The sequence below is a fragment of the Mesorhizobium monacense genome, assembly GCF_056781675.1.
Window position 1 is genome coordinate 6135129 of sequence record NZ_CM165567.1, and the last position, 57006, is coordinate 6192134.

General features: G+C 63.9%; 46 protein-coding genes and 4 pseudogenes (2 of these 50 running past the window's edge). 28 read left to right on the forward strand and 22 right to left on the reverse strand.

The window, feature by feature from the left end:
- Both AC1RUK_RS29485 and AC1RUK_RS29490 read left to right on the forward strand, forming a co-directional pair.
- Nucleotides 1-606, forward strand: partial view of an ABC transporter substrate-binding protein gene (locus AC1RUK_RS29485; RefSeq protein WP_481837808.1) — the 3' portion only. 510 nt of this gene lie to the left of the window's left edge; 606 of the gene's 1116 nt are visible here — the last part of the coding sequence; its start codon lies beyond the left edge, outside the window; it ends in the stop codon at nucleotides 604-606.
- A 164-nt stretch (nucleotides 607-770) separates the two neighbouring features.
- Entirely contained in the window at nucleotides 771-1106 is a 336-nt protein-coding gene (locus tag AC1RUK_RS29490) for a hypothetical protein (RefSeq protein WP_481837807.1), read from the forward strand.
- Nucleotides 1107-1140: 34 nt separating this feature from the next.
- Here AC1RUK_RS29490 and AC1RUK_RS29495 read toward each other — a convergent pair whose 3' ends face one another.
- Nucleotides 1141-1767, reverse strand: a complete 627-nt coding sequence (locus tag AC1RUK_RS29495; RefSeq protein ID WP_481837806.1) for a DUF1062 domain-containing protein — start codon at nucleotides 1765-1767, stop codon at nucleotides 1141-1143.
- Nucleotides 1768-2159: 392 nt separating this feature from the next.
- Here AC1RUK_RS29495 and AC1RUK_RS29500 point away from each other — a divergent pair, with 392 nt between their 5' ends.
- Nucleotides 2160-2774: a LysE family translocator gene (locus tag AC1RUK_RS29500; RefSeq protein ID WP_481837805.1), complete on the forward strand. Its 615-nt coding sequence runs from the start codon at nucleotides 2160-2162 to the stop codon at nucleotides 2772-2774.
- A gap of 4 nt (nucleotides 2775-2778) precedes the next feature.
- Here AC1RUK_RS29500 and AC1RUK_RS29505 read toward each other — a convergent pair whose 3' ends face one another.
- From AC1RUK_RS29505 to AC1RUK_RS29515, 3 genes are all read right to left on the reverse strand, one after another.
- On the reverse strand, nucleotides 2779-3102 hold the full coding sequence (locus AC1RUK_RS29505; RefSeq protein WP_006201224.1) for a YciI family protein: 324 nt from the start codon (nucleotides 3100-3102) through the stop codon (nucleotides 2779-2781).
- A 124-nt stretch (nucleotides 3103-3226) separates the two neighbouring features.
- The gene (locus tag AC1RUK_RS29510) at nucleotides 3227-3667 is read right to left on the reverse strand and encodes a protein-tyrosine phosphatase family protein (protein ID WP_436169735.1); all 441 of its coding nucleotides are present in this window, start codon (nucleotides 3665-3667) and stop codon (nucleotides 3227-3229) included.
- 3 nt (nucleotides 3668-3670) lie between these two features.
- Nucleotides 3671-4234 (reverse strand): peroxidase-related enzyme, encoded by a 564-nt coding sequence (locus tag AC1RUK_RS29515; RefSeq protein ID WP_436169734.1) that lies wholly within the window; start codon nucleotides 4232-4234, stop codon nucleotides 3671-3673.
- Nucleotides 4235-4371: 137 nt separating this feature from the next.
- Here AC1RUK_RS29515 and AC1RUK_RS29520 point away from each other — a divergent pair, with 137 nt between their 5' ends.
- On the forward strand, nucleotides 4372-9171 hold the full coding sequence (locus AC1RUK_RS29520; RefSeq protein ID WP_481840150.1) for an NAD-glutamate dehydrogenase: 4800 nt from the start codon (nucleotides 4372-4374) through the stop codon (nucleotides 9169-9171).
- An 85-nt stretch (nucleotides 9172-9256) separates the two neighbouring features.
- Complete coding sequence (locus AC1RUK_RS29525) at nucleotides 9257-10633, forward strand: MFS transporter (protein WP_481837803.1); 1377 nt, start codon at nucleotides 9257-9259, stop codon at nucleotides 10631-10633.
- 154 nt (nucleotides 10634-10787) lie between these two features.
- Here the strand turns inward: AC1RUK_RS29525 and purH are convergent, their stop codons facing one another.
- The 5 genes from purH to htpX all read right to left on the reverse strand — a co-directional run bounded on the left by purH (nucleotide 10788) and on the right by htpX (nucleotide 17112).
- The gene (purH, locus tag AC1RUK_RS29530) at nucleotides 10788-12404 is read right to left on the reverse strand and encodes a bifunctional phosphoribosylaminoimidazolecarboxamide formyltransferase/IMP cyclohydrolase (RefSeq protein WP_481837802.1); all 1617 of its coding nucleotides are present in this window, start codon (nucleotides 12402-12404) and stop codon (nucleotides 10788-10790) included.
- 96 nt (nucleotides 12405-12500) lie between these two features.
- Complete coding sequence (locus AC1RUK_RS29535) at nucleotides 12501-14225, reverse strand: heparinase II/III family protein (protein WP_481837801.1); 1725 nt, start codon at nucleotides 14223-14225, stop codon at nucleotides 12501-12503.
- A 201-nt stretch (nucleotides 14226-14426) separates the two neighbouring features.
- On the reverse strand, nucleotides 14427-15773 hold the full coding sequence (locus AC1RUK_RS29540; RefSeq protein WP_481837800.1) for an RsmB/NOP family class I SAM-dependent RNA methyltransferase: 1347 nt from the start codon (nucleotides 15771-15773) through the stop codon (nucleotides 14427-14429).
- The gene (locus AC1RUK_RS29545) at nucleotides 15770-16060 is read right to left on the reverse strand and encodes a hypothetical protein (RefSeq protein WP_481837799.1); all 291 of its coding nucleotides are present in this window, start codon (nucleotides 16058-16060) and stop codon (nucleotides 15770-15772) included. Before AC1RUK_RS29545 ends, AC1RUK_RS29540 begins: the two co-directional genes overlap by 4 nt.
- A gap of 32 nt (nucleotides 16061-16092) precedes the next feature.
- The gene (gene htpX / locus AC1RUK_RS29550; RefSeq protein ID WP_481837798.1) at nucleotides 16093-17112 is read right to left on the reverse strand and encodes a zinc metalloprotease HtpX; all 1020 of its coding nucleotides are present in this window, start codon (nucleotides 17110-17112) and stop codon (nucleotides 16093-16095) included.
- Between the two features lie 101 nt (nucleotides 17113-17213).
- Here htpX and AC1RUK_RS29555 point away from each other — a divergent pair, with 101 nt between their 5' ends.
- Nucleotides 17214-17435 (forward strand): DUF1674 domain-containing protein, encoded by a 222-nt coding sequence (locus AC1RUK_RS29555; protein ID WP_481837797.1) that lies wholly within the window; start codon nucleotides 17214-17216, stop codon nucleotides 17433-17435.
- 10 nt (nucleotides 17436-17445) lie between these two features.
- On the opposite strand, the gene AC1RUK_RS29560 is transcribed toward AC1RUK_RS29555, so the two are convergent.
- Nucleotides 17446-18111: an HAD-IA family hydrolase gene (locus AC1RUK_RS29560; protein ID WP_436169725.1), complete on the reverse strand. Its 666-nt coding sequence runs from the start codon at nucleotides 18109-18111 to the stop codon at nucleotides 17446-17448.
- A 170-nt stretch (nucleotides 18112-18281) separates the two neighbouring features.
- On the opposite strand from AC1RUK_RS29560, the gene AC1RUK_RS29565 reads away from it, so the two are divergent.
- From AC1RUK_RS29565 to AC1RUK_RS29575, 3 genes and pseudogenes are all read left to right on the forward strand, one after another.
- Nucleotides 18282-19151 carry a transglutaminase-like domain-containing protein gene (locus AC1RUK_RS29565; RefSeq protein ID WP_436169724.1) on the forward strand — a complete coding sequence of 290 codons (870 nt, stop codon included), beginning with the start codon at nucleotides 18282-18284 and terminating at the stop codon, nucleotides 19149-19151.
- A gap of 313 nt (nucleotides 19152-19464) precedes the next feature.
- Complete coding sequence (locus tag AC1RUK_RS29570; RefSeq protein WP_436169723.1) at nucleotides 19465-20826, forward strand: pilus assembly protein TadG-related protein; 1362 nt, start codon at nucleotides 19465-19467, stop codon at nucleotides 20824-20826.
- 410 nt (nucleotides 20827-21236) lie between these two features.
- Nucleotides 21237-21452, forward strand: a pseudogene (locus tag AC1RUK_RS29575) (class I SAM-dependent methyltransferase); the annotation flags it as partial.
- A gap of 7 nt (nucleotides 21453-21459) precedes the next feature.
- On the opposite strand, the gene AC1RUK_RS29580 reads toward AC1RUK_RS29575, so the two are convergent.
- Together AC1RUK_RS29580 and acs are read right to left on the reverse strand one after the other, a co-directional pair.
- On the reverse strand, nucleotides 21460-22209 hold the full coding sequence (locus AC1RUK_RS29580) for an MOSC domain-containing protein (protein ID WP_481837796.1): 750 nt from the start codon (nucleotides 22207-22209) through the stop codon (nucleotides 21460-21462).
- Nucleotides 22209-24164 (reverse strand): acetate--CoA ligase, encoded by a 1956-nt coding sequence (gene acs / locus AC1RUK_RS29585; RefSeq protein WP_481837795.1) that lies wholly within the window; start codon nucleotides 24162-24164, stop codon nucleotides 22209-22211. Before acs ends, AC1RUK_RS29580 begins: the two co-directional genes overlap by 1 nt.
- 308 nt (nucleotides 24165-24472) lie before the next feature.
- On the opposite strand from acs, the gene AC1RUK_RS29590 reads away from it, so the two are divergent.
- Both AC1RUK_RS29590 and AC1RUK_RS29595 read left to right on the forward strand, forming a co-directional pair.
- Nucleotides 24473-24745, forward strand: coding sequence for an usg protein (locus AC1RUK_RS29590; RefSeq protein ID WP_481837794.1), 273 nt, complete (start codon nucleotides 24473-24475; stop codon nucleotides 24743-24745).
- 72 nt (nucleotides 24746-24817) lie between these two features.
- The gene (locus AC1RUK_RS29595; RefSeq protein ID WP_481837793.1) at nucleotides 24818-25324 is read left to right on the forward strand and encodes a GNAT family N-acetyltransferase; all 507 of its coding nucleotides are present in this window, start codon (nucleotides 24818-24820) and stop codon (nucleotides 25322-25324) included.
- 9 nt (nucleotides 25325-25333) lie between these two features.
- Here the strand turns inward: AC1RUK_RS29595 and AC1RUK_RS29600 are convergent, their stop codons facing one another.
- Entirely contained in the window at nucleotides 25334-26368 is a 1035-nt protein-coding gene (locus AC1RUK_RS29600; protein ID WP_481837792.1) for an aldo/keto reductase, read from the reverse strand.
- Between the two features lie 44 nt (nucleotides 26369-26412).
- Complete coding sequence (locus tag AC1RUK_RS29605) at nucleotides 26413-27594, reverse strand: MFS transporter (protein WP_481837791.1); 1182 nt, start codon at nucleotides 27592-27594, stop codon at nucleotides 26413-26415.
- Nucleotides 27595-27716: 122 nt separating this feature from the next.
- On the opposite strand from AC1RUK_RS29605, the gene AC1RUK_RS29610 reads away from it, so the two are divergent.
- Complete coding sequence (locus AC1RUK_RS29610; protein WP_481837790.1) at nucleotides 27717-28622, forward strand: LysR family transcriptional regulator; 906 nt, start codon at nucleotides 27717-27719, stop codon at nucleotides 28620-28622.
- A gap of 52 nt (nucleotides 28623-28674) precedes the next feature.
- Here AC1RUK_RS29610 and AC1RUK_RS29615 read toward each other — a convergent pair whose 3' ends face one another.
- Nucleotides 28675-29724 carry an aldo/keto reductase gene (locus tag AC1RUK_RS29615; protein WP_481837789.1) on the reverse strand — a complete coding sequence of 350 codons (1050 nt, stop codon included), beginning with the start codon at nucleotides 29722-29724 and terminating at the stop codon, nucleotides 28675-28677.
- 105 nt (nucleotides 29725-29829) lie between these two features.
- Nucleotides 29830-30492, reverse strand: a complete 663-nt coding sequence (locus AC1RUK_RS29620; protein WP_481837788.1) for a YggS family pyridoxal phosphate-dependent enzyme — start codon at nucleotides 30490-30492, stop codon at nucleotides 29830-29832.
- Nucleotides 30493-30641: 149 nt separating this feature from the next.
- Between AC1RUK_RS29620 and leuS the strand changes: the two genes are divergently transcribed.
- Nucleotides 30642-33266, forward strand: coding sequence for a leucine--tRNA ligase (gene leuS, locus AC1RUK_RS29625; protein WP_481837787.1), 2625 nt, complete (start codon nucleotides 30642-30644; stop codon nucleotides 33264-33266).
- Complete coding sequence (gene lptE, locus AC1RUK_RS29630) at nucleotides 33253-33828, forward strand: LPS assembly lipoprotein LptE (RefSeq protein WP_481837786.1); 576 nt, start codon at nucleotides 33253-33255, stop codon at nucleotides 33826-33828. Before leuS ends, lptE begins: the two co-directional genes overlap by 14 nt.
- Before the next feature lie 115 nt (nucleotides 33829-33943).
- On the opposite strand, the gene fsa is transcribed toward lptE, so the two are convergent.
- Nucleotides 33944-34600: a fructose-6-phosphate aldolase gene (fsa, locus tag AC1RUK_RS29635; protein ID WP_436169712.1), complete on the reverse strand. Its 657-nt coding sequence runs from the start codon at nucleotides 34598-34600 to the stop codon at nucleotides 33944-33946.
- Nucleotides 34601-34691: 91 nt separating this feature from the next.
- Between fsa and AC1RUK_RS29640 the strand changes: the two genes are divergently transcribed.
- Together AC1RUK_RS29640 and AC1RUK_RS29645 are read left to right on the forward strand one after the other, a co-directional pair.
- The gene (locus AC1RUK_RS29640; RefSeq protein ID WP_481837785.1) at nucleotides 34692-36869 is read left to right on the forward strand and encodes a primosomal protein N'; all 2178 of its coding nucleotides are present in this window, start codon (nucleotides 34692-34694) and stop codon (nucleotides 36867-36869) included.
- Nucleotides 36870-36900: 31 nt separating this feature from the next.
- On the forward strand, nucleotides 36901-37596 hold the full coding sequence (locus tag AC1RUK_RS29645) for an aspartate/glutamate racemase family protein (protein ID WP_481837784.1): 696 nt from the start codon (nucleotides 36901-36903) through the stop codon (nucleotides 37594-37596).
- On the opposite strand, the gene AC1RUK_RS29650 is transcribed toward AC1RUK_RS29645, so the two are convergent.
- Nucleotides 37597-40464, reverse strand: coding sequence for a hypothetical protein (locus AC1RUK_RS29650; protein WP_481837783.1), 2868 nt, complete (start codon nucleotides 40462-40464; stop codon nucleotides 37597-37599). It abuts the gene before it with no gap.
- Nucleotides 40465-40931: 467 nt separating this feature from the next.
- On the opposite strand from AC1RUK_RS29650, the gene AC1RUK_RS29655 reads away from it, so the two are divergent.
- From AC1RUK_RS29655 to lepB, 7 genes and pseudogenes are all read left to right on the forward strand, one after another.
- The gene (locus tag AC1RUK_RS29655; protein ID WP_006206550.1) at nucleotides 40932-41327 is read left to right on the forward strand and encodes an AGROH133_08824 family phage infection protein; all 396 of its coding nucleotides are present in this window, start codon (nucleotides 40932-40934) and stop codon (nucleotides 41325-41327) included.
- A gap of 235 nt (nucleotides 41328-41562) precedes the next feature.
- Nucleotides 41563-42123, forward strand: a complete 561-nt coding sequence (locus AC1RUK_RS29660; protein WP_481837782.1) for a F0F1 ATP synthase subunit delta — start codon at nucleotides 41563-41565, stop codon at nucleotides 42121-42123.
- Nucleotides 42123-43652 (forward strand): F0F1 ATP synthase subunit alpha, encoded by a 1530-nt coding sequence (gene atpA / locus AC1RUK_RS29665; protein ID WP_436169707.1) that lies wholly within the window; start codon nucleotides 42123-42125, stop codon nucleotides 43650-43652. Before AC1RUK_RS29660 ends, atpA begins: the two co-directional genes overlap by 1 nt.
- Nucleotides 43653-43685: 33 nt before the next feature.
- Nucleotides 43686-44570, forward strand: coding sequence for a F0F1 ATP synthase subunit gamma (locus tag AC1RUK_RS29670; protein WP_436169706.1), 885 nt, complete (start codon nucleotides 43686-43688; stop codon nucleotides 44568-44570).
- Between the two features lie 74 nt (nucleotides 44571-44644).
- Nucleotides 44645-46210, forward strand: coding sequence for a F0F1 ATP synthase subunit beta (atpD, locus tag AC1RUK_RS29675; protein WP_436169705.1), 1566 nt, complete (start codon nucleotides 44645-44647; stop codon nucleotides 46208-46210).
- A gap of 113 nt (nucleotides 46211-46323) precedes the next feature.
- Complete coding sequence (locus AC1RUK_RS29680; protein ID WP_481837781.1) at nucleotides 46324-46731, forward strand: F0F1 ATP synthase subunit epsilon; 408 nt, start codon at nucleotides 46324-46326, stop codon at nucleotides 46729-46731.
- 407 nt (nucleotides 46732-47138) lie between these two features.
- Nucleotides 47139-47797: pseudogene (lepB, locus tag AC1RUK_RS29685) on the forward strand (signal peptidase I).
- A gap of 46 nt (nucleotides 47798-47843) precedes the next feature.
- Here the strand turns inward: lepB and AC1RUK_RS29690 are convergent.
- On the reverse strand, nucleotides 47844-49436 hold the full coding sequence (locus AC1RUK_RS29690; RefSeq protein WP_481837780.1) for a mannitol dehydrogenase family protein: 1593 nt from the start codon (nucleotides 49434-49436) through the stop codon (nucleotides 47844-47846).
- Between the two features lie 169 nt (nucleotides 49437-49605).
- Here AC1RUK_RS29690 and AC1RUK_RS29695 point away from each other — a divergent pair, with 169 nt between their 5' ends.
- The 3 genes and pseudogenes from AC1RUK_RS29695 (at nucleotide 49606) to recQ (ending at nucleotide 52719) form a co-directional block, all read left to right on the forward strand.
- On the forward strand, nucleotides 49606-50250 hold the full coding sequence (locus tag AC1RUK_RS29695) for an SDR family oxidoreductase (RefSeq protein WP_481837779.1): 645 nt from the start codon (nucleotides 49606-49608) through the stop codon (nucleotides 50248-50250).
- 23 nt (nucleotides 50251-50273) lie between these two features.
- Nucleotides 50274-50600: pseudogene (locus AC1RUK_RS29700) on the forward strand (cupin domain-containing protein); the annotation flags it as partial.
- Nucleotides 50601-50868: 268 nt separating this feature from the next.
- The gene (gene recQ / locus AC1RUK_RS29705) at nucleotides 50869-52719 is read left to right on the forward strand and encodes a DNA helicase RecQ (RefSeq protein WP_481837778.1); all 1851 of its coding nucleotides are present in this window, start codon (nucleotides 50869-50871) and stop codon (nucleotides 52717-52719) included.
- A 59-nt stretch (nucleotides 52720-52778) separates the two neighbouring features.
- On the opposite strand, the pseudogene AC1RUK_RS29710 reads toward recQ, so the two are convergent.
- Nucleotides 52779-53548: pseudogene (locus AC1RUK_RS29710) on the reverse strand (SDR family oxidoreductase).
- Nucleotides 53549-53831: 283 nt separating this feature from the next.
- Between AC1RUK_RS29710 and AC1RUK_RS29715 the strand changes: the two are divergent.
- Nucleotides 53832-54671 (forward strand): class I SAM-dependent methyltransferase, encoded by an 840-nt coding sequence (locus tag AC1RUK_RS29715; protein WP_481837777.1) that lies wholly within the window; start codon nucleotides 53832-53834, stop codon nucleotides 54669-54671.
- 220 nt (nucleotides 54672-54891) lie between these two features.
- Nucleotides 54892-55227 carry an ATP-grasp domain-containing protein gene (locus AC1RUK_RS29720; RefSeq protein WP_481837776.1) on the forward strand — a complete coding sequence of 112 codons (336 nt, stop codon included), beginning with the start codon at nucleotides 54892-54894 and terminating at the stop codon, nucleotides 55225-55227.
- Nucleotides 55228-55641: 414 nt separating this feature from the next.
- On the opposite strand, the gene AC1RUK_RS29725 is transcribed toward AC1RUK_RS29720, so the two are convergent.
- Nucleotides 55642-56658 (reverse strand): HupE/UreJ family protein, encoded by a 1017-nt coding sequence (locus AC1RUK_RS29725; RefSeq protein WP_481837775.1) that lies wholly within the window; start codon nucleotides 56656-56658, stop codon nucleotides 55642-55644.
- Nucleotides 56655-57006 carry the final stretch of a peptidyl-prolyl cis-trans isomerase gene (locus tag AC1RUK_RS29730; RefSeq protein ID WP_436169694.1) on the reverse strand. Its footprint extends 575 nt past the window's final position, so only the last 352 of its 927 coding nucleotides appear in the window; the start codon falls outside the window, past its right edge; its stop codon occupies nucleotides 56655-56657. The genes AC1RUK_RS29725 and AC1RUK_RS29730 overlap by 4 nt, the downstream gene beginning before the upstream one ends.

Sequence of the window (57006 nt, forward strand, 5' to 3'; positions counted from 1 at the left end):
GCGATGCAGGTTTCCACGGCCGCCGCCGACTGGGCCTATGCCGACGCCAAGGGCAAGCCCGGCGTCATCATCTTCACCGATTCAACCTACGCCATCGCCATCGCCAAGGCCGACAAGATGAAGGCCGAGATCGAGCGGCTGGGCGGCAAGGTGCTCGAATATGTCGACACGCCGATCGCCGAGACGTCGCAGCGCATGCCACAGCTCACCACCTCGCTGCTGCAGAAATACGGCGATGCCTGGACGCATTCGCTGGCGATCAACGACCTCTATTTCGACTTCATGGGACCCTCGCTTGCCGCGGCGGGCAAGGCCGGCACCGACGCGCCGATTAATGTCGCCGCCGGTGACGGTTCGGAATCGGCCTATCAGCGCATCCGCGCCGGTCAGTTCCAGAAGGTCACGGTCGCGGAGCCGCTCAACCTGCAGGGCTGGCAACTGGTCGACGAATTGAACCGCGCCATCGCCGGCGAAAAATGGTCCGGCTATCTGTCGCCGCTGCATGTCGTGACGGCCGACAATGTCGAGTTCGACGGCGGGCCGAAGAACGCCTTCGACCCCGACAACGGCTATCGCGACCAGTACAAGAAGATCTGGGGCAAGTAGGCATCCACCGACGCGGGCGCATGACAGACCGTGCGCCCGCGCCTTAAAATCGCGTCGCGCTGCGCACTTTTGCGCGACATGCACTAGCGAAATTCAACCGGTCCGACAGGCCGTACGGTTGTTCGCCGCACGGCCAGCGGATTTCTGTCATGCCAGGAGAGACCATGATCGTCCGCTATGCCCTGTTCGAGGGCGAGATCCACCCGGGCAGCGAGGCGGAGTTTCGCCGCTTCGTGAAGGAGAGGCTGGTGCCGTTGTGGACGCAGTTTCCCGGCGCACAGGAAGTCCGCGTCCTCGATGGCACGGCGCGTGACGAAGGCGCGCCGGTCTACGCAATGGCGCTCGCGATCCGCTATCCGGACATTGCAACTTGCGAACGGGCGCTTCAATCCTCGGTTCGGTTCGAGAGCCGCGAAGTGACCGGCGAGCTGCTGAAAATGTTCACCGGCCGCGTCCACCACCATGTCTTCGAGATGAACGAATACGCGCCGGCAGGATGACTCTGCCGCGCGATCCGTGTCCTTGCTAGCCGGTTCATCCACCGGCAGCCGCAATGATGGCTTCGCAATCGGGTTCGCCGGACAGATCGATGCGGATCACCGTTCCGGTTCGCACCGGCTTGCGCAGGGCCTTGGCCCCTTCCGGGTCGATGGTCAGCAATTGCCTCTCTTCCAGCGTCTGAAGCCTCGACCTGGAGATGCCGAGCTCGCTGGCGAGCAGCCGGTCCAGCCGTAGAGATGTGACCATTTCCAACCCGAGCTGGAGTTCCAAGCCGCTTGTGACTTCCGGTGCGTCGCCATGGGTCTGCTTGTCGACGACGGCGTCGGGGAACTCCTCGACGCGCCCGACCCGGCTGCGCAGTGCCACGACATCAAAGGCATGGCGGCGCGCCAGTACAGGGTCGTTGCTTTCGAAACCTTGCAGCAGGGTCGGCTCAATGTCGCGGCGACTGCACCGCTCCAGAATGCCGAAATTCCAGGAGTTGTCGCAATCGATGCAACGATAGATCAGCCAGGCGTCGATGCGCTTGCCGTTGGCGTTGACGCGGAACTTGCCGCTGCAGCGATAGGCTTTCACGCCGCCGCAGCGATTGCAGTTGATGAGCGCTCGAGGCGCGAATTTGGGCGCGATCGCCCAGCGGATACGCAAAAGTCCGGACATGCCGATAAGCCCTTCCCGTCGGGAAGTTCGTCAGACCGGCGATGTCGAGAGCCCATGCGGGCACGGCGTGGCGAGAGGCTGCGGCGATTGGAAAACTGGCGTCACGGGCGGCTTGCGCGCGACAGCGGTTCAGCAGTGCCAAACCGGTCTCGAACCGCCACCCTGAGGAACACATGAAATGAAAGAGGCATCGCGGATGCGACGCCATGCACTGTGTCGGGGGAGTTGACGAGACCGGCGGTTACGTAGGCAAAGTGAAACTCGAAAATCGTGTCGGGGCGGCATTTCTAGCCTTTGGGCGGGTGGTCCAGCAAGTCTCTCTTTCCGGCGCTACCGTCTCCGGGACCAGTTGCGCTAGTTTTGGGTCGAATGTCTCAAACAGAGATCCCGCCATGCAGCTCACGTCGCTCCTGATCTTTGCCGCCGCTCTTTTCGTCGCAGCCGGCTCGCCCGGTCCATCGATCGCCGCCCTCGTGGCGCGGGTGATCGCCAAAGGATTCCGCGATGTGTTCCCGTTCCTGCTCGCCATGTGGATCGGCGAAGGCATCTGGCTGTCGCTGGCGGTGTTCGGGCTGGCTGTGGTGGCACAGACCTTCCATTTCGCCTTCGTCGTCGTGAAATGGATCGGCGTCGCCTATCTCGTGTATCTTGCCTGGAAGATGTGGACCGCACCGGTCGAGGCGAAGGAAGGCGAGATGCCGCGCGAGGATTCACCGGCAAAGCTCTTCCTCGCCGGCATGGCGGTCACGCTCGGCAACCCCAAGATCATGATGTTCTATCTGGCGCTGCTGCCGACGATCATCGACCTCGCCTCGGTCAGCGTCGTCGGCTGGGTCGAGCTGACGGCGACCATGGCAGTGGTCCTGGTCGCCATCGATCTTGCCTGGGTGCTCGCCGCGGCGCAGGCGCGCAAGCTGCTGAAGAGCAAGCGGGCGATGAAGATCGCCAACCGCGTCAGCGCCGGCACCATGGCCGGCGCCGCCGCGGCGATTGCGGCGCGATCCTGACCCGTCACATCATTTCGATGATCGGCGCGATCTCGACGCTGAAGGCCGGATCCATCAGGATCGGGCAGTCCTTGGCCTTGGCGACGGCATCGTCGATGTCCTTGGCTTCGACGATCGTGTAGCCGGCGGTCGGATTGCTGCCGCCATTGTTCTCGACCTTGCCGCCGGGCAGCACCATCTTCGACATGCCGACCGGATTGCCACCGTCGACCACGGCCGAGCCGAGCTTGCCGTACCAGCCGGTCCAGGCATCCGTTGCGGCCTTCCGCTCGGCCTCGTCGGTCGGCATCTTGCCGGAGCCATGATAGACGTAGAGAAACTTCGCCATGTTCTCCTCCCTTGATCAGCGGCATCGAACCGGCATGCGGTCCATGCCGCTCGCTGATCATCGGACCAAATAGACGAACACGCAACGAGAATGCGTAATCGCTGATATACGAAGTGGTGAGCTACTAGACTTTATCCAGCAGGTCCATGCTATCCGACGTGCCTACTTTCCACCCCGCGAAACAACCCAAGACGCCGCAAGCCGAGCATCGAACCCCAACGTAGAGCCAGCGGACGCCGCCACGTTTCGGATAGTTGGAAAACCCGACTCCGATGTTTGCCGCTTCGGAATCGCATTCAATACACACCCAGCGTTCCGGCTCGGATTCGTCCCAAAACTCCTGACTGTCGCAGATAAAATGTTCGGACCCGCAGACCGTGCATGTTCGTCGCGCCACGCCTTCATCGTCATCGGCATCGAGAAGAAACGATGTGAAACCGCATCTGCATCGCGCAAGTCGGAACTCGTCGACTTCATACCCTTCGGAGGCATAGCCTCTCAGGAATTCAGCAATGTCGCTCGGTTCGCTGCCAACCCACCACTTGCCTGTAGTGTCTACTGTCATGTTTCACCGCGCCATGGCGTGGTATTCGTCGTTCGGCCGCATGTCGATCGCTGCCGCCACCCGGTTCGACATGTTGAAGAAGGCGGCGGTCGAGGCGATGTCCCAGATGTCGCGGTCGGAGAAACCGGCCTTGCGCAACGCTGCCCGGTCGGCCTCGACGATCTTTGCCGGCTCTTCGGTCAGCTTGACCGCGAATTCGAGCATGGCGCGCTGCCGGTCCGACAGGTCGGCGGCGCGGAAGTTCATCACCATCATCTCGCCGAGCATCGGGTCGCCGGAAAGCTGACGCACCGCCGCGCCATGCGCGGTCAGGCAGTAGTAGCAATGGTTGATCGAGGAGACGACGACCGCGATCATCTCGCGCTCCAGCTTCGACAGGCCGGAGTCGCCCAGCATCAGGTCGTTGTACATGTCGGTGAAGGCGCGCAGCTTCTTTTCGTCGAAGGCATAGGACAGCAGCACATTGGGAACGAGGCCGAGCTTCTCCTGGCATTTGGCGAAATAGGCTTTTGTCGCCTCGCTCAGTTCCGCCGGAGCAAGGTCGAGCGCCATAATCTTGCCGGTCATCGGCATTCCTCCTCATTCGTTCGGCGGTCAGTTTCGGCGCTGCGATATTTCTTCGCAAGCCGTCAAACCTTTGTCGCCAAATACCGGTCATCTGCTACCATAGTCGCAAAAGCATATGACGGGAGGGATTTGACACCATGGCCAGCCTCAAAACAGCAAGCCAGTCCAAAAAAGCGAGTCCGGCAAAGAAAGACGCGGCAAAGGGGAGCGAAAAAGCCGGCAGGCTCGCCGATTACCTGCTTGCCCGGGCACCGGCCGAAGACGTCGCCGCCTATGATCCCGCCGACCTCGAACGCGCCGCCGATCTGGCCGGACGCGCCATCGCCAGGCACAGGAAGGGCGACTGCGTCGTCGCCATAGACGTCGAGTCCGGGGTCGTGCGCCAGGGCCGGCCGATGACGATCATCACCGTCGTCAACGACAACATGCCGTTCCTGTTCGATTCCATTCTCGGCGAGATCACCGAGGGCGCCGGCGAGCCGCTGCTGGTCACCCATCCGGTCGTCGTCGTCAGGCACGGCAAGAGCGGCGTCGATGAGATCCTCGGCGATGGCGGCTTTGCCAAGGGCGATCTCAGCCATGACCGGCTGAGCGTCGTCCATGTCCATATCGGCCGCCTGTCCGCCGACCAGGCCGAGGCCCTGGCCGGACGGCTGAGGAAGCTGCTGGGCCACGTGCGCGCCGCAGTCACCGACTGGAAGCCGATGCTGGCCCGCCTCGACCAGGCGATCTCCGAATTCCGCTACGCGCCGGTGCCGCTCGACAAGGCGCATGTCACCGAGGCGATCGCCTTCCTTGAATGGCTGCGCGACGACAATTTCACCTTCCTCGGCATGCGCGAGTTCAAATATACCGGTGGCGAGAAGAGCGGCACGCTGGAGCGCGCCGAGAAGCCCGGCCTCGGCATCCTGTCCGATCCGGACGTGCTGGTTTTGAGGCGCGGCACCGAAGCGGTGACGACGACGCCGGAAATCCGCGCCTTCCTGCATGGGCCCGAACCGCTGATCGTCACCAAGGCCAACGCCAAGTCTTCCGTGCACCGGCGCATCTATCTCGATTACATCGGCGTCAAGACCTACACCGCAAAAGGCGCGCTTTCGGGCGAACTGCGCATCGTCGGCCTGTTCACCTCGACCGCCTACACGCGCTCGGTGATGAAGATCCCCTATCTCAGGTCGAAAGCCGAGACCGTCATCACCAAATCCGGCTTCAATCCCGGTGATCACTCCGGCAAGGCGCTGATCAACGTGCTGGAAAGCTATCCGCGCGACGAGCTATTCCAGGTTCCGATTCCGATCCTCAGGAAGCACGCCGAAGCCATTCTGGGGCTGATCGAACGGCCGCGCGTCAGGGCGCTGGTGCGCGCCGACCAGTTCGACCGTTTCGTCTCGATCCTCGTTTTCGTGCCACGCGACCGCTACGACAGCGTGGTGCGCGAGAAGGTCGGCGCCTATCTTAGGACCGTGTTCGAAGGCCGGCTGTCGGCCTACTACCCGGCCTTCCCGGAGGGCGGGCTGGCGCGCGTGCATTTCATCATCGGCCGCTCTGGCGGCAAGACGCCGAAGGTCGAGCAGGCGACGATCGAAGCGGCGATCCGCGACATCGTGCGCACCTGGGACGACGCGCTGCGCGAAACTGCGGCCGAAACCGGCGCGGATGCAGCGATGACGGCCATCGCTGCGCGCTTTTCGGAAAGCTATAGGGATAGTTTCTCGCCGGCGGTGGCGCTGGCCGATGCCGGGCGCATCGGCAAAATCAGTGCCGCCAATCCGATCGCCATCGACTATTACCGGCATGCCGACCAGCAGCCGCAGCAGGCGGCGCTGAAAATCTATCACCACGGCAGTCCGGTGGCGCTGTCGCGGCGGGTGCCGGTGCTGGAGAATATCGGTTTCCGCGTCATCAGCGAGCGCACCTTCGAGGTCGGCGAGGAAGCGGCCGACAAGGTCTTCATCCACGACATGGAGCTGGAGAACAGCTACGGCAAGCCGATTGATCTCGGCGATGGCGGCGGCCTGTTCGAGGACGCCTTCCTGTCGGTCTGGCGCGGCGACATCGACAATGACGGCTATAACGGCCTGGCACAGACCGCCGGCCTGTGGTCGGGCGAAGTCACCATCCTGCGCGCCTATGGCCGCTATCTGCAGCAGGCCGGCATCCCGCAGAGCCAGGATTTCATCGCCGCCGCGCTCAACCGCTATCCGGATATCGCGCGCGGCCTGCATGCGCTGTTCGTCGCCCGCCTCGGGCCGACGGCCGAGACGGAAGGCGTGGTGGCGGCCAAGCACCTCAAGGCCAAGATCAGGGACGCGCTGGAAGAGGTGCCCAACATCGATGACGACACCATCATCCGTCGCTACCTCAACCTGATCGAAGCCTCGCTGCGCACCAATCATTTCGTTGCCGATACGAAAGCGAAAGGCCAGTCGCTGGCGATCAAGCTCGACTCGCAGGCGGTCGACGGGCTGCCGGCGCCACGGCCGTGGCGCGAGATCTTCGTCTATGGCTCGGAGGTCGAAGGCGTGCATCTGCGCTTCGGTCCCGTGGCGCGGGGCGGCCTGCGCTGGTCGGACCGCGCCCAAGACTACCGCACCGAGGTGCTCGGCCTGGTCAAGGCGCAGCAGGTCAAGAACGCGGTCATCGTGCCGGTCGGCGCCAAGGGCGGCTTCTATCCGAAGCGCCTGCCTGTCGGCGGCAGCCGCGACGCCATCTTCGAGGCCGGCACCTCGGCCTACAAGAACTACGTCTCCAGCCTGCTGTCGATCACCGACAATATCGGCATCGACGAGGTCATTCCGCCGGCCGGCGTGGTCCGGCGCGACCAGGACGATCCCTATTTCGTCGTCGCCGCCGACAAGGGCACCGCGACCTTCTCCGACACCGCCAACGCCATCTCGGAGAAGCACGGCTTCTGGCTCGACGACGCCTTCGCCAGCGGTGGCTCAGCCGGCTACGACCACAAGAAGATGGGCATCACCGCCAAGGGCGGTTGGGAAGCGGTCAAGCGGCATTTCCGCGAGATGAACCGCGACATCCAGGCCTCACCCTTCACCGTCGTCGGTGTCGGCGACATGTCGGGCGATGTGTTCGGCAACGGCATGCTCTTGTCGCCGCAGACGCGGCTGATCGCTGCCTTCGACCATCGCGACATCTTCATCGATCCCGATCCGGACATGGCGGCCTCGATGGCGGAACGCCAGCGCATGTTCGCTTTGCCGCGCTCAAGCTGGCAGGACTATGACAAGACCAAGCTGTCGGAAGGCGGCATCATCGTCTCGCGCAGCCAGAAGTCGATCACGCTGCCGGCGGCGGCTGCCGCGGCGATCGGCCTCGGCAAGACCACTGCGACCCCGGTCGAGATCATGAACGCCATCCTCAAGGCGCCGGTCGATCTTTTGTGGTTCGGCGGCATCGGCACTTATCTCAGGGCCTCCACCGAAACCAATGCCGATGTCGGCGACCGCGCCAATGACGCGATCCGCATCACCGCGCTCGACGTGCGCGCCAAGGTCATCGGCGAGGGCGCCAATCTCGGCGTGACGCAGCGGGCGCGCATCGAGTTCGGGCTCGCCGGCGGCCGCTGCAATTCGGACGCCATCGACAATTCGGCGGGCGTCAACTGCTCGGACGTCGAAGTCAACATCAAGATCGCGCTGGCCTCGGCCATGCGCAAGGGATCGCTGACCCGGCCGGCGCGCAATAAATTGCTGGCCGAGATGACCAACGAGGTCGGGGGGCTGGTGTTATCCAACAACTACCACCAGACGCTGGCGCTTTCGATGGCGCGCAAGCGCGGGCTCGCCGACATCGCGCATCAGAGCCGGTTCATGTCGGCGCTCGAAGCGCGCGGCCTGCTCGATCGTGCGGTCGAGACGCTGCCGTCGCCGGCGGCCCTCGCCGAGCGCGAGGCGCGCGGCGAGCCGCTGACAAGGGCCGAGCTCGGCGTGCTGCTCGCCTATGCCAAGATCGTGCTGTTCTCCGACATCGTCGCCAGCGACGTGCCGGACGATGCACATTTCGACAGGGACCTGATGGGCTACTTCCCGGACCGGATGGCGAAGAAATACGCCGCCGAGATCCGCGGCCATCGGCTGCGCCGCGAGATCATCACACGCGTCCTGGCCAACGACCTGGTCAATCGCGGCGGGCCGTCCTTCGTCAACCGGCTGCAGGAAGCCACCGGCCGAACCGCCGCCGACGTGGTGCGTACCTTCGCCGTGGTGCGGGACGGCTTTGCCTTGCCGGCGCTCTACAGCGAGATCGACGCGCTCGACAACCAGATCGACGGCCAGGTGCAGCTCGACCTCTACCAGTCAATTAGCCGGCTTATCTTCGTGACAAGCGGCTGGTATCTTAAGAACGATGCCGGCACGGCGGCGCTCGGCCAGCGGATTGCCGAGCTGCAGGAGGCACGCAAGGCGCTAGAGCCGAAACTCGCCTCGCTGCTGCCGGCCTTCTCGCGCGAGCGGATCGAGGAGCGGCGGCATGGCCTGTTCAAGGCCGGCGCGCCGGAAAAGCTTGCCGCGCAGCTGGCGCTGACCGATGTTGCGGAGGTGATCCCCGACATCGCGCTGACGGCGCGCACGGCTAATGCCGATATCGTCGCCGCCGCCAAGGCCTTCTTCGCCGTCAGCGACGCCTTCCGCATCCCGCGAGTCGAGGATGCGGCACGCTCGATCACGCCTTCGGACTACTACGATCAACTGGCTCTTTCCCGCGCGACCGACACGATCGGCGCGGCCAGGCGCGGCATAGCGGTGGCCGCACTCACCGGCCATGCCAAGGCGGCCGACCCGGTAGCGGCCTGGCTGGAGGCCGGCGGCGAGCGCGTCGGGCGCATCCGCGAGCGCCTGCAAGCACTGACCGAAGGTGGCGACATCACCGTGTCGCGGCTGTCGGTCGCCTCGGGGCTGATGAGCGATCTGACGGGGATGTGAGCCAGATCGGGCGAGATTGCCGGCAGGAACTGCGCTATAGAGCTACACGGCGCCCTGCTTCGGGCGCCGTTTTGCGGGAGGGGACATGACCGAGGTAGCAGTGCAGCGGGCATCGGGACGCGGCATCTGGGGATGGATGCTGTTCGACTGGGCGGCGCAGCCGTTCTTCACCGTCGTCACCACCTTCATCTTCGGGCCTTACTTCGTCTCACGCATGGCCAGCGATGCGGAGACGGGTCAGGCGGCCTGGGGTTACGGCATAGCCGCGGCGGGTTTGGTAATTGCCGTGCTGTCGCCGATTCTCGGCTCGATCGCCGATCAGACCGGGCCGCGCAAGCCGTGGATTGCCTTCTTCGCCGCGATCAAGATCACCAGTCTGACCCTGCTTTGGTTCGCCGCGCCCGGTTCGAACCTTTTCCTGATCGTGGCGTTGTTTTCGCTCGCCTCCGTTGCGGCGGAATTCTCGACGGTCTTCAACGATTCGATGATGCCGCGCCTGGTGCCGAAGAGCGAGATCGGCCGCATCTCCAACATGGCCTGGGGCCTTGGCTATCTCGGTGGCATGATCGCGCTGATCTTCGTCGTCACCTGCATGGCCGGCTCGCCTGAGACCGGCAAGACCATCATCGGCCTCGATCCCATCCTCGGGCTCGACCCGAAGCTCGGCGAGGATGCGCGGGCCACCGGACCGCTCTCGGCCGGCTGGTATTTCCTGTTCATCCTGCCGATGTTCTTCTTCACGCCGGACGCCATCAGGGGCATTGCGATCGGGCCGGCGGTGCGCGAGGGGCTATCGGAGCTGAAGTCGACGCTCGCCGAAGTGCGCCAGCGCAGCGGCATCTTTCGGTTCCTCATCGCCCGCATGATCTATCAGGACGGCGTCAACGCACTGCTGGCACTGGGCGGCACCTTTGCCGCGGCAATGTTCCATTGGTCGATCACCGAGATCGGCATGTTCGGCATCATCCTCAATGTCGTCGCCATTGTCGGCTGCCTGGTTGCGGCACGTCTCGATACGGCGCTTGGCTCCAAGACCATCGTGCTTATCTCGCTGGTCCTGCTCAGCATCGCCACGATCGGCATCGTCTCGACCGGCCCGGGCTACACGCTGTTCGGCGCCTGGATGATGCCCGAAACCGATAGCGGCGGATTGTTCGGCACGCCGGCTGAAAAGGCCTATATCTTCTACGGCCTGCTGATCGGACTTGCCTTTGGTCCGGTGCAGGCCTCATCGCGCTCCTATATGGCGCGCAGCGTCACCGCCGCTGAATCGGGCCGCTATTTCGGCATCTATGCGCTGGCCGGTCGAGCGACCAGTTTTGCCGCACCCTTCATGGTGGCAACGATCACCTTGGCTAGCGGTTCATCGCGGCTCGGCATGGCGGCGATCGTGCTGTTCTTGGGCGTCGGCATGGCGATCTTGATCAGGACGCCATATCCGGCCGACCAGCCAGTGGAATGAGAGACGTTCGATAATTCCACTCCGCTGGCCGCCTGACGCGGTTTTCTGCGCTTCCGGTGCTCACGGACTTGAATGTCCGCTCCGCTCCGGCTCTCGAAAACCACGCCATCCGACTCAGCGGAGCGAATTTCTCAGAACGCCTCTCTGCCGGCGCCTAGTGCCTGAAATGCCTCACGCCGGTAAACACCATGGCGATGCCATGTTCGTCGGCGGCGGCGATGACGTCGTCGTCGCGCATCGAGCCGCCCGGCTGGATGACGGCGGTGGCACCGGCTTCGATCGCTGACAACAGCCCGTCGGCGAAGGGGAAGAAGGCATCGGAGGCGACGACCGAGCCCTTGGTCAGCGGTTCCGCCAGCCCGGCCGCCTCGGCGGCGTCGAGCGCCTTGCGGGCGGCGATGCGCGAGGAATCGACGCGGCTCATCTGGCCGGCGCCGATACCGACGGTGGCGCCGTCCCTGGCATAGACGATGGCGTTCGATTTGACGTGCTTGGCGACGCGGAAGGCGAATTTGAGATCGGCCATCTCGGCCGGCGTCGGCGTGCGCTTCGTCACCACCTTCAGCTCGAGGTCGTCGACCACCGCATTGTCGCGGCCCTGGACCAGCATTCCGCCGGCTACGGATTTGACCGTCGTGCCGGCGGCGCGCGGATCGGGCAGGCCACCCGCGACCAGCAGGCGCAGGTTCTTCTTGGCGGCGACGATGCGAACCGCTTCCTCCGAGGCGTCGGGCGCGATGATCACCTCGGTGAAGGTTTTGACGATCTCCTCGGCCGCCTCGGCGTCGAGGATGCAGTTCATGGCGACGATGCCGCCATAGGCAGAGACCGGGTCGCAGGCCAGTGCCTTGGCATAGGCCGCCTTCAGCGAAGCGCCCTCGGCGACGCCGCATGGGTTGGCATGCTTGATGATGGCGATCGCTGCGGAGCGGGCCGGGTCGAACTCGCCGGCCAGTTCGAAGGCGGCGTCGGTGTCGTTGATGTTGTTGTAGGAAAGCTGCTTGCCCTGCAGCTGGCGAGCGGTGGCGACGCCCGGCCGCTTGTCGCCATTGACGTAGAAGCCGGCGCCTTGATGCGGGTTCTCGCCATAGCGCATGACCTCAACCAGTCGGCCGCCGAAGGCGCGCCACGTGGGATGCTCGATCTCCAGCGCCTCGGCGAACCAGCCGGAGATCGCCGCATCGTAGCTGGCGGTGCGGGCAAAGGCCTTGGCCGCCAGCTTCTTGCGGAAATCCAGCGACAGCGAGCCGATATTCATCTCCAGCGCGTTGAGCACCGAGGCATAGTCGCCGGGGTCGGTGACGATGGCGACATAGGCGTGGTTCTTGGCCGAGGCGCGGATCATCGCCGGGCCGCCAATGTCGATGTTCTCGACAATCGAAGCATAGCCGGCGCCGGAGCGGCGGACCTCTTCGAACGGATAGAGGTTGGAGACAACGAGGTCGATCGGCTCGATGCCGTGGGTCCGCATCGCGCTGGCATGCTCGGCATCGTCGCGTATGCCGAGCAGCGCGCCATGCACCGACGGATGCAGCGTCTTGACGCGGCCATCCATAATCTCGGGAAAGCCGGTCAGCTCGGAGACGTCGCGCACGGCCATGCCGGCCTCGGCTATCGCTTTGGCGGTGCCACCGGTGGAGACCAGCTCGACGCCGGCCGCGGCGAGCGCCTTGGCGAAATCGATGAGGCCGGTCTTGTCGAAGACGGACAGCAGCGCGCGACGGATCGGGACGAGGTCGGGCGCTGGAATGTTTTTGCTGGCGACGGCCATGGGCTGGCGGCCTTTCACGGCTGGATTGGGAAGCGTGATCGGGCCGTAGCATATGAGGCCCGGAAATCAAGCCGGGCGCTTCGTCACGGCAGACAGTCAGTTGTTTTCGGGATAGCCGGCGATGCTGGTCCGGGTCAGCTGCCAGTGAACCTCCGATATCTCGGAGGCCTTGAAGGCCAGCACGATCTGGCGGCTGCGGCGTGGGCCGCCGAGGCCGGCGAAATAGATCGATTCCTCGACTTCCGGCGTGACTTCCTTGCAGGTGAACACCCAAATGTCGGTCTGGTCGCCGGTCAGCACCAGCCGGTCATGCTCGTCCTGCAGCAGTTCCACATCGGGATGGATGTGGAAGCGCACCGTGACAAAGTCGCGGCCGTTGTTGCGGATCGCAGCACCGCCGGGGCGCAGGAAGCGGTCCCTGCCGGTCACTACATTGCCGTCGGCCGTCAGCGTCAGCTCGCGCTCGTGCAGGAAGCCGAAGCGCGCGGCATAGCCGTCGTGGCGGGCGATAAAGCCCTGGCTGCCCTTCTGGTCGGTGCGTTTGCAGGGCGCATGCTGCGGACCGCCGATCAGCGGCGAGCCCAAGAGATCGTTGACGCGCAGCGAATGGCTGAAGCGCGCCGACGAGGTGTCGTTGATGGTGGCGGTCGAGTGCGCGGCCGTGGCGCGGGCCAGCGGCCGGAATTCGGCGGCGCCGTAGGTGTCGATGCCGGCATTGACGACATAGTGCTGGCGGCCGGACGAAAGTTCGAAGGCAAGGCAGCCGGCATGCGCCGCGTTGGAAACATCGATCGGCGGCGGCAGGCCGGTGTCGGCGATGACGGTCACGCCACCCATCGACAGGCGTTCATAGCCCGAGTGCGGCGCATGCAGCAGCGGCGCGCCGACCGTGTCGTCGTGGCGCAGGATGGTGGCGATGCGGTCGTGGATGGTGGCGCCCATGCCGTTGAAGCGGGCGAGGCTGCCGTCCTGGTGGCGAAAGAAGCGCAGCGCCGGCAGCATGCGGTCGATGGCGCCCATCAGCGCCGGCGGCGGCGTCTCGGCCTGGTTGGCATAGGTCTGGCGCAGCGGCAGCAGGTCGGCGAGAAGCTCCAGAACCGTCATCGGGTTGCGCGAAATATGGCCGCCGTCGGGAAGGATCTGGCGGTCGAGCTCTTCCGCCAGGTTGCGAGTGGCGCTGCGCAGAGCCGAGGCCGGCGCCGGCAGCGACAAAGCGGCAAAGGCGAGCGCGATGCGGGCGCGCAGCCTGTCCTTGCCGTCAGGCATCTCCCGCGCCATCGACCGGAGATAGCGGATCTGCACGGCGAGCGATTTCAGGAAGGCGCGATAGAAGGGAAATTCCGCACCCTGCAGCACCACCGAGGAATGCTGCAGCCAGGCAATGACCCGCTTGGCGGTGGTGCCGGGCTCCCAGGCGATGCCGGAAATCTGGTTGCCGTGTATGGCGATCCAGTCGGAAACCAGCGCGCGGGCATTGGCGGCGGCAAGCTCGGTTCCGGCGGCGCGCATATGGCGCAGCCAGCGAAAACCGTGCAGCGTCTTTTGCCAGCCGCGATTGGGCACGTTGATCTGGAAGGGTGACTTGCCGCCGGTCTCGACCATATGTCCCGACAGTGGATAGCGGCCGTAATAGATCTCGAGCGCGATCTGCGGATCGGCGAGCCTCAGGTCGGGCGGCGCGATCAGGACGCGTTCGGGCGTGCGGCCGGAATAGCGCCAGCGATAGACAGGCCCGGCACGCAGGCGCCGGCGCGTCTTCCGCCAGAACTCCCTCGCGACAAGCGTCCAGAGACGCGTCGTGCTGCCGGCAGCAAGTGCCAAATCCCCTCCTGGTCGTCCTTACCCAACGACAAGCTTATATGATTCAAGAACTTATGCGAAGGCGGATTTCGCCGGCGTGAAGGAGTTCACGCTGTTGCGGCCTGATCCTCCCTAAAAAAGTCAGCAAACTTTAGGAAAAACAGATTCTTGGTCTCCAGGAGTTAGAGCGTCCTTTGCGCGCCCAAGAGGCCGCGCGGCGCTCTAACCAGCCCGGCGCATGCGGGCGGCAAAGAAGCCGTCGAGGCCGGATACCCCAGGTGTTTCAAGCACCAGGTCGGCGGGCGTGGTGCGCAGCGTGCCTTGCGGCGTCAGGAACGCATCGAGGCCGGCAAACTCTCCTGGCTGAACGGGATCGTCGACGATATCAGTCGTGCCGGCAAGGAAGGCACGGTAGAGCTCCTCGCCCTCGATCGGATCGAGCGAACAGTTGGAAAAGACGATCCGCCCGCCCGGTTTGACCAGGCCGACGGCGCGGGCAAGCAGCCTTGCCTGCAGCCCGGCGAGCTTTTCGACATCGGCCATGGTTTTTGTCCATGGCACGTCGGGATGCCGTCGCACCGTGCCGGTCGACGAGCAGGGCGCGTCGAGAAGAACCGCGTCGAACAATTCCTCCGGCTGATAGTCGAGCAGGTCGGCCTGGACGATCGCGGCGGAGAGGCCGAGGCGTTCGAGATTCTGCGCCAGCCGCGCCAGCCGGTTCTTCGACGTGTCGACCGCGGTGACCTTGGCGCCGGCAAGAATGAGCTGCGCGGTCTTGCCGCCGGGCGCGGCGCACAGGTCGGCGACACGGAGCCCTTTCACGCCGCCGAACAGCCGGGCCGGCAGGCTGGCGGCGCCATCCTGCACCCACCAGGCGCCGTCCGCGAAGCCGGGCAGGTCGGGGACGGAGGCGCTGAGTTTTTCCACGCGCACCGTGCCGGTCGGCAGCACGACGCCGCCGAACCGTTCGGCCCACAATGCCGGATCGGACTTGACCGAGAAATCGACCGCTGCCTCATGGCGATGGGCGGCAAGAATCTGTTTAGTCTTTTCCGGGCCATAGGCGGTCTTCAACCGGTCGGAAAACCATTTTGGCGCTTCATCGGTGGCGGCGAGAGCCGAGGCCAATTCGGCCTCTTTCGAACGCGCGAGTGTGCGCAGCACGCCATTGACGAGGCCGGAGAAGCGCAGCGTGCGGGGATCGGACTTGGCGTGGGTGACCGCAAGGTCGACGGCGGCGCTGTCGGGAATGTCGAGGAACAGAATCTGCGCCGCCGCCACATGCAGTATGTGCGATAGCACGGTTGCATTGGCCGGCAGCGGCTTTTCCAGGCGCCGCGCCAGCAGGCCCGCAATCGTCATGCGATAGCGCAGCGCGGTGACCAGTATGGCGCGCACCAGCGCGCGGTCGCGCAGGTCGAGCGCCTTGTATTGCGGGTGGCCGTTCTCGTGATCGGTCAGTCCGTCGAGCGGCGTGCGCGCATCGATGACGGCGGCAAGCAGGCGCGCCGCTGCCTTGCGCGCGGCAAGGCCGGCTACCTCTGAAGCCTGGCTTGGAAGCGACTTCATTGAGTCGATGTTCGTTTGGCTAGTCCGAAGACGGCGTTGACGAAATTGTCTTTGCTTCCTGAGGGAGAAATCATCTGGATGTATTCGCTCTCCACGGTGCTCAGGTAGTCCGCAACTTGCCGCGGCGACGCGCCATCGCCGACAAGTCGGATGACATGGAGCAGATAGATATCATATTCATCTTCAGGAAGCGGGCGGAATCCCAGTTCGCTTGATGTTGCTATGTTCGCCATCGGTACGCCGATAGGGTTCCAGTGCCTTGCGCAAAGATCGCGCATTTCCGCCAACGAGATCTCGTCGTTTCTGCCTGTTGCTCCGCTCACGACCACGGACCTTTGGGTCCGGTCGGGTTGCGTCCCCATGGGTTGGACTTTGGCCGCGCCGGTTCAGCCGGCGGCTGCAGCTCGGCTGCCTTGCCCCACGGCCCCGCCGATGGCTGCTCGTCCACTTGGCGTGGCGTCGGCGCCTGGCGGGGTGCCGCCTGCGACGCACCGCCCATCTCCCGCGCCATCGCCTGCAGAGCGGCGATGCGGTTGTCGGTGTTTGGATGTGTGGAGAACAGACTGTCCATGCGCTCGCCGGAAAGCGGGTTGATGATGAAGAGATGGGCCATGGCCGGGTTGCGCTCGGCATCCGGGTTGGGGATGCGTTCGGCGCTGCGGGCGATCTTGTCAAGGGCCGAAGCCAGCCAAAGCGGGTTTCCGACGATCTCGGCGCCACGCCGGTCGGCCTCGTATTCGCGGGTGCGGCTCACCGCCATCTGCACGATCATGGCGGCAAAGGGCGCCACCAGCATGGCCACCAGCACGCCGACGAAGCCGAACGGGTTGTTGTTGTCGCGGCTGCCGCCGAAGAAGAAGGCGAAATTGCCGAGCATCGAGATGGCGCCGGCCAGCGTGGCGACGACGGTCATGGTCAGCGTGTCGCGGTGCTGCACATGGGCGAGTTCGTGCGCCATCACTGCCGCGACCTCCTCATGCGACAGCCGCTGCAACAGCCCGGTCGAGGCCGCCACCGCGGCATTCTCGGGATTGCGACCGGTGGCGAAGGCGTTGGGCTGAGGGTTGTCGATCAGATAGGTCTTCGGCATCGGCAGCCCGGCCCGCTGGGCGAGCGCCTGGACGATGGCGTAATATTCGGGCGCGTTCTTCTCGTCGACCTCGATGGCGTGGTTCATCGACAGCACCATCTTGTCGGCGTTCCAATAGCTGAACAGATTGGTGCCGGCGGCGATCAGCAGCGCGATCATCATGCCGCCCGTGCCGCCGATCAGGAAGCCGACGCCCATGAACAGCGCGGTCATCGCGGCGAGAAGCATAGCGGTGCGAAGGGTGTTCATCGTCTCATCCGTCCGTGGTGGCGAAAAGGGTCGATCCTTGCGGGTTCATGGCTATATGATGGGAAACGCCTGCCCCTGTTTCAATCCGCCGGGACTATCGCATGACCGACCAGACCATCAAAGCCGACACCGGCCCGGATCGCGACCTATCGCAAAGGCCGCTGACGCCGGCGGCCGGCCGCGCGCTGGCCGAAGCCAAGGCACGCCGTGAAGAATATCGCGAAAAGGAAGCCGCACTGCAGAAGGAAATCGGCGGCCGCGGCGGCAAGGAGCCCGGCCGCTATGGCGACTGGGAAGTGAAGGGCCTGACCAGCGACTTTTAGCGGGTCGGCCTTAGGCCGCGGCCAGCTCCGGTGCGGGGGCGATCCAGCCGCGGTCATCGACGGCGATGCCGAGCCTGTCATAGGAGCTGATTGCCGCATGCCGCGTCTGCAGCGGATGGCTGTGCGTGGCGCTGATCACCATGACAGTGGCTTCGGCTGCCTCGGCCGCCGCAATGCCGGCGGGGGCATCCTCGAAGACGAGGCAATCGCGTGCGTCGACGCCGAGCCGTTCAGCTGCCAGCCGGAAGCAATCGGGCGCTGGCTTGCCGCGGGTGACATCCTCGGCGGCGACAATGACGGCCGGAACCGGGATGCCGGCTGCCTTCATGCGCAGCAGCGCCAGCTCGCGCGGCGCTGATGTGGCGATGGCCCAGCGTTCGGGTGGCAGCGACTTCAGAAAGGCGACGGCGCCGGCGATGGGGAGGATGCCATCGAGGTCGGCGGCCTCGGCCTGCAACAGCGCATCGGCCTCGCGCACCGGGTCGACGCCCGGAAGATTGAGCCGGCCGATGGTCTCGATCGCCCGCACCCCGTGGATCGTCGGCAGGAATGCGGCGACGTCGAGGCCTTGGCGCTGCGCCCACTGCGTCCACACCCTTTCGGCGGCGGCGATGGAGTTGATTACCGTGCCGTCCATGTCGAACAGAAAGGCCGCGAATTTTCTGCCTGCAAACATCTGATATCCTGGTGTTGTTTTGGGGGGTCGGTTTGGGAGGGTGCGACCGTAGCGTCATGGCCTTGCCATTGGAAGCCGTGGCGTCACCTTTTCGGCTCGCTGCGCGGAACCATGGTCCTCTTTGCGCGTTGAGGTCATTCACTTCCAAGAAGACCAAAAGGGGGACCGCGATGCTGATCAGGCTCGGCTACGAAATCGCTATTGAGAGTGACGCAGCAACGCCGATCATTTCGCTGCTCGACATCCACCGGGAGCGCCAGGCCGACATCAAGCGGCAGACGCGCGTGCTGACGTCGCCCTCGGTTCCGACCAGGGTCTATCACGACCGCCACGGCAACAGCTGCCGCCGTTTCACCGCCCCCTCCGGCGGGTTCCGCATCCTTTACGATGCGGTTATCGAGGACAGCGGCGAGGCCGACGATGTCAACACGCTGGCCAGGGAAACACCGGTGGCGCAACTGCCCGATGAGGTGCTCGTCTATCTGCTGGGCAGCCGCTATTGCGAGACCGACCATCTCGGCAACCTCGCCTGGCAGCGCTTCGGCCAGCTTCTGCCCGGCTGGGCGCGGGTGCAGGCGATCGTCGACTATGTCCACAACCGTCTGTCGTTCGGCTACGGCTATGCGCGCTCGACCCGCACGGCGGCGCAGGCGCATGAGGAGCGCGTCGGCGTCTGCCGCGACTTTGCCCATCTGGCGATCGCGCTCTGCCGCTGCATGAACATCCCGGCCCGCTATGTGAACGGTTATCTCGGCGACATTGGCGTGCCGCTTGATCCGGCGCCGATGGATTTTTCGGCATGGATGGAGGTCTTCCTCGACGGCAAGTGGTACACGTTCGATCCCCGCCACAATGTGCCGAGGATCGGCCGTGTCGTCATCGCGCGCGGCCGCGACGCCACCGACGTGCCGCTGCTGCACAGTTTCGGCCAGCACCGGCTCTCGCTGTTCAAGGTCTGGACCTACGAACAGGAACGCAATCTGTTCAATCCGCCCTATCACGGCGTCGACAGGACCGTCAGCGCCCAGATGCTGGCCTGACGACGCCATTAGCGGCCGGCTTGTGCCTGAGATCGACGGGTGATCCGCTTCGGGACAAGGTGTCTGTACCGGATCGGGACCGAAAGGTGCCACACCGGGGGCACAAGGCGGATCATGGTAAGCACTTCGTAAAGGAAGTCGCGGCTGGGGTTTTCTGTTTACCGGCTGTTCACCTTGCTTCGCTTCGAAAGCAAGTGAAAACAATGGCTTGACAGGAGATAACGGCTTTCGCGGTCGCGGCAGCGCCATCCGGCCGGATTCCTGCACCTTCCCTCATGCGGTTTCGAGGCCGCGGCACGTGGAGGGCGGAAAGATGCTGCAGTTCAGGGGTTTTGTTCAGGCGGCTGGCGGCTTTGCCAGGGATCGCGGCGGAAACTTCGCCATCGTCTTCGGCGCGGCAGTGTCGGTGCTGGCGCTGGGTGTCGGCTTCGCGGTCAATGTCTCCCAGCTCTACAACGCAAAATCGAGCCTGCAGGGCGTCGTCGACGCGGCAGTGACCTCGACAGCACGGGATATAACCACCGGCGACATCAACGAGGCCGATGCGAACAAGTCGGTGCAGGCTTTTCTCGACGCCAACAGCGCGGCCGGCATCCTGCGGGCTGACCAAATCGTTCTCGACAAATTGACGGTCGACAGGACGGCCAGGACCGTCAGGGCGGACGTCCACGTCGATGTCGCCTTCTATTTCCCGCTGTTCAGCATGGGCGACATGCAGCGCGTGGGCGTCTCCACTACCGCGCTTTACTCGGACAAGACGATCGAGGTGGCCATGATGCTCGATGTGACCGGATCGATGGCCGGTCAAAAGATAAAGGACTTGCGGGCCGCCGCCGCAAATGCGGTCGACAGCTTCCTCGACAATCAGAACCAGGCCAACCCCAGGGTGCGCGTTTCCATCGTACCCTACGCCAATTCGGTCAATGCCGGCTCGCTTGCGGAAAGCAGCGTCTATGTCGAAACCAAGGCCAGCCAGCGCAAACAGGCCCCGGGCAATGACGACCCGCAATATGTCTCTGCGTCGTCACGCCCGGACAATTGTGCCACCGAGCGCAAGGGCACCTATCAGTATTCGGACGCAGGGCCAGATGTCAGCATGGTCAATCGCGACTATTTCCTGTCGGGCTTCGCACAGAACAGCCGCACCGCAGCTTGCCCGGCCGCTGCCCTGGTGCCGCTGACGACGGACGCCGATGCGCTGAAGAATGTCATCAAGACATTTGCCGCCTCGGGCGGCACCGCTGGCCATATCGGCGTGCAATGGGCCTGGTACATGCTTTCCGAGAACTGGGGCAGCGTGATGAAGGCTTCGCAGCGGCCGGCAAAGATGGACCCGAAAAGGGTCGCCAAGATCGCGATCCTGATGACCGACGGTGAGTTCAACCTGTCCTATTTCGACGCCAGCAGCGTCGGCGAGGTCTACAACGACGCCGGCAAGGAACCGACCCGCACCGCGGCAAAGACGCTGTGCGCCGCCATGCGCGACCAGGGCATCGAAATCTTCACCATAGGCTTCGACCTCCAGGAGAAAAATGCCAAGGCGACGTTGCAGGATTGCGCGAGCGCCGACACAGGCAAGATCAAGCACTTCTATCAGGCGGCCAACGGGACCGAGCTCAACGCGGCGTTCCTGGAGATCGCACGCAACATCGAGACCCTGGCATTGACCAGGTAGCAATTTGCAAACGGAAAAGGCCGCCGCTTCTTTCGAAGCCGGCGGCCTTCCGTGTTTCCGTCCATGGCGCGGTCTCTGGCGGCGACGCTCTCACGTCACCTGCCGCGCATCTCGCGCCTTAACGGGAAGACTGCTTCCCGAAAGTGCAATCCGCTGAGGCCACGTTCTGGAAAACGAAATCACTCGACATCGGATCACCTCCTTTCGATCTGTTGAACACATCCTCATGATGGGGTGCGTCGCAGCAAAAGACAAGGCGCGGATTTGAAAAAGCCGCAAGACCACCTTTCCCGCAGGAACGAGTTGCGGCCTGTGCAGGCGGCGGGCAATATCCGGGCTCGCATCTGAGCTGGCATTCCGGGGGAAGGGCATGGAGGCAGCCGGCAAGGCCGCACGGATCGAGCATTATGCGCACCTGTCGCCTGTGGGCCGAGCGCCTGCACACCCGCTTCGACGAGGCGATCGCAGAGGTCGGCGAGGCAAAGGCGCGGCTCTGGCTGCTCTATCTCTCAGGCTGTTCGATCAGCTTCGAACGCGCCTCGGCGCAGATTTTCCAGACCGTCGCCACCAGGCGCGCACGAGGTCCGAGCGGCCTGCCGCCGACACGGGCGGATCTGTATAGCTAAATCTTAGCTACAGGAACCGCATCGGCGCGACGACCTCGACTCGCGCCGGCCGGTCGACGGTGCAGTAGACGCCGAGATTGTGCGCGTTGTGGCGGACCAGGTTGCGCAGGATCGCCGGGTCATGGTCGAAGCCGTCCTGGGCGATGATGGTGAAGCCGCAGCGGCGGCATGGCTCGGAGATGGTCAGATGCAGGTCGCCGATCGCGAGCTTCTTGCCGATCCATTCCGTCTCGGGAAACGAGCCTTTGACCGCCGCCATGTCGACGACGATGTTGGGGCGGAAGCGGCGCGGGTCGGCGGCACCTTCCGGGTGCAGCGCCTTCAACCGCGCCAGCGAGGCGGTAGTCAGCAGATGGATGGGGGCCTTGCGGTAACGCTCCGCGGTCAGCGGACCGGCATAGTCAGGCGCGGCGTTTTCGCGGCGGAACGGCCGGATCGAAGCTTCAAAGCCGAGAAAGGCGGAGATGGCGCGGTCGCTTTCGGCACCCGGCGCGTTCAGCCAGTCGCCGCCGGGAATTGCGATCTCGAGCGCGCGGTCATGGACCAGCCGGGTGCGGATGAGCGGCACCTTGTGCCATTTCGCGTCACGGTCGGGCCGCGCGATCTCATTGTCCGATCGATCGACGAGGCCGAACATGCGGTCTCCGTCGATGCTTTCGGGGCCGACAGAGATCGCGTCCAGCCGCTCGCCGGCGAGCGAACTCGCCGGATAGCGCCAGAGTTGGGCAACCGCACCCAGGGCAGCCTTGTCCTGCATCAAGCCTTCTTGTTCTGCCGGTTGGCGACAAGGTCGTCGACGACGGCCGGATCGGCCAGTGTCGAGGTGTCGCCGAGCGCGCCGAAGTCGTCCTCGGCGATCTTGCGCAGGATGCGGCGCATGATCTTGCCGGAACGGGTTTTTGGCAGGCCCGGCGCGAACTGGATCTTGTCGGGCGTGGCGATGGCGCCGATCTCCTTGCGGACATGGCTGACGAGTTCCTTGCGCAGATCTTCGTTCGGTATCTCGCCGGCCATCAGCGTGACATAGCAGTAGATGCCTTGCCCCTTGATGTCGTGCGGGTAGCCGACGACCGCGGCTTCGGAAACCTTGTCATGGCTGACCAAGGCCGATTCGACTTCCGCGGTGCCCATCCGGTGGCCGGAGACGTTGATGACGTCGTCGACGCGACCGGTGATCCAATAGTAGCCGTCTTCGTCGCGGCGGCAGCCGTCGCCTGTGAAGTACTTGCCCTTGTAGGTGGAGAAATAGGTCTGCACGAAGCGGTCGTGATCGCCATAGACTGTGCGCATCATGCCTGGCCAGGAATCGGTGATGCAGAGATTTCCGTCGGACGCCCCCTCGAGCACCTTGCCGTCGCCATCGACCAGTTGCGGCTTGACGCCGAAGAAGGGACGCGTCGCCGAACCCGCCTTGAGGTTGGTGGCGCCGGGCAGCGGCGTGATCAGGATGCCACCGGTCTCGGTCTGCCACCAGGTGTCGACGATCGGCACCTTGCCGTTGCCGACGACGTTGAAATACCACTCCCACGCTTCCGGGTTGATCGGCTCGCCGACCGAACCCAGAACGCGCAGCGACTTGCGCGAGGTCTTCGTCACATGGGCGTCGCCGGCGCCCATCAGGGCGCGCAGCGCCGTCGGCGCGGTGTAGAAGATGTTGACCTTGTGTTTGTCGATGACCTCCCAGAAGCGGGCCTGCGAAGGGTAGTTGGGCACGCCTTCGAACATCAGCGTAGTGGCGCCATTGGCGAGCGGTCCGTAGACGATGTAGCTGTGGCCGGTGACCCAGCCGACATCGGCGGTGCACCAGTAGATGTCGCCGTCATGGTAGTCGAAGACATATTGGTGGGTCATCGAGGCATAGACGAGATAGCCGGCGGTGGTGTGCAGCACGCCCTTCGGCTTGCCGGTCGAGCCGGATGTGTAGAGGATGAACAGCGGATCCTCGGCCTTCATCTTCTCCGGCTTGCATTCCGCTTTCACCGAAGCGATTTCGTCGTGGTACCAGACGTCGCGTCCCGGAGCCCAGCCGACCTTGCCGCCGGTGCGGCGCACGACGACGACCTTGTTGACCATCACGAAGTTCTTGGCGGCGATGTCGATCGCCTTGTCGGTGTTTTCCTTCAGCGGAATGGCCTTGCCGCCGCGCAGGCCTTCATCGGCGGTGATGACGAAGGTCGATTCGCAGTCGACGATGCGGCCGGCGAGCGCGTCGGGAGAAAAGCCGCCAAAGACGATCGAATGGATGGCGCCGATGCGCGTGCAGGCAAGCATCGCATAGGCCGCTTCCGGGATCATCGGCATGTAGATGGTGACACGGTCGCCCTTCTTGACGCCGTGCTTCTTCATCACATTGGCGAGCCGGCAGACATGCTCGTAAAGCTCGTTGTAGGTGATCTTCTTGTCGTCGTACGGATTGTCGCCTTCCCAGATGATGGCGGTCTGGTCGCCGCGCTTCTTCAGGTGCCGGTCGATGCAGTTGTACGAGACGTTGGTCAGCCCGTCCTCGAACCATTTGATCGAGACCTTGCCGTTGAAGGAGGTGTTCTTGACCTTGCTGAAGGGCTTGAACCAGTCGATGCGCTTGCCGTGCTTGCCCCAGAATTTGTCCGGGTTGTTGACGCTGTCGGCATACCATTTGAGATAGGTGTCGTTGTCGATTAGCGCGTTCTTCTTCCACACCGGTTGGACGTGATGGACATGAACCTCGGACATTTCTTCACTTCCCTCCCGAAACCAAGCCGCCGGCTTGAGCGCCGGCGGGCATCGCGGCAATGCGGCCGCGAATTTCGCGCGCATTATTAACAGTTCCGCGATGACGGCAATATTAGACGTTGGATTCGCGTGGCGGGATGCCGCAGGGGCATCGTGCAATGCTTGTCAGCACTCGACCATGGTCGCTGCTAACTGCATGTTTTCGCGCGGAAAACCCGGATACGATCAGGAAAAATCAATAGACAGTTAAATAACAAGGCGCACAATCCGATGTCGGGAGGAAAGGAGAATCGACGCAGGGGGCTGCAATGCAGGACCATTCCGAAATGGACTTGATGCTCAAAGGCTATGGCTTGACCACAGCCAAGATTTTTTATCATTTTCCCGACCATCCGCATCTGCTGCAGAGCTACATCTGGCAGGATTACGACATCGCGCCAAAGTTCCCGGTGCTGATCCGCTTCATCGAATTCTGGAAGACCAAGCTCGACGGGCCGCTGCATTCGGTCGTCTACACGCACCAGAAGCTGATCGCGCCGAATGAATGGCGCAAGGTCGACGGCGAGTTCGTGCTGCATTAGGCTCAAAACCTAATGTTCGACCACAAAGTCCAGCGATCCATCGGTTGGCCGCTGGACAGACGGATGCTGTGCATGTCCTCCACCTTCACCGTCAGGCGCGCCACGCCAGAGGACGAGTCCGGGCTAAATCAGTTGCTTCTTGCGTCTTACCCCGGCCTGATGCGCGCAGCATACGACGAGACCATTCTTGAAGCTGCGCTGCCTTTGATCACCCGCGCAAACCCGGCGCTACTTTCTGCCGGCACCTACTATCTCGCGGTAAATGAGCGTGACTTTGCCGTTGGCTGCGGCGGCTGGTCCTGGGAACGGCCTGGAAGCTCTGAAGTGAAGGACGAACTTGCGCACATCCGACATTTCGCCACTCATCCCGAATGGTTGCGCCGCGGGGTCGGGCACGCGCTTTACCGGCGTTGCGAGGAAGATGCACGGTCGTCAGGTGCGCGCCGTTTCGAATGCCACGCGAGTCTCAACGCAGAGGGTTTCTATTCGGCGTTGGGTTTCAGGTCGATGGGGCGGATCGACGTGCGCATTGGCCCTGGGCCGATGTTACCCTGCATCCTGATGGAACGAGCCTTTTGACGACGACGGTCAGACCGCTGGCGGGCTCAGCCGAGCGAATGCCTCCTGGCGCCTATAGGGGAAATAAGGGTAGGGCGCGGTCACCTCGCTTGCGGCATCGAGCCTCTTCATCTGCTCCGGCGTCAGCGTCCAGCCGACGGCGCCGAGGTTCTGGCGCAGCTGCTCCTCGTTGCGGGCGCCGATGATGACGGAGGAGACGGTCGGGCGCTGCAGCAGCCAGTTGATGGCGATCTGCGGTACGGTCTTGCCGGTTTCCCGCGCTACCGCATCGAGCGCTTCGACCACCCGATAGAGATGCTCGTCTTCGACAGGCGGCCCAAAACTCGCCGTGTCGTGCAGCCGGCTCTTTTCCGGCAGCCTCTCACCGCGGCGGATCTTGCCGGTCAGGCGACCCCAGCCGAGCGGGCTCCACACCAGCGCGCCGACGGCCTGGTCGAGGCCGAGCGGCATCAGCTCCCATTCATAGTCGCGCCCGACCAGCGAATAGTAGACCTGATGCGCGACGTAGCGGGGATAGCCGTGCCGGTCGGCCAAGCCGAGCGATTTCATCACCTGCCAGCCGGAGAAATTGGAGACGCCGACATAGCGCAATTTGCCGGCGCGCACGAGGTCGTCCAGCGTCGACAGCACCTCCGCGATCGGCGTTGCGGCGTCGAAGGCATGCAGTTGCAGAATGTCGATGTAATCGGTGCCGAGACGCCTCAGCGCGTCCTCCACCGCCCCGATCAGCCGCGACCGCGAGGAACCGTAGTCGGCTGGTCCATCTCCCATCGGCAGAGAGGTTTTCGTCGAGATCAGCACGGCATCGCGGCGACCCTTGATAGCCTGCCCGAGCACCGCTTCGGACGCGCCGTTCGAATAGACATCGGCTGTGTCGAAGAGATTGACGCCGGCCTCAAGGCAGATGTCGACCAGCCGCCGCGCTTCGTCTGCGTCACTGTTGCCCCAGGCGCCGAACAGCGGCCCCGAACCGCCGAACGTGCCGGCGCCGAATGAAAGCACCGGAACCTTCAGGCCCGATGCGCCAAGACGTCGATAGTCCATCTTTTTTCTCCTTGTGAGGTCGAAAGGTCATTGTCCGAAGACTGTCACGAGCGGGCGGATGCCGGTTCGCTTAGCGCCGGGTCGCGATCGAGGCGCAGCGCCAGTGCTGCAACGCCGAGCGCCGAAAGCGGCAGCAGCGCCGCGATCCAGGTGACAGCGCCGAGGCCGGGGCCGTGGGCGATGACCACTCCGCCCAGCCAGGCGCCGGCGGCGTTGCCGAGATTGAAGGCGGCGATGTTGAAGGAGGAAGCGAGGCTCTGTCCCGCGCCTTCGGCCCTTTCCAGCACCCACATCTGCAGCGGCGCCACGGTGGCGAAAGCGGCAGCGCCGAGCAGGCCGACATAGAGGACGGCCATTACCTGGTTGTGCAAGGCGAGGGTCATGGTGGCGAGCACCAGCGCCAGCACGACGAGGCTGCCGAACACGGACGGCACCAGCCAGCGGTCGGCTGCCTTGCCGCCAGCGAGATTGCCGGCGATGAGGCCGCCGCCGAAGACGAGCAGGATCGGCGACACCGCCGCTTCGCCAAAGCCGCTGATCTCGGTGAGCAAGGGAGCGATGTAGGTGAAGACGGCGAACACGCCGGCGTAGCCGAGCACGGTGGTGGCGAAGCCGAGCAGGACAGGGGGGCGGCCGAGGACCGCGAGGTCAGCGCGCAGGTTGCTCTTCTGGGGGGCGGTCTCGGCGCGCGGCACCAGAAGTAGGATGATGCTAAAGGCGGCGAGCCCGACCAATGTCACCGCCCAGAAGGTCGCGCGCCAGCCGAAGGCCTGGCCGAGCCAGGTACCGAAGGGCACGCCGAGGATGTTGGCGATGGTGAGCCCGGTGAACATCAGGGCGATCGCCGACGCCTTCTTGTTGGGCGCCACCAACCCCGTCGCCACCACCGAGCCGACGCCGAAGAAGGTGCCGTGGGCAAAGGCGGTGAGCACGCGGGCGCCCATCAGCGTCCAGTAGTCGGGGGCTAACGCACAGGCGAGATTGCCGATGGAGAAGATCGCCATCAGCGCCAGAAGCACAGTCTTGCGCGGCCAGCGGCCGGTGGTGATGGTCAAGAGCGGCGCGCCGATGACGACGCCCAGCGCATAGCCGGAAATGAGCTGGCCGGCGGCCGAGATCGAGACTCCGAGATCGGTGCTGACGTCGATCAGCAGGCCCATGATGACGAATTCGGTGACGCCGATGCCGAAGGCGCCGGCGGCAAGGGCATAGAGAGCAAGAGGCATGGCGGTCGTCCTGTTGGTCGCAGAAGGACGCTTGTCCCCGCGTCCCGACCAGGAAGATCGTGTCGCAAGCAACTGTGAACCAGCCTTGCTCTGGGCATACTTTCTATGAAATAGATTCACGAATGGCGAGACCAGACATAAACCGCTCCGGCGAAATCGAAGTGTTTGTCCGCGTCGTCGAGGCGGGCAGTTTTTCGGCGGCAGCGAGGGCACTGCGCATGACGCCATCGGCGGTGAGCAAGCTGATCGCGCGGCTGGAGGCCCGGCTTGGCGCGCGCCTCGTCAGCCGCTCGACGCGACGGCTGCAGCTTACGCCGGAGGGCATCGCTTTCCATGACAGCGGCGTGCGCATCCTCGCCGACATGGCAGCAGCCGAACGCGAGGCGGCGGCAGGGGCAGCACCGCGCGGCCTGCTGCGGGTCAACAGCTATGTGCCCTTCGGCCAGCACCGGCTGATCCCGCTGCTGCCGCGCTTTCTCGAACGCTATCCCGAGATCTCGATCGACCTTGTTTTGACGGACCATGTCATCGACCTGATGGAGGAGCGCGCCGATGTCGCCATCCGCGCCGGGCCTCTCGGCGAATCCCGGCTGGTGGCGCGCAAGCTCGGGCAAAGCCGGACAGTTGTGGTCGCCGCACCGTCCTATCTCGAACGGCATGGCACGCCCCGGACATCAGCCGATCTCGACCGCCACAACCGGATGGGCTTCCGCTTCGCGCGCCATATCGACGGCTGGCCCTTTGTCGACAAGGCCGGCCGCCCCACCGTGGTCCCGACCACCGGAAACGCGCTGGTCAGCGACGGCGAAGCGATGCGGCTGATGGCACTTTCAGGCGCGGGCATCGCCCGGCTGGCGCGCTGGCATATTGAACCCGACATTGCCGCCGGTCGTCTGGTGCCGCTGCTGGAGGATTTTAATCCCGGCGACGAGGAGCTTACACACGCCGTCTATGTCGGCCAGGGCAAGCATCTGCCGGCAAGGGTGCGCGCCTTTCTCGATTTTCTGGTCGAGACCGTGCGGCTCTGAAAGTCGTTCGGGAGCTAACGGCTCCCGAACCCTTAGGCCGGCGATAGTAGGACTATGTCTTCGGTACGAAAGGCGCGGGGCGCCGACCGGCCGCCTGCCGCTCCAGCATCCAGCCGGGATATTCGGCCGGCAGCGCGCTGACCTCGTCCAGCTTGGCGAGATCGTCGGCGTCGAGCTTCAGCTCTGTCGCGGCAAGGTTCTGCTCTAGCTGCTCCATGCGGCTGGCGCCGATGATGATGCTCATCACGAAGGGCTTTGCCAGCACATAGCCGAGCGCCACCGTGGCGACGCTGACATCATGCTTCTTGGCGATGTCGCGCATGACTGCGACGGCCGCCCAGGCACGGTTCTCATTGACCGGCGGGAAATTGAAGGAGGCGCGGCGGCCTTCGCCATTGCCGGGTGCGCCCGGACCGTATTTGCCGGAGAGCAGGCCGCCCGCCATCGGCGACCAGACCATGAGGCCGAGCTTTTCCTCGTTGAGCAGCGGCACGATTTCGCGCTCGAGGTCGCGGCCGGCGATCGAGTAATAGGATTGCACCGTCTCGAAGCGAGCAAAGCCCTTGCGCTCGGCGATACCCAGCGCCTTGGCGATACGCCAGGCCTGCCAGTTGGAGACGCCGACGTAACGGACCTTGCCGCTGGCCACCAGATCGTCGAGCGCCCGCAGCGTCTCGTCGATCGGCGTCACCGTGTCGGTACCGTGCAGCTGGTAGAGATCGATATGGTCCAGCTGCAGCCGTTCGAGGCTGGCGTCGACCGAATCCATGATATGGCCGCGCGAGGAGCCGCGCTGGTTCGGACCGCTGCCCATGGCGCCGTGAACCTTGGTGGCGACGATCACGTCCGACCTGTCAACACCGAGATTTTTCAGAGACTGGCCGAGCAGTTTTTCGGACTCACCGAACGAATAGACGTCGGCCGTGTCGAAGAAATTGACGCCCGCGGCAATCGACCGGCCGACGATGTCGTCGACGCCCTTCTGGTTCAGGCTGGCGATCAGGCCCCATTGGGCGTTTTCGCCGGCGGCGCCGAAGGTCATGGTGCCGAGGCAAAGTTCGGAGACGAACATCCCCGTGTTTCCGAGTTGGTTATAGCGCATGGTGGGGCTCCGGGAGAGTGCAAGAAGACACTAGCCAAATAGGAACGACACGTTTCGTTTCAAGCGTTGGAGCAATTGCACTGTTGGGATTGGCCTAAACTTCCGTCATCGGCTGCCGAAGACTGCCGAGCCGACCCTGACGCTGGTCGCGCCGAAGGCGATGGCCGTCTCGTAATCGCCGGACATGCCCATAGACAGACTTGCGACGCCGGCCTCGCGGCCGAGCTTTTCCAGCAGCGCGAAATGCGGGCCAGGGTTCTCATCGGCCGGCGGGATGCACATCAGACCTTCGATGGCGAGGCCGTGGATGTCGCGACAGCGGGCGACGAACGCGACGGCCTCGCGCGGCTCGATGCCAGCCTTCTGCGGCTCGGAGCCGGTGTTGACCTGCACGTAGAGTTTTGGCGAGCGGCCCTGGCGTGCGATCTCCTTCGCAAGTTCGGCCGCGATCTTCTCGCGATCGATCGTCTCGATGACGTCGAACAGGGCGACTGCTTCCTTCGCCTTGTTCGACTGTAGCGAGCCGATGAGGTGCAGTTCGATATCCGGGAATGCTTCCTTCAGGGCTGGCCACTTGGCTTGCGCTTCCTGCACCCGGTTCTCGCCGAAGACGCGCTGGCCGGCCTCGATCACTGGACGGATATCGGCGGCCTCGAAGGTTTTCGACACCGCCACCAGCGTCACCGCACCGGCTGCGCGGCCGGCCTCGCGCTCGGCGGCGGTGATCTTCGTCTTGACCGTGAAAAGCTGTTCGACGGCGCTCGCCATGCCTATATCCTGCCTGTCTTTATCGATCTTGGCCGGATCGCCGCAGTTGACGGGTCCGGCAATCCATGGTGAACACCGCGACGACATTTTCGCTGGCCGCCGGCCATTGTCCGGTGGCTCGTGCCTGCTTTTTAAGTGAAAAACATCCGATGGCAACCGAACGATACAATCCGCGCGCGTCAGAGCCCAAATGGCAGAAGGCCTGGGACGCCAAGAAGCTGTTCGAAGCTCAAAACGACGACCCGCGCCCGAAATACTACGTGCTGGAGATGTTCCCCTATCCGTCGGGGAAGATCCATATCGGCCACACCCGCAATTACACGATGGGCGACGTGGTGGCGCGCTACAAGCGGGCCAAGGGGTTCAGCGTGTTGCACCCGATGGGCTGGGACGCCTTCGGCATGCCGGCTGAAAATGCGGCGATGCAAAACAAGGTCCATCCCAAGGACTGGACCTATGAGAACATCGCCACCATGCGCGAGCAGCTCAAGGTCATGGGCCTGTCGCTCGACTGGGCGCGCGAATTCGCCACTTGCGACGTCGACTACTACCACCGCCAGCAAATGCTATTCCTCGACTTCGTCGAGAAGGGGCTGGTGACGCGCAAATCCTCCAAGGTCAACTGGGATCCGGAGGACATGACCGTGCTCGCCAACGAGCAGGTGATCGACGGCCGCGGCTGGCGCTCGGGCGCACTGGTCGAGCAGCGCGAGCTGACGCAGTGGTTCTTCAAGATCACCGACTATGCGCAGGACCTCTTGGATTCGCTCGAAGGCCTGGACGAGTGGCCGGAGAAGGTCAAGCTGATGCAGCACAACTGGATCGGACGCTCGGAAGGCCTGCTGATCCGCTGGCCGCTGGCGGCACCCGTTGGTGGCGAGCATGAGCTCGAAGTCTATACGACCAGGCCCGACACCATTTTCGGCGCGTCCTTCATGGCTGTCGCCGCCGATCATCCGCTGGCCAAGAAGGCCGCGGAAGACAATCCGGCCTTGGCCAAGTTCATCGAGGAGGTCCGTCACATGGGCACCTCGGTGGCGGCTTTGGAGACCGCCGAGAAGAAGGGTTTCGACACCGGCATCCGTGTCGTCCACCCGTTCGACGACAGCTGGACGCTGCCGGTCTATGTCGCCAATTTCGTGCTGATGGAATACGGCACAGGCGCCATCTTCGGCTGCCCGTCCGGCGACCAGCGCGACCTCGACTTCGCCAACAAATACGGCCTGCCGGTGGTGCCTGTGGTGATGCCGGAAGGTGCCGATGCAAAGACGTTCCAGATCATCGACGAAGCCTATGTCGATGACGGCGTGATGATCAATTCGCGCTTCCTCGACGGCATGAAGCCAGAGAAGGCGTTCGACGAGGTCGCGAAGCTGCTCGAGCAGAAAACCATCGGCAACCGGCCGATGGCCGAGCGCAAGGTGACCTTCCGCCTGCGCGACTGGGGCATTTCGCGCCAGCGCTACTGGGGCTGCCCGATCCCGATGATCCATTGCGAGGATTGCGGCGTGGTGCCGGTGCCGAAGGCTGACCTGCCGGTCAGGCTGCCCGACGACATCGAGTTCGACCGGCCGGGCAACCCGCTCGACCGCCATCCGACCTGGCGGCACGTCAACTGCCCGCAATGCGGCGAGCCGGCACGGCGCGAGACCGACACGATGGACACGTTCGTCGATTCGTCGTGGTATTTCGCCCGCTTCACCGCGCCCTGGGCGAACGATCCGACCGATCCCCGGGCGGCCAATGAATGGCTGGCGGTCGACCAGTATATTGGCGGCATCGAGCATGCGATCCTGCATCTGCTCTATTCGCGCTTCTTCACCCGTGCCATGCGCGAAACCGGCCATCTCAACCTGGCCGAGCCGTTCAAGGGCCTGTTCACGCAAGGCATGGTGGTGCACGAGACCTACCGCGTCGGCAGCGCGTCCAACGGTCGCTGGCTGTCACCCGGCGAGGTCAGGCTGGAGGATGTCGACGGCAAGCGCCGCGCCATCGAGATCGCCACCGGCGATGAGGCCGTGATCGGCCCGCTGGAGAAGATGTCGAAGTCGAAGAAGAACACGGTGAGTCCGGAAGAGATCACCGACGGCTACGGCGCCGACACCGCGCGCTGGTTCATGCTGTCGGATTCGCCGCCCGAGCGCGACGTCGAATGGACCGACGATGGTGTGGCCGGCGCGCACCGCTTCGTCCAGCGCGTCTGGCGCCTGGTGTCGACGGCTGCCGAATCGCTTGCCGGCATCCAGCCTGCGGCGGCGCAGGACTGTGAGGCCGGTGCGGTTTCCAAGACGGCGCACAAGATCCTGAAGGCGGTCGGCGAGGACATCGAGAAGCTCGCCTTCAACCGCGCCATTGCTCGTGTCTACGAGCTCGCCAATGCCTTGACCGCGCCGCTCAACGAAGTGGCCGAAGGCAGGGCCGATCCGGCGCTGAAAGGCGCCTGCCGGCAGGCGGTGGAGATCCTGGTGCACCTGGTCGCGCCGGTCATGCCGCATCTGGCCGAGGAGTGCTGGGAGACGCTCGGCGGCACCGATATGGTCGCCGAACGGCCGTGGCCGGTCTACGATCCGGCGCTGGTCGTCGACAATGAGATCGTGCTGCCGGTGCAGGTCAACGGCAAGAAGCGCGGGGATTTGACAATTGCCCGCGACGCGGACCAAGGTGCCGTCGAAAAAGCCGTGCTGGCCCTCGACTTCGTGCAGAGAGCGCTGGAGGGTAAGGCGCCCCGCAAGGTGATCATCGTGCCGCAGAGGATCGTCAATGTCGTTGCCTGAGCTTGGAAAGACGACGCGTTTTCTGCGCCGTGCAGCACTGTGCGGCCTGGTCGCCTCGGCTGCGCTGGTTTCGGCCTGCACGGTGCGTCCGCTCTATTCGAATGCGCCGCTCACCGTCGGCTCGACTGTCGGCGCCGCCGCCGAACTGGCGTCGATCTCGATCAAGCCGGTCAAAACCCGCTACGCCCAGCAGGTGCGCAACAATCTGATCTTCGGGCTCGGCCAGGGCGCGGGCGAGCCGGCCTCGCCGGTCTACACGCTCGATCTCGGCGTCAGCGAACTGGTCGAATCGGCTGCCGTTGTGCAGATCCAGACCGACGAGGACGAACCGACGGCCGGCACGGTGACGCTCACCGCGAACTATGTGCTGACCGACGCCAAGACCGGTACGGTCATCGCGAGGGGCAAGCGCTCGGTGCCGTCATCGTTCGACAAGCCAACCCAGGAATATGCTTCCTACCGGGCGCAGCTCGACGCCGAGAACCGCGCCGCGCGCGAACTGGCGGAACTCCTGCGCCTGTCGGTCGCCCAGGATCTGGTCAAGCACGGCAAGAAGGCCTGAGAGACCGTTTGGAAACTCCACTCCGGCGGCCATCTCTGAGCGTTTCCCACTTGGCTGTTCGCAACAAAAAGGCCGGTTGCCCGGCCTTTTTTCGTTTAATGCGTGAACCCTGATCTCAGCCGATCTTCTGGCCGGTCTTGGCCCAGTCGGCGAGGAACTGCTCAAGGCCCTTGTCGGTCAGCGGGTGCTTGACCAGCGCCTTCAGCGTCGCCGGCGGTGCGGTGATGACGTCGGCGCCGATCAGCGCGGCCTGCTTGACGTGGTTCACGGTGCGCACCGACGCGGTCAGGATCTCGGTCTGGAAATCGTAATTGTCGTAGATCTGCCGGATCTCCTGGATCAGTTCCATGCCGTCCGAACCGGTGTCGTCGATGCGGCCGACGAAAGGCGAGATGAAGGAGGCGCCGGCCTTGGCAGCCAGCAGCGCCTGGTTGGCGGAGAAGCACAGCGTCACGTTGACCATCCGGTTCATCTGCGTGCGGATCGTCTTGCAGGCCTTCAGCCCGTCCAGCGTCAGCGGCACCTTGATGCAGACATTGGGCGCGATCTTGGCCAGCACCTCGGCCTCCGCCATCATGTCCTTGAATTCGGTGGCCACCACTTCGGCCGAAACCGGACCGTCGACGATGTCGCAGATCTGCTTGGTGACCTCGGAAATCTTGCCGCCGGACTTCAGGATCAGCGAGGGATTGGTGGTGACGCCGTCGAGCAAGCCAAGATCGTTCAGCTCACGGATTTCCTTGACATCGGCGGTGTCGACAAAAAATTTCATGACGGGGTCTCCTGAAGATTTTCATGTGCATGGCATGCACATTCGGGGTCGGCCTTTGCTCTAGACCAAAGTCAGGGCAAGGTCACGCCTCATGGAAGAAGATTCGCCCTTTGTCGCGCCCGTGCTGGTGCCGATGCCCGCCGAGCAGCCCTACACCTATGCGGTGCCGATGGGCATGCGCGTGGTGCCGGGCTCGATCGTGCGCGTGCCGCTCGGGCCGCGCCAGGTGGCCGGCATCGTCTGGGACGGCGTCGTCGAAAAGGTCGACGCCAAGAAATTGCGGCCGATCGAGCAGGTCTTCGACTGCCCGCCGATCGACCGCGCCATGCGCCGCCTCGTTGACTGGATCGCGCAATACACGCTGTCGCCGCCCGGCATGGTGGCGCGCATGCTGCTGCGGGCACCGGAAGCCTTCGACCCCGAACCCTGGATCGAAGGGCTGCAGCGCACGCTGCTCCGGCCCGACCGGATGACGGAGGCGAGGACGCGCGTGTTGGAGACGGCCGAAGGCGGGCTTGCCTGGACGCGCTCGGGGCTTGCGCATGCCGCCGGTGTGTCCTCAACGGTCGTCGACGGCCTGCGGGCGCAAGGCGTTTTCGAGACCGTGATGATCCCGCCGCGACCGGTGGTCGCAGCGCCCGACCCCGCCTACGCCCAGCCCGCGCTGATGCCCGACCAGGAGGATGCGGCCGTGATGCTGCGCGCCGGCGTCGCGGCCGACGCTTTCGGCGTCACCTTGCTCGATGGAGTGACCGGCTCCGGCAAGACCGAAGTCTATTTCGAGGCCGTGGCGGCCGCACTCGACAAGGGCAAACAGGTGCTGATCCTGCTGCCGGAAATCGCGCTGACGCATGCCTTCCTCGAACGCTTCCAGGATCGTTTCGGCGCCAAGCCGGCGGAGTGGCATTCCGACCTGCCGCCACGGATGCGCGAGCGCGTCTGGCGGCAGGTGGCGGAAGGCGGCGTGCGGGTCGTCGCCGGCGCGCGCTCGGCGCTGTTCCTGCCGTTCCGCGATCTCGGGCTGATCGTCGTCGACGAGGAGCACGACCCCGCCTACAAGCAGGAGGATCGCGTCTTCTACAATGCCCGCGACATGGCGGTGGTGCGCGGCCATATTGGCGGCTTTCCGGTGGTGCTCGCATCGGCGACGCCGTCGGTCGAAAGCCGGGTCAATGCAAGCCAGGGCCGCTACAGCAGGGCGGTGCTTTCGGGGCGCTTTGCCGAGGCGTCGCTTCCCGACCTGAAGACCATCGACATGCGGCGCGCGCCGCCGGCACGTGGCGGCTTCCTGTCGCCGCTGATGCTCGACCATATGAAGCGGACACTGGAGCGGCAGGAGCAGTCGCTGCTCTTCCTCAATCGGCGCGGCTATGCGCCGCTGACGCTGTGCCGGGTGTGCGGTCATCGCTTCGGCTGCCCGGTCTGTTCGGCCTGGCTGGTCGAGCACCGCTTTCGCGGCCAGCTCGTCTGCCACCATTGCGGGCACAACGAGAAGCGGCCGGAGGCATGCCCGGAATGCGGCACGCTCGACCATCTCGTCGCCTGCGGGCCGGGTGTCGAACGCATCGCCGAAGAAGTCGTCACGCATTTCCCCGACGCCCGTACCATCGTCCTGTCGTCCGACCTTATGGGCGGGGTGCGGCGGCTCAGGCTCGAGCTGGAGGCCATCGCCAATGGCGAGGCTGATATCGTCATCGGTACGCAGCTGGTCGCCAAGGGCCACAACTTCCCCAACATGACGCTGGTCGGGGTGGTCGATGCCGATCTCGGTCTCGCCAATGGCGATCCGCGCGCCGCCGAGCGCACCTTCCAGCTGCTCAGCCAGGTGACGGGACGGGCCGGCCGCACCGGCAAGAAGAGCCTCGGCCTGCTGCAGACCTTCCAGCCCGAGCATCCGGTGATGCGGGCGATCGTCTCCGGCGATGCCGAGGCTTTTTACGAGCGCGAGATCGCCGAGCGCGAGCGGGCGGCACTGCCGCCCTTCGGCCGGCTCGCCGGCGTCATCGTCAGCGCCGTGACGCGGGCGGAAGCGGAGGGCCATGCGCGGGGCCTGCGCCGCGCCGCGCCTCAAGCCAGCGACCTGTTCGTGCTCGGCCCGGCCGAAGCGCCGCTGTCACTGCTCGGCGGCCGTCATCGCTTCCGGTTGCTGATCCAGGGCGAGCGGCGTGCCGACATGCAAGGTTTCATCCGCACCATGCTGGCCGAAGGACCGAAGCTGCGCGGCTCGGTCCGGGTGCAGGTCGATATCGATCCGCAGAGCTTTTTGTGAGATTGATCGTGCAAATCGGAGTGCGGAGCAGATGAAAACCCTTGGCCTGCTCGGCGGCATGAGCTGGGAATCGACCGCGATCTACTACCGGCTGCTGAACGAGATCGTGCGCGAGCGGCTTGGCGGGCTGCATTCGGCAAAGCTCCTGTTGTGGTCGTTCGATTTCGCCGAGATCGCCGAGCGACAGCATGAAGGCGACTGGCAGGGCGCCGGGGTGCTTTTGGTGGAGGCCGCGCGCAGCCTGGAAGCTGGCGGCGCGCAAGGGCTGCTGGTCTGCACCAACACCATGCACAAGCTCGCCGATGAGGTGCAGGCGGCGGTGTCCATCCCGCTGATCCACATTGCCGATGCCACCGCGGTTGCCGTCAAGGATGCCGGCGTCAAGCGCCCGGCGCTGCTGGCGACTCGCTTCACCATGGAGCAGGATTTCTACAAGGGCCGGCTTGCCGACAGATACGGTCTTCAGCCGGTGGTGCCGGATCAGGCCGGGCGCGACATGGTGCATCGCGTGATCTACGACGAGCTCTGCCAGGGCATCGTCAGCGGGCCATCGAAGGCGGCCTATATCGACGAAGTCGCCCGCTTGCGGCGCGAAGAAAAGATCGACGGCGTCATCATGGGCTGCACCGAGATCACCATGCTGATCGGCCAGCCGGATTTCGACATTCCGGTGTTCGACACCACGCGCATCCATGCCGAGGCGGCGGTCGAATTCATGCTGCAGTAATCAAGGCTGGGCGGCCACGGCGACATTTCCCGAGCCGACCACTTTCAGCTTCCATCCCTCTGCTTCCGTGCCGGCCAGATTGAGATGCCCGGTCAGGAAGTACAGGCGATCGGTGTCAGGGCCCTTGGCAGTGCAGAATCGATCCTGCAGATAGGAGGGTGGCGTCGCCTGGTAGTAAAGGTCCGCCTCGACGCTGGCAGGGTGTGTGCCCTTCGGCAAATCGGCAAGCGGTATCGAATAGCTCAGTGTGTCGCTGCCGCCCGCTACATAGTCGGGATCGTCTTCGACAGCGGTCGTGCCGACATCGATGGCGAGATCCTCATCCGCGCCCAGCGCCTTGGCGATTTCGAGCCGGCTTTCGAGCGGCAAGAAGCCAGCCGGCAGAATCCGGTTGTCCTTCACCTCGGTGCAGATCGACAGGAAGCTGGTCGTCAGCTCACCTTCCGGCTTGGCCTCCGCGTTGCAGATCGGGTTCGGCGAATTGGCGGGCGGCGTAGAAACCAGTTCCTGATAGATCTGAACCTGGTCCTGTCGCGTGATCTTCTGATAGTGCGGCTGATGCGGCCGCTCGCCAGGGTGGATGCGGCCGGAACAATCGTCCTTCCACCAGAGCTCGCCATGGAGCGGCTTGCCATCCGCGTCGGTGATCACGCCGGCGGCGTTGGTCCGGCCGGAGACCCAGAGCGGCTCGCCGTTCTGGTCGAGCACGCTGAAGGTGAGGAACGCGCGCCGGAAACCCACGCCGGAGGGAAATTTGTGACCGGCCAGGTTCTTCACCGTCACCTTGGCGTCAAGCGCATCCGCGGTCATGGCAATATCGCTGACGGCGACGGTGGCGGTTGTCTGCGATGCCTGGTCCAGCATCGCCTGCTCGGTGAGAACAAGAGGATCGAGAGCCTTCTTGCCCATCATCGGATCGCGCGTCCTGATGCCGAAGACATCGGGAAACTGCTGCGCCATCTTGACCAGGAAGACGTTGAGGCCGACCAGCGTGTGGCGAGCAAACCCTTCGCGGACCGAAAGATCCGGTGCGTTGCTGGACTCGGTCTGCGGAAAATTCAGATTTTCCTGGATGCTGGCGATCTTGCTCATCGTCGGCGTTCCGTCCGGCTCCCTTGATGGCATGTGACAGCCCTGGCAGCTCTGCGGCGCAGCGCCGGCGCCCAGTGGAAGCGGGCCGTCCGGCGTGCTGCCGGTTCGATATGCGCTGAACGCCCACTCCGGATAGGTCGTCTGCTCGTAGATATGGGCCAAGGTGTTGGCCCCCTGCAGAACCGGCAGGTGAACCGTGTGGCACGTCCCGCAAACCTCGGAACTCGTGATCGTGGCATCATGAACCGGCTTGATGCCGAGGGCGGTCTGCATGGGCCCGACTTCCGGCTTTTCGAACGGGCCGATGAGAGCGTCGGGCGAACCGACCATGAAGCTGCCGGTGAAGGTCTTGGCAAAACCGCTCGCATGCGGATTGAGCAGCGCCTGCCGCTCGTTCACGCAGGCGTTCTGCGGCGCATCGGCGAGCGGCTCGCTGGCCTTGGTGTTGAGCACCATGCGGTGACAGGACGTGCAGGTAATGCCGTCGCGGGCAAGCATGCCGTAATTGGCGTGCACCGCGCTCGGATTGTCGGCCGGCCAAGGCGTCGCATCGACCATGTTGCGCGAGAACAGTTCGCATTTGCCCGAGCGCGCCTTCTCGTCGATATGAAACTGCCGCTCTCCGGCTATGCCATGGCAGCCGAGGCAAACGTCTTGCACGACGCCAGACATTTTGGGGTGGAAGCTTTGCATCTCACTCGCCAGCTGCGCGAAAAATATCGGATCGCGGCCTCCCAGCCCCATCGGCGAGGTTCGCCAGGTTGCCAGCGGAGACAGATTGATCAAGCCATCGCCATGCGGGTTCGGCTTGGTCATGTCGAACTGGAGCCCGGTGCTGCCGGCGTCATGACAACCGAGGCACTGGCTCGACGTCAGGAAGGTATCGGACGCATCGGGACCTTTGGCCCCGACCCAGGTGTTGTCGTAAGTCTCGGAGGGCATTCGCGAAACGGTTTCATAGGTCGGCATCTCGCGGACATACGCCTTCAGCGCCGCGATCACGTCGGCGTTCGGGCTATAGAGCGGTTCGCCAAGACGCGGCCTGGTATTGACCGGCAGAACGACGGCCTGGTGCAAGGTCGGCGTCGGCGGTCCCTTGAAGAAATCCTGCGCCAGGTAGTTCAGCGGCTTGCCGGGCTCACCCTCGACGTTCTTGGGAGATGCGAAGGTCAGATTGTCGGCCGCCGAAGCATGGCAGTTCATGCAGTATTGGCCGAAGCCCATATTCGGCATGCTGTTGTTGTCGGCCGGCAAAGCCGGCCAATCCGGGGTCCAGCCGCTCTGGCTGCCAAAGCCGTACCAGCCCCAGAACCAGCCGTCGTGAGAGGCGCCGGCATCGCGAATCATGATCGCGGCGCCGCTGGTCGGGAGCAGTTTGCGAGGATCGACTGTCCGGCAATCCGACGCCGGCTCCGAAAACATCTCTTTCACCATGATGGCGCCGTCGGGAACCGGCGGCGGGTGATCGACCTCGCCATTGTCCGAGCGATTTTTGCGAAGCCAGTCCATCATTTCCGGCGAATACCAGATCATCACTGGGGCATGGGTTCCGTGATCGACGCCCTGCCAGGTGCCCTTGACCAGGGTCGCGATCCGCGGTCCGGCCTGGCGCACGTATTTGTCGTGCACCCATCCTGCAGCTTCGTTGCGATAACAATAGCCGCCCAGATACTGATTGAGCTTGCTCTCGTAATCCCCCAAGGACAGTGCCGATGGCTTCCGGATCGTGGGCTCAAGCTGCTGACAGGCCAAAGGATTGGCGGGAACCATGGCCATCGGTCGTTCGGCGATACAGTCCGCGCGCGCGCCTTGCGCGATTCCAACGAGGGTTGCCGCAACAACCCAGATCCTGGCCAGATGCAACGTCCGACAAAGACCTGGCATGATCTTCTCCCAATTCTGAGATCCAGCCGGCCGCAATTCATCTGTGCAGATTTCACATGTGATCGCAAAACATGTGAAATTTGCCGAGGCAAACAAGAAATCGGCTAAGAGGACGTTGAAAGCATAATACCAACGTTACATCAGGGCAAGGCATATACTGTTGAAGACAATCACGCCGCGTCTGCCTTGCTTAAGAATTTTCTTAAATACCAGTTGAATCGGCAGCAAAACCGGTCCCAGGGTGCAGCCGAAACAGGTCCGCGCTTTGATGCCGAAACCCCGACGCCCAGTTGCGCGCTTGACTTCCCTTCCCGGCGACATTCAATGCACATTGCATTGCTGTGAGGGGATCGAGACAGATGGATTTTGTGTTTCCATGGCCGACGAGCCAGGGCGAGTGGCTGGCATGGTCGAGCGCCGTCGTGACCTTGGCTCTCGGCCTCGTGCTGTTCCTGGCGCCGAACCTCGCCTTCCGGATACTCAGGCTGCAGGTCAAGCCCGAGAAAGCGGCGGCGATCGCCGAAGGGCGCGGCCGAATGTCCGGCTTCTATCTCGGCGTCAGCCTGTGCTGCATATTGCTGGCGCAGCCGTGGCTCTACATGGCGCTCGGCTTCTCCTGGCTGTTCACCGCCTTCGGCCGCTTGCTGTCGATGATGTCGGACGGCGCCAACACGCCTTTCAACTGGGCATCGATCATTGTGGAACTGGTGCTGGCGGCGCTGCCGCTGGCCTTTGTCTTCGGCTTTTTGCCTTGAATCCAACGGCTTCGGTCGAACTCCACCGCTGGATGCGACAAAAGTGCCTGAAAACCATGCGGAACGACGCATTGCGGTCTTAAAAGGCCTGTGCTAGACGGCAATCGACTTTCGGCCGGGGATAGCGGAAGCCGCGTCTTCGTGCTTGGAAAAATGCAGTAAGGTCAAAGATTTAGCCAGAGTTCTCGCTCGCGCCAACAATCTGCGGCCTGTCAGACAAGAGAAAAGACGGTCCGTGGCCCAATCGTCATCGCCAATCTCAGGTGTCGCAGAACGCTACGCGGGTTCGCTGTTCGAACTCGCGCAGCAGGCAAATTCCGTTGCCAAGGTCGAAGCCGACCTCAACAGTTTCGAGGCGATGCTGGAAGGCAGCGCCGACCTGATGCGCCTGATCAAGAGCCCGGTGTTCTCCAGCGAGGACCAGGCCAAGGCGATCGCGGCGATCGCCGACAAGGCCGGGATCACCGGGCTGACCGGCAATTTCCTGCGCGTCGTCGCCAAGAACCGCCGTCTGTTCGCGGTGCCGGGCATGATCAAGGCGTTCCGCCAGATCGCCGCGGAGCATCGTGGCGAGGCTGCCGCCGAGGTCACCTCGGCGCACGAACTGACTGCAGCCCAGCAGGCCGAACTGAAGGCGGCGCTGAAGAGCGTTGCCGGCAAGGATGTGGCCATCACCGTCACCGTCGATCCGTCGCTGCTCGGCGGACTGGTGGTCAAGATGGGCTCGCGCCAGATCGATACGTCATTAAAAACCAAACTCAATTCGCTCAAGCTTGCACTGAAAGAGGTCGGCTGATGGACATCCGCGCCGCGGAAATTTCCGCAATTCTGAAAGACCAGATCAAGAATTTCGGCAAGGAGGCCGAGGTCTCCGAAGTTGGCCAGGTGCTGTCCGTCGGTGACGGCATCGCCCGCGTCTACGGCCTCGACAACGTCCAGGCCGGCGAAATGGTCGAGTTCCCCGGCGGCATCCGCGGCATGGCGCTCAACCTCGAAGCCGACAATGTCGGCGTCGTCATCTTCGGCGCCGACCGCGACATCAAGGAAGGCGACATCGTCAAGCGCACTGGCGCCATCGTCGACACGCCTGTCGGCATGGGCCTGCTCGGCCGCGTCGTCGACGCACTCGGCAATCCGATCGACGGCAAGGGCCCGATCAAGGCGACCGAGCGCAAGCGCGTCGACGTCAAGGCGCCCGGCATCATCCCGCGCAAGTCGGTGAACGAGCCGATGTCGACCGGCCTCAAGGCCATCGACGCGCTGATCCCGGTCGGCCGTGGCCAGCGCGAGCTCGTCATCGGTGACCGTCAGACCGGCAAGACCGCGATCATCCTCGACACGATGCTCAACCAGAAGTCGGTGCACGACAACGGGCCGGAGAAGGAAAAGCTCTACTGCGTCTACGTCGCCATCGGCCAGAAGCGCTCGACCGTTGCGCAGTTCGTGAAAGTTCTCGAAGAGCGCGGCGCGCTCGACTATTCGATCATCGTCGCCGCCACCGCTTCCGACCCGGCGCCGATGCAGTACCTGGCGCCGTTCACCGCATGCACCATGGGCGAATATTTCCGCGACAACGGGATGCACGCGCTGATCAGCTATGACGATCTGTCGAAGCAGGCGGTCGCCTATCGCCAGATGTCGCTGTTGCTGCGCCGCCCGCCGGGCCGCGAAGCCTATCCGGGTGACGTGTTCTACCTGCACTCGCGCCTTCTCGAGCGGGCGGCCAAGCTCAATGACGACAATGGCGGTGGTTCGCTGACTGCGCTGCCGATCATCGAGACGCAGGCCAACGACGTGTCGGCCTATATCCCGACCAACGTCATCTCGATCACCGACGGCCAGATATTCCTGGAAACCAACCTGTTCTTCCAGGGCGTCCGCCCGGCGGTCAATGTCGGCCTGTCGGTGTCACGCGTCGGTTCCTCGGCGCAGATCAAGGCGATGAAGCAGGTCGCCGGCTCGATCAAGGGCGAGCTCGCACAGTACCGCGAAATGGCGGCCTTCGCGCAGTTCGGCTCCGATCTCGACGCCGCCACGCAGCGCCTGCTCAACCGCGGATCGCGCCTGACCGAGCTTTTGAAGCAGCCGCAATTCTCGCCGCTGAAGGTCGAGGAGCAGGTCGCGGTGATCTTTGCCGGCGTCAACGGCTATCTCGACAAGCTGACGATCAACCAGGTCAGCAAGTTCGAGCATGGCCTGCTCAGCCATATGCGCTCGGCCGGCAAGGCCGTGCTTGACGGTATCCGCAAGGAGAAGGCGCTGTCGGACGATCTGCGCGCCAAGCTGAAGGCGGAAATCGACGCCTTTGCCAAGACCTTTGCTTGAACGAAGCCGATTGGGTTGGATCAGGTTTGAAGCATGCCTTCATTAAAAGACCTTCGTAACCGTATCGCCTCGGTCAAGGCGACGCAGAAGATCACCAAGGCGATGCAGATGGTCGCCGCGGCGAAGCTGCGCCGCGCGCAGGAAGCGGCGGAAGCGGCGCGCCCCTATTCGGAGCGCATGGGCGCGGTGCTGGCCAACATCACCCAGGCGATCGGCGACGGTGGCGATGCCCCGGCGCTGATGACCGGCACCGGCAAGGATGACGTGCACCTGCTCGTCGTCTGTACCGCCGAGCGCGGCCTGTGCGGCGGCTTCAATTCGCAGATCGCCCGCCTCGCCCGCGATCACATTCGCAAGCTGCTGGCCGATGGCAAGCAGGTCAAGATTATCTGCGTCGGCAAGAAGGGGTTCGACATCCTGCGTCGCGATTACGCGTCACTGATCCTCGATCGTGTCGACCTGCGCGAAGTGAGGACGCTTGGCTTCGTCAATGCCGATGCCATTGCCAAGAAGATCGTCAACCTCTTCAACGAGGGCAACTTCGACATCTGCACGCTGTTCTATTCGCAGTTCAAGTCGGTGATCAGCCAGATCCCGACGGCGCAGCAGATCATTCCGGCCGGTTTGGCTTCCGCCCCGGCCGAGGCGACGGATGGCGGCAGCGCCGTCTATGAATACGAGCCGGAGCCGGGCGAAATCCTCGCCGACCTCATTCCGCGCAACATCTCCGTGCAGGTTTTCCGGGCGCTGCTCGAAAACGCGGCCGGCGAGATGGGTGCCAAGATGAGCGCCATGGACAATGCGACCCGCAACGCCGGCGACATGATCAACAAATTGTCGATCACCTATAACCGCCAGCGGCAGGCGCAGATCACCAAGGAACTGATCGAAATCATTTCGGGCGCCGAAGCGCTCTAGGCGCGCTCCCACGAAGGTCGCCGACCTTCAAGCGGATCGTGTGAGAAACAGAGAGACGAAAAAGGGTAAAGACGATGGCGAAAGCAGCGACCCCGAAGACCGCAGCGAAGGCGGCACCAGCAAAGGCTCCGGCAGCAGCAGTGAAGGCCGCTCCGGCCAAGAAGGCGGCAGCGCCGGCCAAGGCCGCTGCAGCCAAGACGCCAGCCGTTACCATCAAGAAGACGGGTGCGGTCGGCAAGGTTCGGCAGGTGATCGGTGCCGTTGTCGACGTGCAGTTCGGCGAACATCTGCCGGCGATCCTGAACGCGCTGGAGACGATCAACGTCGGCAACCGTCTGGTGCTCGAAGTGGCCCAGCATCTCGGCGAGAACACCGTGCGCTGCATCGCCATGGATTCGACCGAAGGTCTGGTCCGCGGCCAGGATGTCTATGACACCGGCGCGCCGATCACCGTGCCGGTCGGTCCGGGCATGCTCGGCCGTATCATCAACGTCATCGGTGAGCCGGTCGACGAAGAAGGCCCGGTCGACGGCATCGAAATGCGCGCCATCCACCAGCCGGCGCCGTCCTATGTCGATCAGTCGACGGAAGCGCAGATCCTCGTCACCGGCATCAAGGTTCTTGACCTGCTGGCGCCTTACGCTCGCGGCGGCAAGATCGGCTTGTTCGGCGGCGCAGGCGTCGGCAAGACGGTGCTGATCCAGGAACTGATCAACAACGTCGCCAAGGCGCATGGCGGCTTCTCGGTGTTTGCCGGCGTCGGAGAGCGCACGCGCGAAGGCAACGATCTCTTCCACGAGTTCATCGAATCCGGTGTCAACAAGAAGGGCGGCGGCGAAGGCTCCAAGGCAGCACTTGTCTTTGGCCAGATGAACGAGCCGCCGGGCGCCCGCGCTCGCGTCGGCTTGACCGGGCTGACGGTCGCCGAATATTTCCGCGACCAGGGCCAGGACGTGCTGTTCTTCGTCGACAACATCTTCCGCTTCACGCAGGCGGGTTCGGAAGTGTCGGCGCTGCTCGGCCGTATTCCTTCGGCCGTGGGCTATCAGCCGACGCTGGCCACCGACATGGGTGCGCTGCAGGAACGTATCACCACGACGACCAAGGGCTCGATCACTTCGGTGCAGGCCATCTACGTGCCGGCCGACGATCTGACCGACCCGGCGCCGGCGACCTCCTTCGCCCACCTGGACGCGACGACCGTGCTCAACCGCGCGATCTCGGAAAAGGGCATCTATCCGGCGGTCGACCCGCTGGATTCGACCTCGCGCATGCTCGACCCGCTGGTCGTCGGTGAAGAGCACTATGGCGTCGCGCGCCAGGTGCAGTCGATCCTCCAGCGCTACAAGTCGCTGCAGGACATCATCGCCATTCTGGGCATGGACGAACTGTCGGAAGAGGACAAGCAGACGGTGGCTCGCGCCCGCAAGATCGAGCGCTTCCTGTCGCAGCCCTTCTTCGTCGCCGAAGTGTTCACGGGTTCGCCGGGCAAGCTGGTCGACCTCGCCGACACCATCAAGGGCTTCAAGGGCCTCTGCAACGGTGACTACGATCACCTGCCGGAAGCTGCCTTCTACATGGTCGGCGGCATCGAGGAAGCGGTCGAGAAGGCACAGCGCCTGGCGGCCGAAGCGGCATAAGCAAGCGAATAGGGAGTAGTGAGTAGTGAGTAGAGAATAGCAAGTGTGTAAGCCGGGCCGTTTGGACCCCTTCACTACTGACTACTCACTATTCCCTGCTCGCTAAATTGATCATGGCTGAAGCTTTCCAATTCGAACTGGTCTCGCCGGAGCGCCTGCTGGTGTCCGAGCAGGTCGAGTCCGTCGTTATTCCGGGCGCCGAAGGCGAGATGACCGTCATGGCCTACCACGCGCCGGTCATGACCACGATCAAGCCCGGCGTCGTCACGGTGAAGACCGCCGGAGGCAAGGAAGAGCGTTACGTGGTGTTCGGTGGCTTTGCCGACATCGTTTCGGCCGGCTGCACGCTGCTTGCCGAGTCGGCGGTCGCCGTCGGTGACATCGACCGCGCCGACCTGGCACGCCGCATCCAGGAAGCCAGGGAAGACGCCGCCGACGCCAAGGACGACGAGGCCCGCAGCAAGGCCGAGCAGTTCCTTAGCCAGCTCACCACGCTGGAAGGCGCCATCCCGCCGGCTTGAGGCACCCCACAACGATAGATTGAACAAGCGGGCTTGCCCCGCTTTTTTGTTTGATGGACAGTCCGGCTGCCTTGGCATGGGGGTGGCCGATGACGGAAGAAGCAGCGCAACGGGAAACAGCCTCGCGATCCAGATGGTCGACGGCCCTGGTGTCGGCCTTTGGCGGCCCGTTCGGCGGGTTCCTTTGGATCGGCAACGGAAGACTGGCGGTCGCCAGCCTGGTGGTCATCAGCGCCATCACTTTCGCGATCGTCTACGCCGGTTTTCCGGTGTTGCCGGGTGTCGATCTTGGCTGGGTGGCCAATCTTTCAGGCATCGGTTTGATGGCCGTCTGGGTGGCGCTCGTCGTACCCTTCGCGCACCGATTCAAGCCGGACAGATGGTATTCGCACGGGTTTTCAGTGCTGATGCTGGTCTTTCTCAGCTCGCCCGTGGCTGCTTTTGCGATCCGTTCGTTTCTGTTCCAACCTTTTTCGATTTCGTCCAGCAGCATGGTGCCAACGCTCGAGGAAGGCGACTATCTCTTCGTCTCCAAATTCGCATATGGCTACAGCCGTCACAGCGTTCCCTTCGGTTTGCTGCCGATCGAAGGGCGGGTATTCGGCGCGGAACCCAAGAGGGGGGATGTGGTGGTCTTCAAATTCCCGCCCGACCCCACCGTGGACTACATCCAGCGGATCGTCGGCCTCCCCGGCGAGAAGATCCAGATCATTGATGGGGTGCTTCACATCAGCGATGTGGCGGTAGGACTCGAGGATATCGGTTTTTTTCTTCCGAAGAGTTCTCGAACGCCAAACGTCAAAGCGAGGCCCTCCCGGGGGGTGCCACCCATTCCGTTCTCGACCTGACTGACAATTCCATCGGCGACAACGCGCGCGAGTTTGAGGTCCCCGAGGGCCACTATTTCGTGCTTGGTGACAATCGCGACAATGCCTCCGACAGCCGGTTCTCTGTCGGATTTGTTCCCTATGAAAATCTGGTTGGCAAGGCTGTACGACTGTTTTGGAATTCCAAAGGCACCGACCATTCGTCTCGGCAGACGCTGGATGGTTCGGCCGGCAAATAGGTCTGAAGCGAGCCGGGTCTGAGCCAACTCAAGGTCCGGCCAATAATTAATCGCTCTCTATGCCGAGCGCTGCAAAGGCCAGAGCCGGACCGTCCCGTCGCAGGTGCACGAGATGGACGGCCACGAGCTCAATCAGCATCTGGCGCTCGGCATGGTCGCTGGCGAAGCCGGCCAGATCGAACACTGCCGCCACGGTTTCGTTCGCCGGCAGTTGCTGGCTCAAAAGTGCCGTCAGTGCCGCGTCGAGCGGATCGGTGAAATGACCCTCCGGCAAGGTCCTTCCGCGCGCCGAGCAGGCGGCGATCCAGGCGGCCACCACCAGTGTGAGATGCACCAGCTCAGTGCCGGCTTCGACGCACTCGACGGCGGAGGCGACAATGCGCTGCGGCAGCTTCTGGCTGCCATCATTGGCGATCTGCGCCGTGCGGTGGGCGAGAGCTGTGTTGGAAAAACGCTCGGCGAGTTCCGCCGTATAGGCGCTTGTGTCGAGCCCGGCATCCTCCGGCAGCGTGGAAATGGCTTCGGCCCACAAAGCATCGACGAACTGCCGGATGGCCGGATCGGCGAAGGCGCGGTCGACCGTCGCGTGGCCGCTGAGCAGGCCGAGATAGGCGATCGCCGAATGCGAGCCGTTGAGCAACCTGAGCTTCATGTCCTCGAAAGGCCGGACATCGCCGACCATGGTGGCACCGAATTTCTCCCAGGCCGGCCGGCCCGCCGGGAAATCATCCTCGATCACCCACTGGCAGAACGGCTCGGTCATCACGGGCCAGGCATCCTCGACGCCCAGCTCTCCGGTGATCCGCACCCGGTCAGCATCGGTGGTCGCCGGCACGATGCGGTCGACCATGCTTGAAGGAAAGGCGACCTCGTCGGCGATATGGCCGGCGAGCGAGGCATTGCCTGAAGACGCGAGGCGGGCATCACTCGCGAGCCCTGCATCGTGCTTCGCACCGAGCCCTGCATCGTGCTTCGCACCGAGCCCTGCATCGTGCTTCGCTCCGAGCCTTGCATCACGCAGTGCGGCGAACTCGACCAGCAGCCGGTGCAACGTGGCGCCGTTGGCAGGGAGATTGTCGCAGCAAAGCACGGTGAAGGGTGGCGTGCCGGCGGCGCGGCGGCGCGCCAGCGCCTCGGCGAGAAACCCATGCGCGGTCTTCGGCGCATGGGGGTTCGCCAGATCATGGACAATGTCGGGATGGGCGGCGTCCAGTCCGCCGCCCGTCGCCCTCAGATAAGCCTTTTCGGTGATCGTCAGCGTGACGATGCGGGTGCGTGGATCGCTGAGCACGGCCAGCACCGCGCCCGGATCCTCCGGCGCCACCAGCATCGACAGGATCGAGCCGACGACGCGCAGTTGTTCGCCGCCGCTGCTCCTGATCGCCAGCGTGTAGAGCCCGTCCTGCGGTGCCAGCGCGTCGCGTGTGTCGGCGCTGCGCAAGGAAACGCCGACAATGCCCCAATCCGTCTCTCCCGCCGCCAGGCAGTCGTCGACATAGACGGCCTGGTGGGCGCGGTGGAAGGCGCCGACGCCGAGATGGACGATACCCGGCGTGACGCTTTTGCGATCATATGAGGGGATTGCGACCTGCTCCGGCAGTGGCCGCAGCGTCGCGTCGGACAGATGGCGGCGCGTCATGGCTTCAATCGGGCTGGCGGGGTGGAGTGCATAGGTGCTCCTGCGCGGCGGATCGCAAGCGGCGTAACACCAGTTTCCTCTTGTCGCAAGGACACCAAATCCCGGCAACGACGTTGACATCATTCCTGCCCGACCGTACCGATATCGCACTTGGGAGGAGCCGCTTTCGATGATCGCGCTGGCCGATCCGGATCTGCTGTTTCCACCCGAAGCGTCTTCGCGCTCGCTCGCCCGCAGCCTCTATGCCGGCATAAAGTACCTGCCGATCGTCAGCCCGCATGGCCACACCGATCCGCGCTGGTATGCGCTCAACGAGCCGTTTCCCGATCCGGCGCAGTTGCTCGTCGTGCCCGACCATTACATTGAGACCGACTGGGACGATGTCATCGACGTCAATCTGAAGACGGTTTTCATGCTCAGCCAGGGCTTTGCCAGGCATGTGCTTGCCGATCCGGGACGGCGCGGCAAGATCGTCAACATCGCCTCGGTGCTGAGTTTTCAGGGCGGCATCCGAGTCGCTTCCTACACGGCGTCGAAGCATGGCGTGCTCGGCATCACAAGGCTGCTCGCCTGCGAATGGGCGCAAAAAGGCATCAACGTCAACGCCATTGCGCCGGGCTATATCGAGACCAGCAACACCGAGGCGCTGCGCGCCGATCCAGACCGCAGCGCGGCGATCCTGGCGCGCATTCCGGCCGGGCGCTGGGGCGGACCGGAGGACATCGGCGACGCCGCCGTCTTCCTGTTGGCGCCGGCGTCCGACTATATGCATGGCGCCGTGGTGCCGGTGGACGGCGGCTGGCTGGCGCGATGAGGAAGAGCAAATGACCGGGACAAAAATCTTTTTCGCATGCCGGCGAGGGCGCCTGTACGCCGACGCCGGACGGCAACCGCAGACGCGTCCTGCTCACCACGGATGAGCTGATGATGGTCGAGTTCGCCTTCGAAAAGGGTGGCATCGGCGCGCCGCATTCGCACCCGCATGTGCAGGCGAGCTATGTCGCCGAAGGCCGCTTCGAGGTCACCATCGACGGCAGGAGCGAAATTCTGGACGCGGGCAGCAGCTTCATCGTCCCGTCCAATCTGGTGCATGGCGTCAAGGCGCTCGAGGACGGCCGCCTGGTCGACAGCTTTGCGCCGCAGCGCGGCGATTTCCTCGACTGACCCTTTTTCGGCCTGTTCCAGAAATGGAAAACCCGCGCTTCCGGAGAAGCGCGGGTGTGTTGCCTGGGCGCTTGTGGCGCCGCGGTACTCAAAACATCGCCGCAGGACTGCAACTGTGCCGCATGATGGTGAAAATAGACTTAACAGGGCTGGAACTGCCCAGCTTTATCGGCCAAGCAGGACGGCAGGTCCTTGGCGAGTCGAACGCCAGCGGAATCGCGGGCGGACTCAAATCCGCACATTCGCTTCAACAGCAGGCGGCAAGGTGATGCAGATATCGGCGGCGAGCGTTCCGGCGGACAGACACGATGTCAGGCGGCGCGTCCTGAAGGATGTGTTCGGCTTCGATGATTTCCGCCCCGGCCAGGCAGTCGTGACGGAGGCGTTGCTGGCCGGGCGCCACGTGCTGGCGGTTATGCCGACTGGTGCGGGCAAGTCGCTTTGCTACCAGGTTCCGGCGCTGGTCTTGGGTGGGCTCACCATCGTCGTTTCGCCGCTGGTGGCGCTGATGCAGGACCAGGTCGCGGCGTTGCGCCTTGCCGGCGTTGCCGCCGACACGATTAACTCCTCGATCGATCGCGAGGCCAATGTCGCGGCATGGCGACGCGTCGCGGCGGGCCAGACGCGCCTGCTCTATCTCGCGCCGGAACGGCTGATGACCGATCGCATGATCGAGGCGCTTGCCAGGCTCGACATCAGCCTGATCGCCATCGACGAGGCGCATTGCATCTCGCAATGGGGGCCGGCGTTCCGGCGCGAATATGAGGAGTTGTCACGGCTGCGCGACATCTTTCCGAACGTGCCGATCATCGCGCTGACGGCGACGGCGGACGAGGCGACGCGCACCGACATCGAGGCGCGGCTGTTTGCCGGGCGCGTCGAAACGCTGGTGCTGGGTTTCGACCGGCCGAACATCAAGCTTGGCATCGAGCCCAAGCAGGACAGCAAGCGCCAGTTGCTCGACTTCGTGCAGCGCCACGCCGGCCGCAGCGGCATCGTCTACTGCCTGTCGCGCAAGAAGACGGAGGATGTGGCGGCGTTCCTCGAGAAAAACGGCGTCACCGCGCTCGCCTATCATGCCGGCATGAGCAAGGAGGCGCGCGACGCCAACCAGAACAGCTTCATGACGCTGCCCGGCGTGGTGATGGTGGCGACCATCGCTTTCGGCATGGGCATCGACAAGCCCGATGTCGCCTATGTCTTCCACACCGATCTGCCGGGCAGCCTGGAGGCCTACTACCAGGAGATCGGCCGCGCCGGCCGCGATGGGCGGGCGGCGGAGGCGCGCATGCTTTTCGGCCTCGGCGATATCCGCATGCGCCGGCTTTTCATCGAAGACGAGGCGACGCCGGCGGAGCACAAGAGGCGCTCGCACGGCCGGCTCGACACCTTGATCGGCTATTGCGAGACGGCCGAGTGCCGGCGCCAGGTGCTGCTCGGCTATTTCGGCGAGGAAGCTTCGTCCTGCGGCAATTGCGACAATTGCCTGGATCAGACGCCTCGCGCGGATGGTGCAGCCGAGGCGCGGTTCATCCTGGCGGCGATCGCGCAGACCGGTGAGCGCTTTGGTGCGGCGCACATCATCGATGTCCTGCTCGGCCATGAAACCGAGAAGATCCTGGCCAGGAGCCATCACAGGCTCGCCAGCTTCGGCAGCGGTGCGGCGCACAAGAAGGATTTCTGGCTGTCACTGATACGGCAGCTCGTCGCGGGCGGGTTTCTGATGCCGGATCCGGGCGGCCATGGCGGCCTCGCCATCGCCGAGAAGGGCCATGCACTCGGCCGTGGCGAGATCCCGTTCCAGTACCGCGTCGAGACGCGTCACCGTGCAGCGCGCGGCAAAATGCGTTCCGCCCAGGGCGCCGCCATGGATACCGAAGGCCTGGACGCTTCGCTGCTGGCCACGCTCAAGACACTGCGGCTGCGGCTCGCCAAGGAGCGCCAGGTGCCGGCCTATGTGATCTTCTCCGATCGCGCGCTGATCGACATGGCCGCGCGCTGCCCGAGCGACCTCGACGCCTTCGCCGAAGTGAACGGCGTCGGGGCGGCGAAGCTTAGGGAGTTCGGTGCGGTCTTTCTCAAAGCGATCGCCGCGCACCAACCTGGTGGATCGGTCTGAAAACCCCGCACCAACGTCCCGTGTTCCGGGCACGAACGGCAAGTTCCGACCGAAAATCGTCACAACTGCACAGACATGCCGCCGTCAACAGTCAGACATGCCCGTTGACGAAGGAGGCCGCATCGCTGGCAAGGAAAAGTGCAGCACCAGCGATCTCCCGCGGCCGACCCCAGCGCTGCAGCGGAACCCGCTGGCGGGCGAAGGCAACCATATCCGGGTTTTCCGCCATCGCGGCATTGGTCTCGGTGGCGAACATTCCTGGCGCGATGGCGTTGCTCGTCACCCCATGCGCGCCATACTCGACAGCCATGCTGCGCATCAAGCCCGTCAGTCCCTGCTTGGCGGCAGGATAGATGGCGTCGCCGGGCCGCGCCATCTCGCCAACGATCGAGGTCACCGCGATCAGACGGCCGTGGCCCTGGGCCTTCATGAGCTCCGCCGCTTCGCGCGACAGCGAGATCGCCGACAAGAGGTCCGTCTTGATCAGATCAAGGATAGCGTCGTCGCTGAACGCGGCGAGCGGCCGCCTGTCGCGGGCGCCGACATTGTTGACGAGGATATCGAGCCGGCCGCAGGCCTTGTGGATATCGGCGATCGCGATGCGGCCCGCCTCCAGGTCCGCCATGTCGAAGATCGCCGCCTGCGCGCTGCCGCCGCCCTGTGTGATGGCGGCGACGGCGGCGTCGAGCGTTGCGGCGGTGCGTCCGGTCACAACGACATGGGCTCCAGCTTCGGCAAACGCGAGCGCAATCTCGAAACCGAGTCCCTGCCCGCCTCCGGTGATCAGCGCCACGCGCCCGTCCAGGGAAAATCTGTCGTAAACGCTCACAGCAGGCGGCCTCAACACGCATGGGACGGGAACCGACCCCATGCGGCAATCGGCGCTTAGTACTCGGCCTAGCGTTCAATCGAAGGCGGTCAAATAACTTACTGCGTGAGCGGATGCAGACGCCCTTGCTCGCATACATCCACATCAAGGCCTATGAACAGAGGTGGCTGGGGGCGCTTTGCCTAGCACCAACCGACATGACCCAATCAGCGACAACCGCCGATTGATGGCTCGCTTTGGTGAATAAGCATATCGTTCAATTGTGACAGAGGGGGTCACAGCCATGCCAGAGGAAGAGATCCAGCAGAAGCGGCATCACGAATACGAACTGGGCCATTCGGATCGGGAGCTGCGTCGCTTGGCGACTCAGGCGGCGTTGGTTGATCCGATGACGCGTCAGTATTTCAGCAGGGCAGGTATCCAATCCGGGATGCGGGTACTTGATATCGGCAGCGGCGCTGGCGATGTTGCCTTTCTTGCCGCCGAAATGGTCGGGCCTACCGGCAAGGTCGTCGGTTCCGACAGATCATCGGTAGCGGTCAAAGCTGCTCGGGAAAGGGCCAGGCAGCTCGCCCTGGACAACGTTACCTTTAACGAGTGCGATCCAGCGGCTTTTGCGTTCGACAGTCCGTTCGATGCAATTGTGGGCCGTTACGTTCTGATGTTCTCGCCAGATCCCGTCGCCATGCTGAGGGGAATAGCGAGGCATCTGCGGCCTGGAGGCATTATCGTTTTCCACGAAGTCGACTGGACCGGGACAGCATCGTCGCCTTCCTCGCCGATTTACGACAACTGCTTTCGGTGCATAGTCGAGACCTTTCACAGAGTGGGGACAAACCCCAACATGGGACTTGGACTCCATTCCGCCTTCATCAAGGCCGGACTGCCAGCCCCGACTATGGCGGTGAGTGCCTTGGCGGGTGGCGGGTCTGATACGCTAAGCGGCATTGACCTCTTGTCCGATCTCGCCGTGACCATGGCTCCTGTCATGGAGCAGTCGGGCGTTATCAGCGTTTCGGAACTTGGCCCCGACAGCCTGCAAGAGCGAATGCGGGCCGAGGTAATTGCAAATCAAAGCGTTGTGGTCTGCAGGTATGAGGTTGGCGCCTGGTCGCGCCTCTAGGGCGGTTCAGACTCTCAATAATGCGCGTAGCCGCTCAATGGGCATTTCTGGGATGCGGGAACCTGGAAGGTGCCGTCTATGCCGCTGCAGTTGCGGAACTTGGGCTGACGCGCCAACGGGGCCTGCGAGGCTGCCTTTGACTTCGTCGCCGGTCGCGGCTTTGCCGCTTCGCGTTGCTGTTCACGTCTCGGCTTCGCGCGCACGACGGGAGCAGGCTTGCGTGTCTTTTGCGGGGCTGCGCTTTCCTGCTTCTTCGCCTCCGACGCTCGCTCGGCGCGAACCGTCCAGCGATCTGCGGGCGCTGATCAAGGCGCACAGGGCAATGTACGCGGCGTTCGGCAAAGTGATCCACGAAATGGACGGCAGTAACCGCGACCACGACAGAGCCAGCCGGGCCGAGGAAAGGGCGCTGCTGGCTGTATGCGCCTACCCTGCGGTCAGGGAAGGTGATCGCCGGCCAAGGCCCCGATATCTTTTGAAGATCGAGGCGCGCGGTGAGCTCGACCTGGCAGAGCACACGCAGGCCCTTCTCCGCTCGACGATGTGGAAAGAATAGGACCGTTTCCGCGTCGTGCCTTAATGCGGCAAGACGCAGTCGAGTCTATACCTGGAGGGCATCGCAATGAAAGTGGCCCGAACAACGCTAATAGAGAATAAACGGTGACTTTGGTGGGCGCTCGTTTTGAACGCTGCCTCGGGTCGCTTGCCTGCCGTTCGCGCTACAGCTTGATACGACCCCAGCCAGTCTTTCGATGCTCGATTCTGGCGTTCTGCGAGTCAGATATTTAAACCAGCGGGACGCGCCAATGCTTGTGGTGCAGGGAAGAACGATAGCGTAACCGGTTTCCTTCTCCCCATCCGACCCAAAGCAGGCCAACGGCTGCCGCCCAGCTTTCCAAAGCGCAAGGCGGCGCCGTGGCGGGAGCAACGGGGCGCGTTGAATTTCAGTGGGTTTGGACTGCGCGAGCGGTCACGCAAAAGTCGAGTGCAGACGTTCAACGGTCCAGAACGCGGCCACTATGCCGATGACGTAGGCGGATGCGATGATCGCGTTTCGCGGCACGTCAACGATCCTGCGCAGCGCGCTGACTGCCAAGAGGATCGCCGCAATGAACATCAGTTGCCCGAGTTCGACACCGACGTTGAACGAGAACAGGGCGAGCGGAATGTCGCCCTGAGGTAGCCCGAAATCGGCAAGCGCGCCTGCGAAGCCGAAACCGTGGAGCAGTCCGAAGAAAAACGCCACGATCCACGGCCATTCTATCACCACGCTCGTTCCGCCGCGCTCCATCCTGATGATCTCCGCACCGACGAGAACAATGCTGAAGGCGATCATTATCTCGACAGGCGCCGACGGGAGGTTGACCCAACCCAACGTGGCGCAGGTGAGCGTGATCGAATGAGCCACGGTGAAGGCGGTCACCGTCTTCAGCAGCATGCCCCAGCGGCGGACGATCAGTATCAGCGCCGCCACGAACAGCAGATGGTCGAAGCCGAACAGAAGATGTTCGATGCCGCTTACGACGAACACTTTCACGACCTCCAACGGGCTTTGCCGGGCCTGGATATCGATCCAGGGCTGGGAAGGCCGGACAAGCGTCGTGGTTACCGTTCCATCCTGCAGTTTCACACGCACCAGTACGTCCGTTATCGTCGCTTGAAGTCCGACAAAATCGATCCGCTGGCCCGGCAGGCCGCCGGCGGCCTCAACGATCCGCCGCTCTACAACTGAGTCGGGGAGTTGGCGGTCCGTCGGTTCGGTGACGTTCTCGACGCCGTCGGAGAATTGCAGCACAACGGGCAGCCGCATGCCCGACAGCAGCGGGGTCCGCCACAGAACGCTGAAACGGCTTGCTCCGACCTGATCGATCTGTAGGTAGGCCGGCCGTATCTCATGCGCGCCCGCCGTGCCGGCCAACGCCAGTACCAGCATGGCTACCGCTGTGGCGAGGCGAAGGCCTGCGCTGTGTAAATGCTGCGCCGTCATGGAGATGCAGCGTCCAGGGTCGCCCCAGCCGACTCCGGACTTTTCAGGTCGCGCAGATCGACCGCATCGAGCGGAGCGACCGCCACTGTGTAGCGGGAGCGCATCTCTTGAAGCGCCGTGCGCTTCACCTCTTGATAGCGGTCATCCAGCCACGCCGTTTTCACGTCGGGCTTCACTTCCGCATAAAGCGGAACGCGGCCGGGCTCGATGGAACCCAACCAGACAATGTGCCAGCCATAACCGGATTGCAGCGGCCCCTGCCACGAACCGGGCTTCAGGCCAAACAGCGCATCCGCAAAAGCCGGACCGAACTCTTTCGCAGTCTGTTCCGGCGTGGTGTCGCCATAG

What these genes read in the sequence shown, in the direction of transcription:
- AC1RUK_RS29490 (WP_481837807.1), top strand. Translation starts at nt 771, where the DNA reads ATGATCGTCCGCTATGCCCTGTTCGAGGGCGAGATCCACCCGGGCAGC.
- AC1RUK_RS29495 (WP_481837806.1), bottom strand. Translation starts at nt 1,767, where the DNA reads ATGTCCGGACTTTTGCGTATCCGCTGGGCGATCGCGCCCAAATTCGCG.
- AC1RUK_RS29500 (WP_481837805.1), top strand. Translation starts at nt 2,160, where the DNA reads ATGCAGCTCACGTCGCTCCTGATCTTTGCCGCCGCTCTTTTCGTCGCA.
- AC1RUK_RS29505 (WP_006201224.1), bottom strand. Translation starts at nt 3,102, where the DNA reads ATGGCGAAGTTTCTCTACGTCTATCATGGCTCCGGCAAGATGCCGACC.
- AC1RUK_RS29510 (WP_436169735.1), bottom strand. Translation starts at nt 3,667, where the DNA reads ATGACAGTAGACACTACAGGCAAGTGGTGGGTTGGCAGCGAACCGAGC.
- AC1RUK_RS29515 (WP_436169734.1), bottom strand. Translation starts at nt 4,234, where the DNA reads ATGACCGGCAAGATTATGGCGCTCGACCTTGCTCCGGCGGAACTGAGC.
- AC1RUK_RS29520 (WP_481840150.1), top strand. Translation starts at nt 4,372, where the DNA reads ATGGCCAGCCTCAAAACAGCAAGCCAGTCCAAAAAAGCGAGTCCGGCA.
- AC1RUK_RS29525 (WP_481837803.1), top strand. Translation starts at nt 9,257, where the DNA reads ATGACCGAGGTAGCAGTGCAGCGGGCATCGGGACGCGGCATCTGGGGA.
- purH (WP_481837802.1), bottom strand. Translation starts at nt 12,404, where the DNA reads ATGGCCGTCGCCAGCAAAAACATTCCAGCGCCCGACCTCGTCCCGATC.
- AC1RUK_RS29540 (WP_481837800.1), bottom strand. Translation starts at nt 15,773, where the DNA reads ATGAAGTCGCTTCCAAGCCAGGCTTCAGAGGTAGCCGGCCTTGCCGCG.
- htpX (WP_481837798.1), bottom strand. Translation starts at nt 17,112, where the DNA reads ATGAACACCCTTCGCACCGCTATGCTTCTCGCCGCGATGACCGCGCTG.
- AC1RUK_RS29555 (WP_481837797.1), top strand. Translation starts at nt 17,214, where the DNA reads ATGACCGACCAGACCATCAAAGCCGACACCGGCCCGGATCGCGACCTA.
- AC1RUK_RS29560 (WP_436169725.1), bottom strand. Translation starts at nt 18,111, where the DNA reads ATGTTTGCAGGCAGAAAATTCGCGGCCTTTCTGTTCGACATGGACGGC.
- AC1RUK_RS29565 (WP_436169724.1), top strand. Translation starts at nt 18,282, where the DNA reads ATGCTGATCAGGCTCGGCTACGAAATCGCTATTGAGAGTGACGCAGCA.
- AC1RUK_RS29570 (WP_436169723.1), top strand. Translation starts at nt 19,465, where the DNA reads ATGCTGCAGTTCAGGGGTTTTGTTCAGGCGGCTGGCGGCTTTGCCAGG.
- AC1RUK_RS29580 (WP_481837796.1), bottom strand. Translation starts at nt 22,209, where the DNA reads ATGCAGGACAAGGCTGCCCTGGGTGCGGTTGCCCAACTCTGGCGCTAT.
- acs (WP_481837795.1), bottom strand. Translation starts at nt 24,164, where the DNA reads ATGTCCGAGGTTCATGTCCATCACGTCCAACCGGTGTGGAAGAAGAAC.
- AC1RUK_RS29590 (WP_481837794.1), top strand. Translation starts at nt 24,473, where the DNA reads ATGCAGGACCATTCCGAAATGGACTTGATGCTCAAAGGCTATGGCTTG.
- AC1RUK_RS29595 (WP_481837793.1), top strand. Translation starts at nt 24,818, where the DNA reads ATGTCCTCCACCTTCACCGTCAGGCGCGCCACGCCAGAGGACGAGTCC.
- AC1RUK_RS29600 (WP_481837792.1), bottom strand. Translation starts at nt 26,368, where the DNA reads ATGGACTATCGACGTCTTGGCGCATCGGGCCTGAAGGTTCCGGTGCTT.
- AC1RUK_RS29605 (WP_481837791.1), bottom strand. Translation starts at nt 27,594, where the DNA reads ATGCCTCTTGCTCTCTATGCCCTTGCCGCCGGCGCCTTCGGCATCGGC.
- AC1RUK_RS29610 (WP_481837790.1), top strand. Translation starts at nt 27,717, where the DNA reads ATGGCGAGACCAGACATAAACCGCTCCGGCGAAATCGAAGTGTTTGTC.
- AC1RUK_RS29615 (WP_481837789.1), bottom strand. Translation starts at nt 29,724, where the DNA reads ATGCGCTATAACCAACTCGGAAACACGGGGATGTTCGTCTCCGAACTT.
- AC1RUK_RS29620 (WP_481837788.1), bottom strand. Translation starts at nt 30,492, where the DNA reads ATGGCGAGCGCCGTCGAACAGCTTTTCACGGTCAAGACGAAGATCACC.
- leuS (WP_481837787.1), top strand. Translation starts at nt 30,642, where the DNA reads ATGGCAACCGAACGATACAATCCGCGCGCGTCAGAGCCCAAATGGCAG.
- lptE (WP_481837786.1), top strand. Translation starts at nt 33,253, where the DNA reads ATGTCGTTGCCTGAGCTTGGAAAGACGACGCGTTTTCTGCGCCGTGCA.
- fsa (WP_436169712.1), bottom strand. Translation starts at nt 34,600, where the DNA reads ATGAAATTTTTTGTCGACACCGCCGATGTCAAGGAAATCCGTGAGCTG.
- AC1RUK_RS29640 (WP_481837785.1), top strand. Translation starts at nt 34,692, where the DNA reads ATGGAAGAAGATTCGCCCTTTGTCGCGCCCGTGCTGGTGCCGATGCCC.
- AC1RUK_RS29645 (WP_481837784.1), top strand. Translation starts at nt 36,901, where the DNA reads ATGAAAACCCTTGGCCTGCTCGGCGGCATGAGCTGGGAATCGACCGCG.
- AC1RUK_RS29650 (WP_481837783.1), bottom strand. Translation starts at nt 40,464, where the DNA reads ATGGCCATGGTTCCCGCCAATCCTTTGGCCTGTCAGCAGCTTGAGCCC.
- AC1RUK_RS29655 (WP_006206550.1), top strand. Translation starts at nt 40,932, where the DNA reads ATGGATTTTGTGTTTCCATGGCCGACGAGCCAGGGCGAGTGGCTGGCA.
- atpA (WP_436169707.1), top strand. Translation starts at nt 42,123, where the DNA reads ATGGACATCCGCGCCGCGGAAATTTCCGCAATTCTGAAAGACCAGATC.
- AC1RUK_RS29670 (WP_436169706.1), top strand. Translation starts at nt 43,686, where the DNA reads ATGCCTTCATTAAAAGACCTTCGTAACCGTATCGCCTCGGTCAAGGCG.
- atpD (WP_436169705.1), top strand. Translation starts at nt 44,645, where the DNA reads ATGGCGAAAGCAGCGACCCCGAAGACCGCAGCGAAGGCGGCACCAGCA.
- AC1RUK_RS29680 (WP_481837781.1), top strand. Translation starts at nt 46,324, where the DNA reads ATGGCTGAAGCTTTCCAATTCGAACTGGTCTCGCCGGAGCGCCTGCTG.
- AC1RUK_RS29690 (WP_481837780.1), bottom strand. Translation starts at nt 49,436, where the DNA reads ATGACGCGCCGCCATCTGTCCGACGCGACGCTGCGGCCACTGCCGGAG.
- AC1RUK_RS29695 (WP_481837779.1), top strand. Translation starts at nt 49,606, where the DNA reads ATGATCGCGCTGGCCGATCCGGATCTGCTGTTTCCACCCGAAGCGTCT.
- recQ (WP_481837778.1), top strand. Translation starts at nt 50,869, where the DNA reads ATGCAGATATCGGCGGCGAGCGTTCCGGCGGACAGACACGATGTCAGG.
- AC1RUK_RS29715 (WP_481837777.1), top strand. Translation starts at nt 53,832, where the DNA reads ATGCCAGAGGAAGAGATCCAGCAGAAGCGGCATCACGAATACGAACTG.
- AC1RUK_RS29725 (WP_481837775.1), bottom strand. Translation starts at nt 56,658, where the DNA reads ATGACGGCGCAGCATTTACACAGCGCAGGCCTTCGCCTCGCCACAGCG.